Raw genomic sequence first — 57,671 nt, forward strand, 5'->3', positions numbered from 1 at the left:
CCCATGAACTGCTGCACGAACGTGGGATACGTCTCGTTGATGAGCCGCTGCGACTCGTTCGCGATCGTCCCGAACACGAGCGACGACTTGCCGGATCCACTCACCCCGGTGAACACGGTGAGCCGACGCTTGGGGATCTCGACGTCGATCCCCTGGAGGTTGTTCTCCCGCGCACCGACGACGCGAATCCTGTCGTGTCCGTCGGCGGGGTGCGCAGCATCGGGCATGGTCGTCCTCTCGGAGGTGGAGGCAAGGTCGCTGTGACGATACCCGGTGCCGCCAACGCGCGACAGAGGAGGTCGAGCGCGACCGAGTCGGGGAGGAACCGGTGCCCGGGTCGAGCGGGGAGGCTCGCGAGGCGAACCAGCGGTGGTCACGATCGTGGTGAACATGGCGTGGGTCGATCAGCGCGATCGCGACGTCGACATCGGGGAGCAGCATTGTTCCGTTCCGCGCCCCTTCTCGGGCGGTCCGGCAGCGGCCGACCACAGTGTGGCGCTGTCGAGTGCGACGTGATACCTGCGGACCGCAGCAGCACCCCGAGCGGGGTGCGCACCATGGAGCGGGTGAATCCCCGAATGCACGTGATTTCCAAATGGGGCGGACGAATCTCCAGAATGCATGTACTTTCCAACTAGCGTCGAAAATCACGATCCCCCGATGATCCGAAAGGAAACAGAATGAGGATCTCCCCCGTTGCAGTGCTCGCCCTGCTCGGCACACTCGTTCTGTCAGGTTGCTCCGCCGCCGAACCCACTCTCCCGACGGAGAGCACCACACCCAGGGAGACAGCGAACGAGGCCTCATCCCACATCGCCGAGTTGTACGCTCCCGATGCGCTGCCGCTGAGCGAGTACGTAAACCGCTACCCGGCCTACACGCCGGCCGAGCTCCGTGGAGTGCAGTTCCTCGCCGAAGGCGCGGCAACCGCAACCGAGGAGTTCCCACTCGCCGACGTCGCCTTGGACACCACGTCGCTCATCTTGGCAATCTTCTGCGACGCCGACTCGCCCTACGAGATCGCGGTGATGAGGGGCACCGACGTCATCGATCGCACGTGGGGGGCTCAGTGTCCCCGGGACGGGATCGTCTTCTACACGACCGCGTCGCTGGCCATCGCGTCCGACGGCCTGTCCGTACGAGCCACAGTCGACGACGGAACGCCGTACCGACTCTCGGTTGCAGCGGTCGCCCCCCACAGCCCGTAACGCATCTCGCACGTCACCAGATCCCCCCAATACAACAGAACGAAAGAATCGAGGACGCTCATGAAGATCAACCGAACAGCGCAGGGACGGGACACATCGAGGGCAAGCCGATCGGCGCGCGGCAGCAAGGCGCGCAAACCTCGCCTGTTGCATCTGGGCATGGTGGCCACCCTCGTCGCCGCAGTGCTGACCGCCGCCCCCACAGCGCCGGCGTCTGCGGCGACGTGCGAAACAGGCAGCACGCGGACATCAAGGACGCTGTCGTCGACCTCGGTGTACCTCGGAAACGCAAACAACCGCGTGTACGGGCAGTCCGGCGGCACGATCTCGATCTCATACGGAGAGACGTGGACCACCACGGGAACGCTGAGCGTCTCGGGCACCGCGAACGCCGGCGTCGTGTTCGCAAATGTCAGCGTCACTGTGGGGGTATCCGTGTCTTACTCACGGGCGACGTCGGCGACGAGCAGCTACACCTGGAAAGTACCGAAGTCGCAGAAGACCGGTTGGGTCGAGCGCGGAAACTACGGATACAAGGGCGCGTATACCTACGGTTACTACAAGTCCCCCTGCACCTGGGTGGAACTGGGATCCGGTTCGTATAAGGGTGCAACCTCACGGCCCTGGTACACACACAGTTGAGCACAGAGCGGATGAAACGGTCCGCTTGGCACAGATGAACGAGAGTGCGACTGTCGCTGTCAGGCCGTGGCGACCGTGATGCGAAGTCGATCGCGGTCGCCACGCTCGCCGCAAGCCCCAATGGGTGACTCTGCGAGGACGCGAGATCCCTCGCATGGGCGACTGCGAACCGCGAGAGGACGACGAGGTCTGCGGGACGATGAGGAGGTTTACGGCGACGCCGGCAGCCCCTCCGCGTGCTCCGAACCTTCGAGAAGCCTCCGGTCAGATCGCGCGGAAGCATCCCTCCACGTGGTCGTCGACCATGCCGGCCGACTGCATGAGCGCGTACATCGTGGTCGACCCGACGAAGCGGAACCCGGCCTTTCGCAGTGCCTTCGACATCGCGTCGGACGCGGGCGACGTGGCGGGCACATCGGAGAAGGAGGCCGGGCGGGGCCGCGGCGGCGGGGCGAACGACCACATGAGCTCATCGAGCTGCCCGGGCGCCATCGTCGTCACCAGGCGCGCGTTGGAGATGGTGGCCTCGATCTTGAGCCGATTGCGCACGATCCCTGCGTCACTCAGGAGCCGCTCGACGTCGGCGTCGGTGAATCCCGCGACGAGCTCGGGCTCGAAGCCGGCGAAGACCTCGCGGAATCGAGGGCGCTTGCGCAGGATGGTGATCCAGCTGAGCCCGGCTTGGAAACCCTCCAGGCTCATCTTCTCGAAGAGGGCGCGGTCGCCGTGCAGGGGCCTTCCCCACTCCTCGTCGTGGTAGCGGCGGTACTCCGCGTCGTCTCCGACCCACGCACACCGGGCGATCCCATCCGGCCCGACACGGATATCGCCCGTCGCGGGCGGGAGGTCGTTCGTCACAGGGTGACCCTATCGGCCGCCGCCGACACCGCGCCGCGTGGGCGGCCAGACCTGGGGACGGCCCCCCGACCCCCGCGGAAAATGACCTCCGCGGGAAATGAAGGAGGGGGGACCGTTCACCCAAACGGTCCCCCCAAAGAGCTGCTATGCGCGCCTCGAAGCCGATTGGGCACGCACCGCACCGGTGCTCTCATAGATGTAGTGTCCGCAGCGACCCGATTCCTGACACGATCCCGGCCATCGTTACCTTTTCGTGACAAACGTCACTTCTTGGCAGCCTTCTCCGACACCGGGGCGGCACCGGAGGCAGCCAGGGCCGCGTAGTGCGCGCGGGCCTCGTCCTGCCGCTCCCGCTCGGCGCCCGAGGCGATCGGTGCGCGCACGTGCTCGGGCGCGAAGCCGAAGGCATCGACGAGGTCCTGAGCATGCGGACGCAGGCGCAGGCACAACCGGTCGATGTAGCGGCCCACGGTGGCGGCCCGCTGCGTCGACAGGCGTCCGTTCATCAGGTACCAGGCCAGGTGCTTCTCGATGAGGGAGAGACCGAACAGGTCGCGCAACCACGTGAGCACCCGGCGCGTCCCGTCGTCGGTCGTGCGGCGGATGCCGTCGCTGAACGCCTCCCATTGCAGCAGCTCGCCGTGTGCCCTCGCCGCCTCGATCAGCTCCGCCTGGTTGGCGTTGAAGATCGCCGCCGCCTCGGCAGGACCGGCCTTCGCCGCGGGCCGCAGACGCCCGGCGATGTCGGAGATCATCTGCTCCACCCGCCCGGCGAGGAGTTCATGCTGCTGCTCCTCCCGAAGCCCCAGCTCCACCGACCGCGCGGGCGAGCCGAGGTCGGCGACGGCCTGGCCCAGCTGACGCAGCCCCGCTCCGTGGAAGACCTTCCCGGCCGTCTGACGCGCCGCGAAGGTGGCGAGCTTGGCAGCGTCCGCGCCCTTGAACTGCTGGGCGAAGTCGGACAGCAGCCGCTTGCCCACCAACTGCAGGAGCACGTTGTTGTCCCCCTCGAAGGTCACGTAGACGTCGAGGTCGTGGTGGAGGCCCACGAGCCGGTTCTCGGCCAGGAACCCCGCACCGCCGCACGCCTCGCGGCACTCCTGGATCGTGTCGAGCGCGTTCCACGTGGAGAGGGGCTTGAGCGCTGCGGCGAGGGTTTCCAGATCCTCCCGCTCGGCCGGCGTGTCGGCGCTGCCCCCGAAAACCCCGTCGAACTTCTGCAGCAACTCGTCGTTCGCGAAGAACTGCGCGTACACCTGGGCGAGCCGGGGCAGCAGGCGACGCTGGTGCTTGCCGTAGTCGAGGAGGACGACCTCGTCCGAGCCCGCACCCGAGTCGAACTGTCGGCGCTGGTTCGCATACGTCAGCGCGATGTAGAGGGCGAGCGCCGTACCCGTGGTCGCGGCGCCGTCGAGCGAGACGCGCCCCTGGACGAGCGCGCCCAGCATCGTGAAGAACCGGCGACCGGGCGAGGGGATCTCGCTCGAGTAAGTACCGTCCGGAGCCACGTCGCCGTAGCGGTTGAGGAGGTTCGTGCGGGGGATGCGCACGTGGTCGAAGTGGAGCCGACCGTTGTCGATGCCGTTCAGACCGCCTTTGACCCCGTCGTCCTCCCCTCCGACTCCGGGGAGGAAGTGGCCCTCGTCGTCGCGCAGCGGGACGAAGAAGCAGTGGACACCGTAATTGACGCCCCCCGTGATCAGCTGCGCGAACACGGTCGCCGCCTTGCCATGCAGCGCCGCGTTGCCCAGGTAGTCCTTCCAGGCGCCGCGGAACGGCGTATGGATGACGAACTCCTCGGTGTCGGGGTCATAGGTGGCCGTGGTGCCGATCGCGGCGACGTCGGATCCGTGCCCCGTCTCGGTCATCGCGAAGGCCCCCGGCAGGTCGAGGGAGATCACATCGCGGAGCCACGCGTCGTGGTGCGGCTTCGTGCCGAGCTGGTAGATCGCCGAGCCGAACAGCCCCCACTGGACGCCCGACTTGATCTGCAGGCTGGGGTCGGCCAGCACGAGCTCCATGAATCCGGCGAGGTTGGCACCGTTGTCGTTCAGACCGCCGTACTCCTCGGGGAAGGCACGGCGCGATCCGTCGTTCTCGACGAGCAGCCGGAGCTGGCCGAGCACGCGTTCCCGATGATCGGCCATCGACTGCCCCTCGACGCGCCAGAAGGCGGGGTTCTTGATCATCTCGCGCGCGGTGCGGCGCGTCTCGGCCCACGTGCCCAGGAGCGCGTCGGTGACGGCGGGCACGTCGATACGGGGCTCATGCGCCTCGTCGGCGGTGTGTGCGGCGGTCGGAGCGCCGCCGGCGGGCGTGCGCGTGTTGGTCGCGGGCTTCTTCGAACGGACGGCAGCGTCGGTCATCGCATCCCTCTCGACGGCGGAGGACGGAAAAGGTCAGTCTCGACGGTAGGTGTGACACAAGGGGGCGGCAAACCGATTGGTTGCGGCGCACAAGAGCCGCCCGCTCCGCACCCCCGTCTCGTTGTGTGGAACCCACACCCGTCCGGGGTGACACTCAGTCTCACGCGATGGGGCCGGTTCGGTGGGGCGAGGGCGGACACAACGGCGGACGCCGGGCGTGACACGCCGGGCCCGAGCGGCGGAGGCGCGGCGTGTCGCCCCGCGTATCCGCCGTTGTGCACGGACAGGCGGGACAGGCGGGGCGGGGATGGAGGGGAGGGGATCAGGCGGCGGCGATGACGGCGAGAACGGCCTCGCCGTAGGCCTCGCGCTTCTTCGCACCGATGCCGGTGATGCCGCTCAAGTCGTCGATCGTGCGCGGTCGCTTGTCGGCGAGGGCGCGGAGGGTCGCGTCGCCGAACACGATGTAGGCGGGCACGCCCTGCTCCCGCGCCTGCTCGGCCCGCCAGGCGCGCAACGCCTCGAACAGGTCGCGGTCGCCCGCGGCCACGTTTTCCGGCGCGCTGGACTTGCGGATCCGGGTCGTGTTCGCCCGCCCCAGAACGTCGCGTCGGAGCGGGACCGACTGCTCCCCCCGCAGCACGGCACCGCCCTCGGGTCCCACCGCGAGCGTGCCGTACTCGCCTTGCGCGGCCAGGATGCCCCGGGCGAGGAGCTGACGGATGACCGAGCGCCAGTCCTGATCGCTCAGGTCGGCGCCGATGCCGTACGTCGCGAGCCGGTCATGCCCCTGCTGCACGATGCGTTCCGTCGACGCGCCGCGAAGGATGTCGACGAGGTGCCCCGCGCCGAAGGCCTGACCTCGTTCGCGCTGGAGGCGGACGATCGTGGAGAGCAGCTTCTGCGACGGCACCAGGCCGTCCCAGGTCTCGGGAGCTTCGAGGCACGTGTCGCAGTTGCCGCAGGGCGAGGACTCCTGCCCGAAGTAGGCGAGGAGGTTCTGCCGGCGACAGGCGACGGTCTCGCACAGGGCGAGCATGGCGTCGAGGTGCTGCCCGAGACGCATCTTGAACGCCCGGTCGCCGGGCGACTGGTCGATGAGGCGTCGCTGCTGGACGACGTCGCCCAGACCATAGGCCATCCATGCCACGGCCGGCTCTCCGTCTCGGCCGGCGCGACCGGTCTCCTGGTAGTAGCCCTCGACAGACTTGGGAAGGTCGATGTGGGCGACGAACCGCACGTCGGGCTTGTCGATCCCCATGCCGAAGGCGATCGTCGCGACGATGACGACGCCCTCGTCGCGGAGGAAGCGCGATTGATGCGCCGCACGCATCTCGGCCGGGAGCCCGGCGTGATAGGGCAAGGCGTCGATGCCGGCGGCCCGGAGATACTCGGCGGTCTGCTCGACGGACTTCCGGCTGAGCGCGTACACGATCCCCGCCGCCCCGGACTGCGCGCGGACGAAGGCGGCGAGCTGGCGGCGCGGATCGACTTTCGGCTCGATGCGGTACTGGATGTTGGGTCGGTCGAAGCTCGCGACGAAGTGCCGCGCCCGGGGCAGTCGCAGCCTCTCGGTGAGCTCCTTGTGGGTGGCGCGGGTGGCGGTGGCGGTGAGGGCCATCCGCGGAACCCCGGGGAACCGTTCGCCCAGGTCCCCCAGCGCAAGATAGTCGGGACGGAAGTCGTGGCCCCACTGGCTGACACAGTGCGCCTCGTCGATCGCGATGACGCTGAGCCGCCCGCGCTGGAGGAGCGCACTGGTCGCCGGCACGCTCAACCGCTCGGGTGCGACGTAGAGAAGGTCGAGCTCGCCGTCGAGGAAAGCACGCTCGACGCCGGCACGCTCCCCCGCCGTCTGGGTCGAGTTGAGATAGGCGGCGCGCACGCCGTTCGCGACGAGGGCGTCGACCTGATCGTGCATCAGCGCGATGAGCGGGCTGACCACGAGTCCGGTTCCCGGCCGCACCAGCGCCGGCACATGATAGGTGATGGACTTGCCGCCACCGGTGGGCATGAGCACGACGGCGTCTCCGCCACCCACGACGTGCGCGACGATGTCGGCCTGGTCGCCACGGAAGTCGTCATACCCGAACACGTCTTTGAGCACGGCCCGGGGATCGTGACCGGTGCGGTCGTGACGCGGAAGCTCCAGGACCGCGGCCTCGACGGCGGAGGGCGCGTCGCCCCGCGTCGCCCGGGCGAGGGCGCCCGCGTATCCGTCGAACGCCGGATCGGGTGGCAGCGGCGCGTCGGGATCGGGGGGCGGCGGCGCGTCGTCGGGATCCCACACGAGGTCGGCGTAGGGGTCGTTGCTCCAGTCGCCGTCACTCACCCGCACCACCCTAGCCGTGCCCTCCGACAGTCGGGGGCGTCGGAAGGAGCACGCCGCCGAGCCGTCGGCGCCCGGTCGTCAGCACCACTTCTGGGCGATGGCCTGCACGACGGTGCGGGTGCGGTTGGTGGCGACACCGAGGCGCTTGACGACCCCCAACGGGTCGACCTGACCGTCCTGGTATCCCGGCTTCAACAGGGCATGGACGGCGCGACCGGTCACCACCATGTCTCCTTTCGCACCCGAGAACGACTCGATCTCCGCGGCCTCGTCGGCGGTGGGTTCGTGCTTCAGGAGATACACGTAGTGCCGGGCGAGGCCGGGATGGGCGCCGTTCAGGCGCTCCGCGTGTCTCGCCACCTCGGCGAACTCGGCCGTCGCGAACACGATCGTCGGCACCTCGAACCCCCGGTCGGCGGCGAACGCCCGCTCCAGCACGCTCTCGATCCTCGCCCTCGACCGCATGCGGGTGTCGAAGCGCACGTTCCCGGTGTTGATGTGGGTCTCGACGGCCTCGAAGCCCGTCCCCGCGACCACTCGCTGGATATCCGCCTTCGGGAAGACCCGTGTCGCGCCGAGGTTGATCGCGCGCAAGAACGCGAGGTGGGTCGCCATCGCCCCATTGTGGACGCCGCGCCCCGCGCGATGCCACCCCTACCCGCCTCCGAGGGGCGTCACGGCCGGGTGTGGGAGACTCGACGGATGTCCGATGTGCCCAAGTACCAGCTCCTCGTGGAGGAGTTGCGGCACCTCGTCGACACCCAGCCTGTGGGCGCTCCGGTCCCCAGCGAGCGGGTGCTCGCGGAGCGCGCGGGGGTGTCCCGCATGACGGCACGCCGCGCGCTCGACATGCTGGAACGGGACGGATACCTCCAGCGGATCGTGGGCAAGGGATCCTTCGTGTCGCGACCGGCCGTCACCCTGCCGCTGCGGCTGACCAGCTTCACGGAGGACATGCGTGCGCGGGGGCTGAAGCCCTCGTCGCGCGTGCGGGAACACGGGGTCGTCCGCGCCGATGACCAGCTGGCGGCGCACTTCGGGCTCGAGCGACACGCGGCGCTGTTCCGTCTGGTTCGCGTGAGGCTGGCCGACGACATGCCGTTCGCGATCGAGCGGACGCATCTGCGGGCGTCGGCCGTTCCCGGTATCGACCGGCTCGACCTCGCGAACGAGTCGCTCTATACGGCGCTGGAGCGAGAGTACGGACTGCGGTTCGACGGCGGCACCCAGACGATCCGTGCCGGGAGCGCCACCTCCGACGACGCCGGTCTCCTCGGCATCGAGCCGGGAGCCGCCGTGCTCGAGCTCGTCCGCACGTCGATGTCGCACGGCGAGGTCATCGAGCGCACGACCAGCATCTATCCCGGCGACCGGTTCGAGCTGTCGGCGGCGATCGCTCCGGCCAGCGCGGGCGAGCAGGTGCCCGCCAGCGCGCTGCGCCCGCGGCAGACCGAGCGGGCCCGGAGCGCGGGGTCGCCGCGCGGCGCCGAACAGTAGCGCGGCGCCGCGCGGCGAGGGGACTACAGCTCGGGGATGCGGGAGGCGAACGCCGAGAGCACAGTCGCGTTGTCGGCGTCCGTGCCGGGAACGTTCGCACTGCGCCAGCGCGGCGCGTCGGGCCACCGGTCGTAGACGCCACGCAGAACCGCCGTCCACAGCGCCGTCGTGGCCAGGCTCGACACCGGCGAGGTGACCGGCGCCTCCGCCGGCCAGGTGACGTCGCCGGGGGGCACGCGCGTGTCGAGCACGATGTCGGCGATGTCGGCGAGACGATGCCGCGCCCGCAGGGAACTGGCCGCGCTCGCCTGCCGCGAGGTGAAGGCGACCACCGTCGCTCCCGCTTCACGGGCCACTTCTGCGATCTCGACCGGATAGGGGTTGATCCCGGAGTTGGAGAAGACGATCACGGTGTCGGCGGCCGTGATGCCCGCGTTCTCGGCCACGGCGCGACCCCGGCCCGGAATGCGCTCCCCCGTCGTCGAGGCGCGCGCGCCCCGCAGCGGGAGGATCGCCTCGCTCCACAGCGGACGGACGTAGGCGAGTCCACCCGCGCGGAAGAAGGTCTCCAGGACGGCGGCCAGTGAGTGCCCGGCTCCGGCCGGGAAGAGGAGTCCCCCCTCCCGACCGGTGGCCACCACGACGTCGGCGCAGCCGGCGATCGCATCGTGGTTGGCCTCGAGCACCTCGTCGACGTAGCGGGCGAGGTCGTGCATCACAGCCAGCCCTTCTCGGCGAGCCCTTCCGACAGCCGCTCGCGCACGTGGTTCGTGTCGATGAAGCTGGTGACGGGCACCATCACGGGGGCGAGGTCACCGAGCTCGCCGAGATAGGTCGGCTGGGCGAGCACGACGTCGGGTCGCTGACCGCGCGCGGAGCTGACGTCGGTGTGGGAGATGGAGATCTCCACCCCCAGCTGGGCGAACGCCTTCTCCGCCGTCGTGCGGAGGATGAGACTCGAACCCATGCCCGCGCCACAGACCGCCAGGACGGTCAGCGGGGTCGGGCGCGCGGCGGCGCCGGCGGCCGTCGCGACGGGCGCAGCCTGAGCAGCGCTCGCCACGGCCGAGGCGGCGACGGGCGCCGGCGTGGTCATGGCGCCGGCGTCCACGACACCGGCCGCGATGCGGGAGCGCTGGCGACGACCGAGGACGATCAGCACGACAGAGGACACGGCGACGGCGATGGCGGCGATCAGCCACACGCCCCCGACTCCGAGAGGCGCGAAGAGCGACCCCAGCCCGGTGATCAGCCAGCCCACCGCGAACCAGTCCGGGTCGGCGAGCGTCGCCAGCTCCGGCGCGGTGCCGGCGTACAGCTGCCAGGAGATCCACTGTCCGAAAGCGAGGAGGACGCCGTTGAGCACGCCGCCGAAGATCGCACCCCGCCAGCCCGCGACCGCGTTGCCGAACACGCCGCCCGCGCCACCGCCGAAGAACAGCATAATCATCGGCGGAACGAGCACGAACCAGCCGGCCAGCGCGAACACGCCCATGAGCACCAGGAAGACGACGGTGGAGGCGAGGAATCCGAGCATGACCGCCGTGGGCGCCTTGGTGAAGGTCACCGGGATGTCGAGGGCCGGCTTGGCGCCCGGGAGCGCCTTCTCCGACAGGCCGCGGAAGGCGGGCACGATCTCGGCGAGGAACATCCGGACGCCGAACAGCAGGATCGCGATCCCGGCGGCGAAGCGGAGCGCCTGGAGCAGCCCCCACACCCACGGGGCGACGGTCGATCCGGCCATCTGTGCTTCGACGACCGCGTGGTCGGCGAATCCGATCGCGATGAGCATGATGACGCCGATCACGAACGCCGTCGACACGTTGATGTCCTTGAAGAAGGACAGCGACTTCGGGAGCCGCAGGTTCTCGCTGTCGTGGCGCACGGGGTCGCCCAGACGCAGCGCCTTCGCTCCGTAGCCGGCCGCCACCGCGAGCGTGGACGTCGTGTGCGCGAGGCCCACCTCGCCGTCGCCCATGACCTTGCGCATGAGCGGCTCCGTCCACAGGGGCTGGAGCGTCCAGTAGCACGCGATGATGAGGGCACCGGCGCCGGCGAGCACCCAGCGGTCCACCTCGCCGAAGGCCGCGACGAGGCTCGCCGCGATCACGACCGCCATCCAGTACATGAGGTGCCCGGTGAGGTACACGTAGCGCGCGGCGGGGAAGATGCGCACGATCACCAAGTGGACGACGAAGCCACCGGCGATGATCAACGGCACGACCGATCCCGCACCGGCGGTGAACTCCGCCAGCGAGGACGTGGCTGCCGGAGGCTCCAGGCCCATGGCGGAGGACACGATGGCCTGGAAGCTGACCAGCCCACCCACGAAGATGTCCACGCCGATGTTGAGGATGACCACGCCGATCGTGGCGCGCAAGGAACCGGCGATCACCTCCTCGACGGGCTTGCGCTGCAGCACGAGGCCGATCAGCGCGATGATGCCGATCAGGATCGCGACCTGGCTGAACAGGTTCGCGGTGATCGTCTCGACGACATCGACGACGACGTCCATGGATTCCTCGCTCTCGAAGTGGGCTATACCAATTTTTCAGATGGTATAGCCCACTTGCGGCCAGTGTCCAGCGGGAGATCCGTGGGATCTCAGATCCGGACGACTTCGGTCACCGCCAGCACGGCGGTGCCCTCCTCGACCGAGGCGTCGAGGTCGACCTCGGCACGCACACGCCAGTCGTGATCGCCCGCCGGGTCGTCGATGGTCTGCTCGACGCGCCATATGCCCGCCGAGGCATCCTCCTCGATACGGATCAACGACGGTGAGCGCGCCGCCCCTCCGGTGAGGATCTCCTCGTGCTCGTCGTAGTAGCGGTCGAGCGCTCCCGGCCAGTCGACCCCCGGATCGAGCCCGATGAGCGTCTCGTCGTCCTGGAGGGCGGCGAGCTGGATCCTCCGGAAGAGCTCGTTGCGCACGAGCACGGTGAACGCCCGACGATTGGCGAGGACGGACGGCGGCGCCGGCGGCACGACCGGCGCATCGGGCTCGGCCGCAGGGTGGACGAGACTGTTCCATTCGTCGACGAGGCTGGAGTCGACCTGCCGCACGAGCTCGCCCAGCCATTCCACGATGTCCATCAGCTCGTCCGTGCGGGCCTCCGCGGGCACCGTCTGGCGGATCGCCCGGTAGGCGTCGCTGAGGTAGCGCAGGACCAGCCCTTCGCTCCGGCCCAACTGGTAGAAGGACACGTATTCTCCGAACGACATGGCCCGTTCGAACATGTCGCGCACGACGGACTTGGGGCTGAGCGAGAAGTCCCGCACCCAGGGCTGGCTCGACGCGAACGTCTCGTAGGCCTGCGCGAGCAGATCGGCGAGTGGCTTCGGCCACGTGACCTCGTCGAGGAGGGCCATGCGTTCCTCGTACTCCACGCCGTCCTGCTTCATGGCCGCGACGGCCTCCCCCCGCGCACGGTACTCCTGCTGGTTCAGGATCGCGCGGGGGTCGTCCAGGGTCGCCTCGATCACACTGACCACGTCGAGCGCGTAGTGTCCGGTGCCGACGCCGCCACCGGCACCGTCCGAGGACGAGGGATCCAGCAGTTCGATCGCCGCGAGCGCGAACGGCGACAGCGGCTGATTCAGCGCGAAGTTGGGCTGCAGGTCGACCGTCAGGCGAATGCCGTCGGCGTCGGCCACCACGATCCCCGCCGCCACGAGAGTGCGGAAGATCGCGAGCGCGCGGCGCGCGAGCTCATACTGCCGCGGCCGCGACTGGTGGTTGTCGAAGACGAGAGAGCGGACGTTCGAGAAGACGTCGCCGCCGCGACCGATCACGTTGATGAGCATCGCCGCCGTGAGCTGCAGATGGGGCTCGAGAGGCTCCGGCGCGGCCTCCACGAGACGCGTGAAGGACCCTTCTCCCCAGTTGACGACGCCGGCCGGCGCCTTCTTGCGGACGATCTTCTTACGTTTGCTGGCGTCGCCGGCCGCTTTCGCGAGAGCGACCGCGTTCTCGATCTCCCAGTCCGGCGCCATCACCACCACCGTGCCGTGGACGTCGAAGCCCGCCCGTCCCGCCCGTCCCGCGATCTGATGGAACTCCCGCGCCGTGAGCTGGCGCATCTTGGTGCCGTCGTACTTCGCGAGGGCCGTGAGGAGCACCGTCCGGATCGGCACGTTGATGCCGACGCCCAGGGTGTCGGTGCCGCAGATCACGCGCAGGAGCCCCTTCTGCGCGAGGGTCTCGACGAGCCGTCGATACCGCGGGAGCATGCCGGCGTGGTGCACGCCGATCCCCGCTCTCACGAGTCGCGACAGCGTCTTGCCGAACCCGGTGGTGAAGCGGAAGGCTCCGATCTCGGCCGCGATCGCGTCGCGCTGCTCGCGGCTGGCGACCTTGGCGCTCGTGAGTGCCTGGGCGCGTTCGAGCGCGGCGGCCTGCGAAAAGTGCACGATGTAGACGGGCGCCTCCGACCCGCCGCCGACCGTGGGATCGAGGAGGTTCTCCAGGACGTCGTGCACCGGCCGGCGTTCGTAGGAGTAGGTGAGCGGGACCGGGCGGTCGACGCCGGTGACGAGCGCGGTCTCGCGGCCGGTGCGCCGCGAGAGATCGGCGGAGATCGCCGACACGTCGCCGAGCGTGGCCGACATGAGGAGGAACTGCGCCCGCGGCAGGGTGAGGAGCGGGACCTGCCACGCCCAGCCGCGTTCCGGGTCGCCGTAGTAGTGGAACTCGTCCATCACCACCTGGTCGACGGGAGCGTCGGGACCGAGCCGCAGCGCGAGGTTTGCGAGGATCTCCGCCGTGCAGCAGACGATCGGCGCATCGGCGTTGACGGCGGAGTCGCCGGTGACCATGCCGACGTTGTCGGCGCCGAACACGTCGACCAGGGCGAAGAACTTCTCACTCACCAGCGCCTTGATGGGCGCCGTGTAGTACGACCGTCCGCCCGCGGCGAGCGCGGCGGCGTGGGCCGCCACGGCGACCAGCGACTTGCCCGTGCCCGTCGGCGTCGCGAGGATCACGTGCGACCCCGAGACGAGCTCGATGATCGCCTCGTCCTGGGCGGGGTAGAGGGTGAGGCCCTGTGCCGTCGTCCACGCCGTCACCCCGTCGTAGACCGCCTCGGGAGCAGCTCCCGCCGGGATGGCGTCCATCAACCGTGCGGGTGCGTCCATTCCTCGAGTCTGCCCGATCGGAAACGGCGGGCGTTCCATCTCGCTGCGCGGGCTGCGGGGCCGGGTGAGGCAGGTGCCTTCTGCTTCTTGCTTGCAGTGCTTTTATGAGCTAGCTTTCGTGCATGCTGTGCCGCATCGTGACGTAGATGCGACGACGAGAGATGCCGCAGAGGCAAGGGAGCACGATGGCCACGCGACGGAACGACACCTTCGGCACCGCCGGGGTCGTCCTTCTTGTTGTCGGAGGAGCCGTCTGGGCCACCGTCCTCATCGCGGCGCTCGCGGGCGGAACGTCGCCTCTCACGATCCTCGTCGCCATCGCCCCGATCCTCATCGGAGGCTTCGTCCTGCTCGCTGCCGACCGACTCCCCCCGCGATCCGACGACCGTTAGGCGCTGGATCACCATCTCACTGACGGAGGAGGCAGAATGAGACTGAACCGTGCACTACTGGCCGGGACCATCGCAATCGTGTTCGCTGCGAACGGAGCCGCCGCACAGGCATCGGAGGTTCCCGTGGACGATCCTGCAAAAGTTGCCGAGCACGAGTCGAGCCTCCGCCGGACCGACGTGGTCGGGACCACGGTGAGGGTGCAGGACGATCTCACTCGGATGCCGACCGGGATCCCGCTGCTCAGCTACTCGCAGAAGTCCACAGCGACATTCCGGTTCCAGACGGAGTTCTTCACGACAGACAGTGACTACACGTCCTGATGGGCGGCGGCGGCCATCGCCCGCGGTCGTCGCCGCCGTCGTCACCACTCTCGCCACAACCCTGGCTGCGTGCGCCCCGGAGCCCACGGACAGGTCCACCGCGTGTGCACCCCTGATCGCTCAGGCGAACGCGTTGACGGCACCACCGGCTTCCACTGGGCAGCCAGGGGGACTCGTGGATGTGTACGACACCACCGCGCCGTCGCTCTACCGCACGAGCTGGGCAGTGCAGGCAGTCGGTTCCGAGGGGCTGCCCGAGGTCGTCGAGCGCACGAGGCTCGCCGACTTCTTCTACGGAGCCATCCTTGAGCCACAGATGATCTCCGCATCTGAGCCATACTCAGAGCTCGCCGCGATTCGCCTCGCCTGGGGAGGATTGCGTGCGCTCGGCGACAGACGATCGAGCTATGCCGTCGATGCCCTCCAACAGTACGAAGCAGACGGTCGATACGCCGAAACACCCGGGGACGAGCCGACAACCTACGCGACCTTCTTGGTTGCCGAGATTCTCCGCGGCGAAGGTTCTCCCGTCCCGCACCGGGTGAGCGAGCTGATTCTGTCCGAGCTCCCGCGCGTGATTCCACGCATTTCCATCGCACAGATGCCGGACGGGCTTCTCGTCGACCTGCGCGCCGCGGCCCTCGCGGATCCCGACGCATTGGCGGTGGCGCACCCTGAGATCGGGAGTCGCGTGTCGATGTGGATGGCAGAGGTCATCGGCGACGGGTTCGGCATCGCCCAGCTTTCTACGCTGATGGATCTTCGCGCACTGGCGGCGGTCGTCCCAGGCGATGACATCACCCTCCCGGCGGGCTACGTGGAGGGCACGCTCGAAGCCATCGATTCGGGGGCAGGTGGGGTGGATCCGCATGTCGCGGCACTTCTGCACCAGCTCGACCCGGCCAGCGAGGCGCTCCGCGCGGTGCTCGACCTCAGCGTGGGGGCGACAGCGAGGGGATGGTTGGGTGCGACCACTCCTCCGGACGTGGCATCCAATCTGCGTGGCCTCATCCTGCTCCAACTGTGCGATGCCACCGACACCGCCGCCGGCACCAGCGCCGAGGAGTACCTCAATGCACACCTTGCTGCAGCGTCGGAATGGACGACGCTGGAGTCCTACGCGGCGGCGCGACTGGAGTACGCGGGTTCGCTCTCTGCCGAACTGCGAGCGGTGGCTGCGGAACGTGTCCGGGCCAGCGTTCCCAACACACTTCAGGACCGTGCTCTGCGCGGTTGGGCGGCGAAGCAGTTCGCCGTAGCCGACGAAGCAGTCGCCGAGGAGTCCGCTCCGCGCATGGGTGCGCCACAGACCATCGTCGACCTGTCGGCTGACGCGATCATCGGAGACCGTGAAGTCGGGAACGAAGAGCTAACGCCGTTCACCCACGATGACGGCTACTCCTACGAGAGGTCCGGCGAGATATCCGACCTGTATTCGACTGCGCTGGGAGCTTGCCTGTCCCGTTCGACGGATACGGATCGGCGCAGCCTTCTGGCGGCATTCGAGGACGCTCCATACCCGGGTCATTACCGTCTCACTGCTCAGTCGCGCCCCTCCTTAGCCAGTGCGGCGCTGGCCGCAACACTGCTCTTCGCGGATGACTGCACGATGGCGCTCGCCGTGTATGGCTGAACCGGTCGATCGGGTCATCACTGATGCCACCTCCCCTCAGACGTTCACGTGAGCGAGATCCATTTCGGTGAGGCGGTCGGCGGTCTCACCGTCTTCCGCATCGACGACCACGGGTGGCTGGTGCTTCCGCACGCCGCGATCGGTCCCGCGTTCGGTGGCACGGCCTCGGTTCCGAGCTCGATGATGAGCGACGCCGGGGCTCAGCGCACCGCCTTCGCCTCGATCACGCGGCGGACCGCCTCGTCGACCAGCGCCGCGAAGTCGGGGTCGCTCTGCGCGCGGGCGAGGACGGCGTCGTACATGGAGGGGAGCACGCGCGCATCGTCGGCGACCAGCAGCAGGTCGACCCCGGCGTCGAGGGCGCGGAGGGCTCGATCCGCCGGCGCGATGTCGGTGACCGCGACGGCGTCGGAAAGGTCGTCGGACATCACCACGCCGGCGAACCCGACGTCGCCGCGCAGCACCTGTCTGACCACGACGGGTGAGAAGACGGCGGGCCGGGTGGCGTCGATCCGGTCGTAGATCGCACTGCTGACCATCACGACCGCAGGCCCCGAGGCGAGGAGTTCGCGGTAGACGTCGACATCGGGCGAGTCGGCGCCGATCTCCGTGTCGTGGACATCGGCCGTCGTGTCGGTGTTCTGCGTGACCCGCCCGAGGCCGGGGAAGTGCTTGAAGGTGGGCAGCACACCGGCCGCCCGCATCCCGTCGGCGAATGCCCCCGCCTTCGCCGCAACGGTCCGCTCGTCATACCCGTATTGGCGACCGAGTGCACCGATCGGCGCGTTGTCGAACCGTGTCGCGTGACTCGTGACGATGTCGGCCACCGGAGCGAGATTCATCGTCACCCCGGCTGCGCGCAGCTCCTCCCCCCACGACTGCGCGGAACGGGAGAGCCGGGCGGCGTCACGGTCGGCCTGGCGGATGGCGTAGGGGATGTCGGAGAACCCCGGGCCGCGGAGCACCTGCACCTCGCCGCCCTCCTGATCCGTGGCGATCCACAGCGGGATGCCCGCCGTGCTCTGCGGGTCGACGAGAGAGGTCAGATCGCCGACGAGGTCGGCCACCGGGCTGATGCCCGCCGTCGACCGACCGTGGAGGAACACGCTCCCCACGTGCCTGTCCCGGATCTCCGCCGCGACGAGATCGTCCGAGCCGTCCAGCGGCACGCCGACCATGAACAGCTGGCCCACCTTCTGCTCGAGGGACATCTGGGCCAGCGGATCGTCCTCGGAGGGCGACGGCGCGGCGGTCGGCGTGACGACGGGCGACGCGACGGTCGTCGTCGGAGTGGGGGACGAGGGTGCGGGGGTAACCGTTGGCGACGCGCACGCCGTGAGGAAGGCGACGGCGAACGCCCCGCCGACGATCAGCGCGCGGACGGCGGCCGAGCGGCGGGACGGGCGCGAACGGGCGGCGGGCACGGGACCATCCTCCTCCCTCGCGCCGCCTCCCGCCCCCGCCTCGACGTGTCGCGGAGTCGTCCTCAGATGCTCCGCTCCGGACTGTGGAGCCGCAACAGGTAGCGATCGGCCCGCGCGGGCGGTCCGTGGCGGTCCCGCCGCGAGACCACCACCGTCACCGTGGCGGCGAGGGGGATCGTCCACGCGGCGGGTTGGGCGAGGTACGGCGCCGCGATCCCCACGCCCCCCACCGCGGCGTGGACGATCAGCGCGAGGCCGCACGAGACCGCACCGGTGACCACCCCGGCCACCGCGCCGCGTGCCGTGAGACCGCGCCACCACACGCCGAGGAGCAGCAACGGCGACAGGCTCGACGCGGCGAAGACGAAGACCGTCCCGACACTGGAGACGAGCCCCGCCGGGACGGTGGCCAGCGCGACGACGAGGGGGACCAGGGCGCAGAGGGCCGCCGAGAGCCGGAAGGAACGCACCGAGCCGGAGAAGACGTCCTGGCTCACGACGCCGGCCAACGACACCACGAGCCCGGCCGAGGTGGCCAGGAAGGCCGCGAAGGCGCCCGCGACGATGAGCGCCGTCAGCAGTTCGCCGAGGGCGCCGGGGAACACCCGCGCCGGAAGGAGGAGGACGACGGTGTCGGCGGTCTCCGGGCGGGCGAGGTCCGGTGCGAGCATGCGGGCGAGTAGACCCATGCCGCTCGAGACGGCGTAGAACGCGCTCACCATCGCGATCACGAGGACGGTCGTGCGCCGTGCGGAGACGCCGTCGGGGCTCGTGTAGAAGCGGACCAGGACGTGCGGGAGGCCCATCGTTCCCAACAGGAGCGCCAGGAGGAGCGACGCCGTCTCGTACACGTCGACGCCGGCGGGTCCTGCCGCGGGAGGAAAGACGGCGGCGGTGTCGACGGGGTGCGGACCGCCGCCGACCGCGAAGCCGATCACGACCACGGGGACCAGGAGCGCCGTGAGCTTCAGCCAGTACTGGAAGGCCTGCACGAAGGTGATGGCGCGCATCCCGCCCGCGGCGACGGCGCCGCCGACCAGCACCGCGACCAGCACGGCCCCGATCCACGGCGGCAGTCCCGCGACCACCTGCAGCGTGATCCCTGCGCCGTGGAGCTGCGGCACGATGTACAGCCACCCGATGACGAGCACCACGACACTCGTCACGCGGCGGGCGAGAGTCGACTCCAGCCGAGCCTCCACGAAGTCCGGGATCGTGTACGCCCCGCTGCGTCGCAGGGGCGAGGCGACGAAGACCAGGACGAGGAGATAACCGGCGGCATACCCGATCGGGAACCAGAACCCTCGCGCACCCCCCAGCAGCACCAGGCCTGAGAGGCCGAGGAAGGTGCCCGCCGAGAGGTACTCGCCGCTGATGGCGGAGGCGTTCCACACCGGGCGGACGGTGCGGGAGGCGACGAAGAAGTCGCTCGTCGTGCGCGAAGCACGCAGTCCGTAGACGCCGATGAGGACCGTCGCGATGACCACGAGGGCGATCGCGACCAGATCCAGGACGGGGTTCACTCGCGGTCCCGCAGCGCCCGGTAGCGCTGCTCATTGCGCGCGGCACCGCGCGCGTACAGCACGGCGAAGGCGAAGATCACGGGGTAGAACGCGAACGCGTGCACCAGCCACGACAGCGGAACGCCGAGGATGACGACGTGATCCAGCTCCGGGATCGCGGCGAGAGCCACGGTGAGGGCCACCGTCACGATCACGAACCCCGCGACCGTCCCCAGGGCGAGCCGCAGCTGGGTACGCCGCAGCGCCCGGCCGTACACGGCGTCGATGTCGTCGCTCCCCTCCCCGCCGCGGGGAGCCAGCGGCCGCGACCCCGAACGCACGACAGGGCGGGTCTCCGGACCGCTCCCGGTCACCCGCACCCGGCGGGGCGTGTCTGGACTCATCGTCCCGCCCCGTCGGCGCGCCCGTGCACGAGGGCCTCTCGCACGGCCGGCAGGAGGCGCCGGCTCACGGGCAGCGAGACGGCGCCCACCGAGACGGCCGGCTCGGGTCCGCTCAACCGCGCCTCGGTGACAGCATCGGACCTGACCAGGTACGACCGGTGCACCCGCACGAAGCCCGCCTCGGCCCAGCGCTGATCCAGCTCGGAGATCGGGATGCGGACCAGGTGCCCGGCGCCCTCGTCGGTGTGCAGCCGGGAGTAGTCGCCCTGGGCCTGCACCCACCGCACGTCGCTCCGTCGCACGAAACGCACCGTCTGCCCCACCGTCACCGGCACGACCTCGTCGGCGTCGGCGTCGCCCGAGGCCGCGGACAGCTCCGCCACGCGGTCGATCGCCCGCCGCAGGCGTTCGAGCCGCACCGGCTTGAGCACGTAGTCGGCCGCGCGTACCTCGAACGCCTCGAGGGCGCGCGCATCGTCGGCCGTGACGAAGACGACCACCGGCGGCGAGGCCAGGGCGTTCATCGCCGCAGCGAGGTCGATCCCGGTGAGCCCGGGCATGTGGATGTCGAGGAAGGCCGCGTCGACGGCCCGTTCCGACAGCTGACGAAGCGCGTCGGCACCGGAGGACGCCGTGAGGATCTCACCGATCCGGGCATCCGCACGCAGCAGGTGGACGAGTTCGTCGAGCGCGGGCCGCTCGTCGTCGGCGACGAGCACGTCGATCACGGCAGCACCTCACCTCCGGCGGTCACCGTCCGTCGACATCCGTGTCGTGCCGGGGCTGCGATTTCGGGATCCGCATCCTGACCAGGGTACCGGCGCCCACCGCCGTCTCCACGACCAATCCGCCCTCCGCGCCGTACAGCTGACGCAGGCGTGTGTCGACGTTGCGCACGCCGACGTGTGCGCCGTCGACCACGCTCGTGAGGAGAGACCGCAGTCGCTCGGGATCCATCCCCACTCCGTCGTCCTCGACGGTGATCTCGGTGTGCGTGACGTCGTCGCGCGAGGCGATCCGGATGGTCCCGCCGCGCTCACCGGGCTCGAGCCCGTGACGCACCGCGTTCTCGACGATCGGCTGCACGGACAGGAACGGGATGACGGTCGCGAGCGTCTCGGGGGCGATGCGGAGCGTCACCTGCAGCCGCTCTCCGAACCGTGCCCGCTCCAGCTCCAGGTAGGAGTGGATGCTCCGGAGCTCCTCCGCGAGCGTCGTGAACTCCCCCTGCCTGCGGAACGAGTAGCGGGTGAAGTCCGCGAACTCCAGCACGAGTTCCCGCGCGCGCGGCGGATCGGTGTGCACGAAAGAGGCGATCGCGGTGAGCGCGTTGTAGATGAAGTGCGGGGAGATCTGCGCGCGGAGGGCCCGCAGCTCCGCCTCGGCGAGCGCTGCCCGCGAGGCGTCGAGCTCCCCCAGTTCCAGTTGCGCGGCGCACCAGTCCGCCACCTCGACGGCGGCGCGGACGAGCGCGGCGCGCACCGGCGAGGCGAAGGCGACGACGACGCCGACGACCTCCCCGGCGACCACGATGGGTGCCCCCACCGCTTCCCGGCCGGACTCGCCATCGCCCCCGTCGGTGCGGGCGGATACCTGGCGGCGGCCGGTGTCCCTCACTCGCTCCGCCACGCGCTCGGCGGCGGCGGTGAGCGAGGCCACATCACCCGAGCCGTCGATCGCGACGACACCCTCGGTTCCGACCAGCGCGACCGCCGTGCTGCCCAGGAGCGCACGCAGATGGTGCGCGGCGCGGGCCGCCTCCGGTGCGTCCAGTCCGCCCCGGAGGTGGGGCGCGGCGAGGCTCGCGCGGTGGAGCGCCCGGTGGGTCGCCTGTTCGGCGTCGCTGCCGAGGTCTCGCGTCCCCCGCGCCAGCCGCCGGGCGAGCAGGAGTAGCACGGTGAGCGCGACTCCGCCCGCGACACCGAGCAGTGCCGCCAGGACGACCGCATCCGTCATTCCCTCACCCTACGGACTCCCCCCGCCCGCCCGCGCCGGTGCGCGCTCCCCGTTCCCCGTTCCCGAGAGCACATGCTGTCACCGAGCGCATATGTCCCGGGTGAACACAAGGTATGCCCTCGGTGAGAGCATGTGCTCTCGGCCCTGGAACCCGAGCCGCGCCGGAGCCCGGAGTCAGCAGCAGCGGGCGCCAGAACTCCCGTTCGGTGGGTACGGGAGCGTCCGGGTGGTGCCGTCGCTGATGGGCGACGTACGTGGCGTACGCGCTGTCGCCCATCAGGCTCGACATGTACCAGCGGATCGCGCGGCCCGCCCGCGCCAGGGCCGCCGCCGCCCGCCTGCAGAACTCCGCCAGACTGGTGGTCCGCCCGGGCGCCCGCGCGCTCGTGACGGGCTCCCCGGCACGAGCGACGGCCGGAGTGGCGGAGTTCTGCAGCAGGCTCATCGGTCAGTGCCCCCGGTGGGCGAGCTCCGCCCGCTCGTCGGCGAGGATCGGCTCCCATTCCTTCTCGAGCGCCCGCTCCGCGCGCGTGGGAAGGAATCCGGCCGGAGCGAACCGCCGCGACACGACCGGCGTGTCCTCGCTGTTCTCGCCGCCACCGGCGCGGATCGCGCGGATGGTCACCACGACGGCAGCGATGATGACGACGATCGCGAGCGTCACGAAGACGATCGAGAGCGTGCCCTGCACCGCGGTGTTCCGGATGACGGCGCGGACCACCTCGGGCGCGCCGAGGCTGTCGTCACCGGCGTCCTGCGCCGCCCGGTACTTGAAGTGGTTCGCCCAGTATCCGATCGCCGGGACGGGCGAGAAGATCTTGTACAGCGAGGCGGTGATCGTCACGACGGCGGTGAAGGCCAGCGGCACGGCGATGATCCAGAGCCACTTCACGTAGCTCCGGCCGCGCTTGGCCACGATCGCGAGCACGACGGCGAGCGCGATGGCCGCCAGCAGCTGGTTGGCGATGCCGAACAGCGGGAAGAACGTGTTGATGCCGCCCAGCGGGTCGGTCACGCCGAGGATGAGGATCGTTCCCCACCCGGCCACCATGATCGCGGTGCAGATCCACACCCCCGGACGCCACGTGACGTCGCGGAACTTGGGGAACCAGGCGCCGATCGAGTCCTGCAGCATGAAGCGCGCGACACGGGTACCGGCATCGACCGCGGTGAGGATGAACAGCGCCTCGAACATGATCGCGAAGTGATACCAGAAGGCCATGAGCGCCTGCCCGCCGAGTGCCTGCTGCATGATGTGCGCGAGCCCGAGCGCGAGCGTCGGAGCACCGCCGGTGCGCGAGACGATCGATTCCTCACCGACCGCGGCGGCGGTGCCCGTGAGCATGTCGGCGGTGAGGGGCGAGCCGGTGAGGCCGAGCGAGTTCACGAACGCGACCGCGCCCTCCACAGTGCCGCCGGTGAGGGCCGCGGGGGAGTTCATCGCGAAGTAGATCCCCTGATCGATCGAGATCGCCGCCACGAGCGCCATGATCGCCACGAACGACTCCATGAGCATGCCGCCGTAGCCGATGAAGCGCGTCTGACGCTCCTTCTCGACGAGCTTGGGCGTCGTGCCCGAGGCGATGAGGGCGTGGAATCCCGAGAGCGCGCCGCAGGCGATCGTGACGAACAGGAACGGGAAGAGGGGGCCCGCGAAGACCGGACCCAGTCCGTTCTCCCCGAAGATCGTGATGGCGGGCACCGAGATCTCGGGCATGACGATCACGATCGCGCCGGCGAGCATGACGATGACGCCGATCTTCATGAAGGTCGACAGGTAGTCACGCGGAGCCAGCAGCAGCCACACCGGGAGCACCGCGGCGACGAAGCCGTAGACGATGATGCCCCAGGCGATCACCTCGCGGTCGAGGTGGAACATCGCCGCGCCCCACTCGGTGCCGGCCACCCAGCCGCCCGCGACGATCGCGAACATGAGCAGCACGAAGCCGATGATCGAGACCTCCGTCACCTTGCCGGGGCGGAGGTAGCGGAGATAGACCCCCATGAAGATGGCGATCGGGATCGTGAGGGCCACCGAGAAGACGCCCCACGGGCTCTCGCCGAGGGCGTTGACCACCACGAGGGCGAGGATCGCGACGATGATCAGCATGATCAGGAGCGAGGCGACGATCGCGGCCGTGCCACCGATCTTGCCGAGCTCCTGACGGGCCATCTGGCCGATCGTGCGACCGCCGCGGCGCATCGAGAAGAAGAGGACCGTGTAGTCCTGCACCGCGCCGGCGAGCACGACGCCGACGATGATCCAGATGGTGCCGGGGAGGTAGCCCATCTGAGCGGCGAGCACGGGTCCGACCAGGGGCCCGGCGCCGGCGATGGCGGCGAAGTGGTGGCCGTAGAGGACGCGGCGATCGGTGGGGACGTAGTCCTTGCCGTCGGAGCGGACCTCGGCGGGGGTGGCCCGTTTGTCGTTCGGGCGCGTGATGTAGCGCTCGATCACCTTCGAGTAGAAGCGGTAGCCGATGAGGTAGGTGCACACCGCCGCGAAGACGAACCAGATGGCGTTGACCGTCTCCCCGCGGACGAGGGCGAGCATCACCCACGCCACCCCGCCGAGGAGGGCGATCGCGATCCAGACGCCGATCTTCAGCGGGGTCCAGCGGGCTTCCTTCTCGTGCGCCTCTTCGGAGACGGCGGGCGGCGGAAGGGTCGGATCGGGGACGAGGTCCGGCTCGTCGGCGGTGGAGCGAGAGGGCGAAGAAGGCACGGTCATGGGGTCTCCTCGGGGGCGCGTCGTTGCGACACCTCAGGCTAGGAACCCTCTCGGGGGAGGACCACGCGCGGGGCGCCGGGCTGCGACGAGCGGCACCGGCCCCGCGACGAGCGGTGCCGCCGACGGCCGTTCCTGCGGCGACCGCGCCCCAAAAGCAGGCCCCGCCGTCGGTTCCCCCGCAGACCACGCCGACTCGAGCCGATTCAGCCTGCTTTCGGCGCGCGATGGCGGAACACCGGTCGGGCGGCTTACGTTGGAAGCAGCGACGAGAGGGGCATCGATGAGCGACGACGCCGAGGTCACGGTCGACCGCAACGACGAGAAGAACCGCTACGAGATCCATGTCGGCGACACGCTCGCCGGCTTCACCGAGTTCCGCCCCGACGCACACGGCCGCCTCGTGCTGCCGCACACCGAGATCGACCCGGCCTTCGGTGGTCGAGGACTCGGCTCCGCGCTGGTCGGCCGCGCCCTGGACGACATCGCGACGCGGGGGGAGTCGGTCGTGCCGGTGTGCCCGTTCGTCGTGAAGTACCTGAAGTCGCACGACGTCCCCGGGCTCGACGTGCAGTGGCGGCCCACCGCCGACGACGCCGGCAGCGCGAGCGTGGACATCTGAGGTGACCCGGCTCGACTCCCCCTCCGAACCCGAGACAGAGGGGGCTCTCGCGTGCGACGGCCCCCGGGCCCTGCTGCTGGAGGCCCGGGAGGTGCCGCTCGGGGGCGTCCGCGGCATGTCGGTGCATCGGAGCCTGCCGCAGCGGGCGCTGCCGATGGTCGGTGCCTGGTGCTTCCTCGACCGGTTCGGCCCGCAGACCACCACGATGCGCGTGGAACCCCATCCGCACATCGGGCTGCAGACGGTCACGTGGCCGTTCGTCGGCGAGGTGCGTCATCGCGACGCGATCGGCAGCGACGTCGTCGTCCGCCGCGGCGTGCTCAACCTCATGACCAGCGGAGCGGGGATCGCGCACTCCGAATACTCGGTCGGCGAGGGACCCGTGCCCCTCGACGCTCTGCAGCTGTGGGTGGCGCTGCCCGAGTCGCGGCGCCACGGCGAGCGCGACTTCGAACGCATCGAGGATCTGCCGGTGGTGGATCTCGGAGAGGGCTCATCGGCGTGTGTCGTGGTCGGCGAGTTCGCCGGCACGTCATCGCCCGCGCGGATGTACACGCCGATCGTCGGCGCCGAGGTCTTCCTCCCCGCCGGCACCCGGACCGTCCTGCCGCTGACACCGGCGTGGGAGTACGCGGTGGTCGGCGTGTCGGGAGCGCCCGTCGTGCAGACGCCCGACCCTCTGGCGGTGTCGGATCTGGGGCTCCTCTATCTCGGCCGCGACCGGGACTCCGTGGAGATCGTCGCCGACGAGGACGCCACCGTGTTCCTCCTCGGCGGTGAGCCGTTCGAGTCGGACATCGTCATGTGGTGGAACTTCGTCGGGCGCAGTCACGACGAGATCGTGGAGGCGCGCGAGGCGTGGGAGGCGGGCACGGAGAGGTTCGGACACGTCGTCGGGCACGGCGACGAGCGCATCCCCGCGCCGCCGCTTCCCGGCGTCCGTCTGACCCAGCGGCGACGGCGCCTCTGAACGCGACCGGGATCAGCCGTTTTGCCCGGTGATCGCCGCGCGACCGGCCCTGTGCCCGCGAGTACGCTGGAGAGGTGGCCCGAATCCCCGCCCTCTCGACGCGCGTCCTGCTGATCTGCGCCGCGATCGGTGTCGCGACGGGTGTGCTGCAGGTGGCCGCGGGAGCGGTCAGCGCGCCGGTGTCGGCCTTCGTTCCAGTGCTGTACGGCCTCGTGCTCGGCGTGCACGTCGTTCCGGGAGTGGTCGCCCAGGCACTCCTGCGTCTGCCGTGGGTGGCGCTGATCACGCATCTGCTGGCCGCCCTGGTCGCCAGTGCGTTCGCGCCGCCGTGGATCGGACGGTACCTCGGCACGGCTCTGCTCATCGGCGGGCTGCAGGAAGGCATCGCCGCGCTCACCCGCTACCGGCAGTGGCAGGCCTGGCGCTTCTTCGTCTCGGCCGTGATCGTCGGCGCCGTGATCGCGGTCGCGATCTGGTTCGCCGCCGACGTGGCCAAGTTCGCCGTGTGGGGGCAGATCCTCTACGTCGCCCTCTTCATCGTCGGTCCGGTGCTGTGGACGGCGGTCGGCCTCGCCGTGGGGTCGGGGTTGCGTCGCGCCGGGGTCGCGCGGACGGCCGCCGCGCCCGCGCGTCGCTGACGCATCCCGGATGTGCCCGTCGAGGTCGACGGTGACACCGGAGGTTAGGGCAGGCTAAGTTAGGAGATGCTGACTGACCTCTCCAGCCCTCCCGTCGTTTGGACTCCACCCGTGACCACTGCCGTCCCCGCGGCCGGCGCCGACCCGGCTTCCGAGGCCGACCCGGCGGTGTCGACGACGCGGGACGAGGCGCGTGCGGCGTCGGCGGAGATCCTCCGCGTGACCGGGGTGGGGATCTCCCACGACGGCGAGACGCGCGCGAGGCCGGCCGCCGCCACCTTCAGTCTCCGGCGCGGCGAGGTCGCCCTGCTCCTCGGACCGAGCGGATCGGGCAAGTCGACGCTCGCCCTCGCCCTCAACGGGCTCGTGCCGCAGTCGGTGCCCGCGACGGTCGACGGTGCCATCGAGGTGGACGGGTGGGACGCGCGCTCCACGCCGGTGACCACCCTCAGCCGTCACGTCGGAATGGTGTTCCAGGACCCCGACGCGCAGCTGGTCACCGGAACGGTGCTCGACGACGTCGCCTTCGGACCCGAGAACCTGCGGCTTCCCGTCGACGAGGTGCTCTCTCGCACCCGCGACGCGCTGGAGCGCGTGGGATTGTGGGAGCGCCGCGCCGACAACCCTGACCGGCTCTCGGGCGGAGGACGGCAACGCCTCGCCATCGCGTGCGCCCTCGCCATGGGCTCACCGCTCCTCGTGCTCGACGAGCCGACCGCCAACCTGGATCCCGCCGGCATCGAAGAGGTCTATGCCACCCTCGCCGAGGTCGTGGCCGCCGGGGACCGGGCCATCGTGCTGATCGAGCACAACCTCGACGCCGCCGTCGCCCTCACCGACCGCGTCGTCGCCCTCGATGCCGACGGGCGGACGGTCGCGGACGGAACCGTCGACGAGGTGCTGCGCGAGCGCGCCGCACAGTTGCACGCGCTCGGGGTCTGGCTTCCCGTCTCCACCCTCGCCGCGCTGCGCCTGCGGGAGGCGGGATGGGCGATCGATCGCCTGCCACTCACGCCCGACGAGCTCCGCGCGGCCGTGGAGTCGGCCACGCCGCCCGCGAGCGGTTCTCCCGCCGGACCGCCGGCCCCGGCTGCGCCCACGCCCGGTCCTGTCGCGCCTGGTGCTGTCGTGCCCGGTGCTGTCGTGCCCGGTGCGCCGCTGCTCACGGTGCGAGGGCTCTCGGTGCGCCGCGGACGCACCGACGTGCTCCACGACATCCACCTCGACGTCCACGCGGGCGAGTTCGTCGCGATCGTCGGCAGGAACGGGGCGGGAAAGACGACGCTGCTCCAGGCCGTCGCGGGAGTGATCCCCGTCCCCCAGCGCCGCGTCTCGATCGACGGCATCGATCCGGCACGCACCGACCTGCGGACGCTCTCCCGGCGGATCGGCTTCGTCTTCCAGAACCCCGAGCATCAGTTCATCGCGCATACGGTGTTCGACGAGCTCGCCCACGGGCTCCGGCGCCAGAAGCTCCCCGAGCCGGAGGTGCGGCGGCGCGTCGAAGAGATCCTGGAGCGTTTCGGGCTCGCCGACAAGGCGGACCAGCACCCCTTCCTCCTGTCGGGCGGGCAGAAGCGCCGCCTCTCCGTCGGCACGGCGCTCGTCGCCGGTGCTCCCGTGCTGGCCCTCGACGAGCCGACGTTCGGCCAGGACCGGGCACGCGCCGATGAGCTGCTCGCGCTGCTCCAGGAGCTGAACACCGGGGGAACGACGATCCTCGTCGTCACCCACGACATGCAGCTGGTGACGGAGTACGCCGCGCGGACGATCGTCGTCGACGCGGGCCGCATCGCCGCCGACGGCCCCACGGCCGACGTCTTCGCCGACGAGACGCTCATCCGAGGGTCGGGGCTCCGCCTCCCGCCGCTGCGTCGCGCGTTCCAGGGTTCCCGCCACGCCGCGCTCGCGCACGTGACCCGCCTCGCCGATCTGCCCGTCGGCGCAGGATCCGCGGGCTCCTCAGGGGAGGCGCGATGACGGCGACCGCCATCGACCCCTACGCGCGCGTGCACGCCCCGGGGCGCTTCCTCCACGGCCTCAATCCGCTCGGGAAGCTCCTGGCGCCCCTCCCCGCCATGATCGTGCTGGTCTTCGTCCGCGACCTCGTCACCCCGCTCGCCTTCCTCGCGCTGGCCTACCTCCTGATCCTCGTCGGCGCGCGGATGACCGTGCGGCTCGCTCTGGTGCTGACGGTCGCCGTCCCGCTCGGCATCGCCGTGCTGGGGCTCGGGATGGCGGTGTGGGCAGACCCGGCCCGCGTCGACCGTTCCGTCGCGGTGCTGAGCGTCGGCCCCTGGACCCTGTACGGCGGGGCTCTGATGATCGGGCTCGCGACCGCCCTGCGGCTGGCCGCCATCGTTGCTCTGGCCCTCGCCGCCGGTGTTACCACGAGCGGCCCCGACCTCGTCCGGGCGACGGTGCAGCAGCTGCGCGTCCCCTACCGGATCGGATACACCGCGCTGGCCGCGTTCCGCTTCGTCCCGCGGTTCGGTCACGAGCTCGACGTGATCCGGCAGGCCCACCGCGTGCGCGGATCCCACGGCGGGCGTGGCCCGTTCGCTGCGCTGGCGCGGTGGTGGGGATACCTCGTTCCGCTCCTGGCCGGTGCGATCCGCCACGCCGAGCGGGTCGCCCTCGCGATGGATGCCCGCGCCTTCGGCGCCTACCCCGACCGCACCGAGCGGCACCTCGTGCCGTTCCGCCGCCGTGACGTCGTCTACGTGGCGGCGATGTGGGTGGTGTCGGCGGCGATCCTCCTCGCCTTCTTCCCGTGGGTGCTTGCCTGACGGCTCACCGCACACCGCCGCATCGACGAAAGGACCCCGATGGCCCGCTACAGCAGCCTGGTCAAGCCGGCCTCCCCCGAGCTTCTCCACCTGAAGGTGGTGCGCACCGAGCGCCTGAGCGCGCACTGGATGCGGATCACGTTCGGCGAGGGCGACATCGCGCGATTCCGTCCGATGGGCTTCGATCAGTGGTTCCGGCTGTTCCTTCCGCTCGGCGGCGACGAAGGGCTGGAGCGGATCCCTGCGAAGGCGAACAAGATCTTCGGCTACCTCAAGTACCTGCGGATCCCGGAGGGCGTGCGCCCGGTGATGCGGAACTACACGGTGCGCGCCTACCGTGCCGCGGGGCCGAGCGGCGGAGCGGAGATCGACGTCGACTTCGTGCTGCACGGCTCGGGTCCGACGGCGGGACCCGCCTCCCGCTGGGCGCAGGCAGCCACCCCCGGAGAGTCGGTCGTGATCATCGACGAGGGCCTGGGCTTCAACCCCGATCGCGGCGTCGACCGCGTCGTGCTGGTCGCCGACGAGACGGGCGCTCCCGCCGTCGCGGGCGTGTGCGCGTCTCTCCCGTCCACGGCGACCGGCGTCGCCATCATCGAAGCACCCTCGGCCGATGACGTGCTGCCGTTCCCGGCGCCGAGCGGGATCGAGGTGCGCTGGATCGTCCGGGAGCCGGAAGCCAAGCCCGGGTCGGCGGCCCTCGCGGCGCTGCGGGCGCTGTCGTTGCCCGACGCCCCGTTCCACGCCTTCATCGTCGGCGAGCAGTCCCTGCCGACGGCCGCCCGGCGTTACCTCGTCGGCGAGCGCGGCGTCGACAAGAGCGCCGTCAGCTTCGTCGGCTACTGGCGCGTGGGAGCCTCCTCCCCCACCCCGAAATCCCACACCCCCGTCACCGAGGAGAGCCACGGATGAGTCGCGTCTCGACGGCCTACCTGCTCACCTGCGCCGCGATCGGCGTCGCCGGAGGTGCGCTGCTGGCCGGGGCCTGGGTGGTGTCGGTCGTGCTGTTCGCCACCGCGCCGTTCGCCTCCATCGCGATCGCGGGCGTCTGGGTGCTGCCCGCCGTGATCGCCCTGCGGCTCCTGCAGCGGCCGTTCGCGGGGCTTCTCGTGGGGCTCATCTCGGGCCTCGTGCTGTCGCCGTTCTACACCTTCGGGGCGATCGCGACGACGCTGTTCTGGTCGTTCTTCCCCGAGCTTCCCTTCCTCGTCACGCTCTACCGTCGGTGGGCCACCTGGATGCACTACGCCGGGGCGGTTGCGATCGGCATCGCGTATCCGCTGTTCGCGGCGCAGTCGTTCGACCTGTGGACCATGGCGCCCGGGCTCCTCATCGCCTTCTTCGTCCTGTGCACGGCCAGCTGCGTGGCAGGCACGTGGGTCGGCATCCTCGTCGCCGACCGCCTCCGCCGCGCCGGGGTCGCTCGCCTCGCCCGCCGGCGCCCCGCCCCCGTCCCCTGACGCCGAGTGTCCACGACGCGCCGTGTCGCCCGGGCGCGGCGCGTGCTTCGTGGACACTCGGCGCGGGGGGAGGGGAAGCCACTGTGAGACGTCTCAGTAGGAGTCGTCTATACGAACCACCTCAACCACGCGAAGATGCGGGCAGTGTTTCACCAATTTCCTTCAGCGTTGGTCAACCAACGTGCCCTCCTCCCGACGCCATCCGCGCACCACCTGGACAGGGTCGGGTGGTGCGGCTAAGCCGTCGGCAGTCTGAGAGACCTCAATGCCGATGACAGGAGTACATCTCGTCCTCGAGAACCAAGTGTCTTCTCACGCATGTGGATGATCTCGCCGCGCCCGGCGCCGCGGCGATGCGCTGTGAGTCATTCGCTCTGGAGTTGAGCCGACGCTGCCTGAGGCTGGAAGGACGGACCGTCGGCTGCACTGGTGCCCGATCCACGCTTGCGACGATTGGGGTAACCAGCCCAGAGGCGCGAGAACTCGCCCGCGTAGCGACGTGTGAATCGGAGCACCTCGTTAGGATCCCCGAAGCTCGCCGACGTCATGAGGTACTGTGGCAATTTCAAGCTGGGCAAACCCATCCAGTCGAGCGTCGTCGGCCGAGTGAACGTGTGCTCGTAGCTGCGCGGGCCCCTGAACTCATGCCGCGTCTGGCCCCACTCATCCCCTCGCACAGTCGAGGGCACGTACTGCAGCCGAGCGAAGCCTAGGTTCTCGATACGAGTCACACTTGACCGTGTCGCTTCCAGGGCGGTTTCAACTCGCGAGATATCCGGCGCGGTACGCCGATAGTGAGCGTAATCGTTACGAACCGCGAAGACGTCTGCCTTCAGCATCGAGGCTGTGATTGAGCGCAAACCTTCGAGGATTCTGTCCTGACTCGGGCGGGAGAGGTCGAGGAAGGGCAGGGTCGACCGTAGGGCGAACCTCTTGAGCTCCGTCTTGCCATCGAACAGCGGCATCTCGGACTGCTTGCGTTCGTAGAGGCCGCGATTGTCCCTGCACTCTTCGAGGCGGTAGGCGAGAGAGCTGAACCCCTCGATTAGGTTCTTGAGCTCGACCTTCTCGCTTGGAAAATCGGGCCGGAATGATGACTCCACTCCACCGTCTCCGTAGGCAGTCTGCAGGAGAGCGAGTCCATCGAGGCGATCGTCCTCGTCGTCATACGAAAAGGGGTATGAGCTCCGCACGTGGTCCGCCATCAAAGCCCAAGCGGTATACGCGAGAGAGTTGAGCAGGATGCCCTCAAGCTCTGCGAAGTATGGCGCTGCTGCTTCGATGAATCTCTCGGAGCTTCCGAAAGCCGAAGACTGTGTCAGGGCCCAGAGTCTCTCGTGGCGGTGCCAGAAGTTGGCGTGTGGATCATCATCGGGCTGTGGGGGGAAGCCCAGCTTCCATAGCAGCGCGTCCACGAGTTCAGAGTCGGTCAGGTCGTCGCCGTTCTCGATCCCTACCTCGAAACACGCGGTGATCATGTTGGTCTTTCGGGCCAGCACCAAACGCTCCAGTGCCTCCTTCGGCGACCGAGTTTGGAAGAAGTGCTCTAGCCGTTCATCGAGATCGTCGATGTCGATTCCGCGGAGTTGCCACTCCAGCTCCTGGACGTCGGCGCCCGTTTCCCTAACGTAAAGCTGGTTAAGTAGGCGCCGCTGACGAAGAAGGGCGAGGCCCAAGTCGTCTGATACGAAGCGGACACCATAGTGGCCAAGCTCGGCTCGCAAAGCGAAGGCGCCGGAACGGCTGTCGGAGATAACCGTTCGACGAACATCACCTAGCGACACTTTGATGACTCCGCGATGGACTAGCCGATCCAGTGCCGCCGCAACAGCGTCTTCATCGGCGAGCAAGGTGATCTGCAGCAGCTGAGCGCGCGAAAGGCCTGAGAGCATCTCGGCAGCGCTGCCGTTCTCGATCACGCCTGCCAGAGCCTTCCTCAGCGCGCCTTTGGAGAAATCGAGGAGCTCAGTAACCAAGTCTGAAAGCTCAGCATCGTTGAGAGCATCGCCGATGAGCGGCAGCAGAACGCCCGCACGCTTGTCGCCGTAGTAAGAAACCGTCAGCCCGCTGAACTCGTTTGCGAGGTCCCACCAGTCACACGCTTCGGTTTCGGAGTACTGGAGAACGGATTGCAGCTTTCGGCGGTCACGGTTGATGGGAGCGGTCTCCGACGTCTGCAGCACCACAGGATGCAAGGAGTGACAGCTGGAGACGGCGCAGTGGTATGCGGCAACCCTCCTCGAAGCGGTTATCTTCCTAGCAGTGCGGCTCTTGCGTAGTCCAAACGGGCCAACGGTGTACTGACCGTACTGGAAGACCCCTGGCGGGATCGCTGCGAGCAGAGCCTGAGTCTCATCGACGGTCAGAAGATCTTTCTCGCCCTCGTGTTGGGAAGCGAAGGTGTCGTACAGGTCTCGCCCCAGGACGAATGGGAACTTGATCGCCCCTTCTACGAGCTCATCATGGATGGCGGCCGCGACCTCGTCAACGTCCGTGGAGTGGAGGTCCACGAAGAGCTCGGTGTGACCGAGGGAGAGAGCGCACATCAGTCGCCCGTCCTTCGCGTTGACCTTTTCCTTGCGCGTCAGCTTGTCGAGGATCGCGTGGCCCGCCTCGGAGAGCTTGATGGCCTCGTTCAAGCGGTCAGGGACCACATACTCGTCCCCGATGATGCAGTCTCCAAGCAGGTCCATCAGGTCCGTGAAAGCGACGAATCTGCGGCGCCAATCGGTATCGGCGTACTCGACTTTGAGTTCTTCAACAGTCTTTGCGCTCATCCTCGACCCCCAGCGACTTGATCAAGCGTCTGCAGGCCCATGCTACTCAGACCCGGCCCTGCGCGTCGGACTTGCCGGAAATCTCTGTTCGATGGGCCATCCGAGCGACCGCAACGGTCTGTCTTCGCGTAAATGTCTGTGCACAAGCAAGACGATGCATCGACTGTGCACCCAGCGGCTATCAGCCGATCCTCCGACCTCGTCCAGGGGAGACCAACCGGCTCTTCACGAATGAGGCTGCGGGGGTGTGAGCGCGCCGATCGCGGGGTCGGGGTCGAGGTCTCCCGAGGATGGGCGTTGCTACGTTGCTCATCCGCAATGCGACCTTGACGTGATTCACGCCACCTTCGCGATCCCAGACCTGACGACATGCTGCCAGCCGACGCGCAGTCGGTGCGCGGGCTCCCTTACTGACGCGGTGGGGTGGGGACAGCCAGCAATCACGTCTCGTCGAACCTGCGGTTACGTGGATGGGCGTGGGGAAACCACCTCGGGACCCGACCGTCGATCACCGTCGCACCCGAGAGAATGGCCTTATGGGCGAGATTGGTTTCCGACGGTACCGTAAGTATGTCGACGCGCGGGTCGATGCGAACAACGCCATGATCGCGCTCTTGGCGGGGTCGCGACTCGCAGCCCACAGCCTCCAGCTTCATGCCGGCTCACCCCACCAGCTCCCCGGGCTGTTCCCCGCGGTCAAGGATATCGATCGCTTCAACCTCCTCCCCGATCACGCATCGGGACTACTACTGGACGCCGACGCACACTTGTCGGCGGTTGCAGTTCCGTACGCGCTGGCGGTGTACGAGGCGTTTGTGAAAGACGCGGTCGCGATGCTCAAAGACGAAGGCTATCCCGTCGCCAGTGATCGGAACGCGTTGAACGCCGGGCGCATGCACCAGACTCTGTTCGATGCGGCAGGTCTACCGCAGCCAGATGATGTGATTCCACTATTCCACGTCCTCCGCTGCCTTCGAAACGCGCAGATCCACCACGCCGGTAACGTGACTGGCCAGGTCACCGAGTCTTTGAGTGCGCTGGGGGACCAACAACGAGCTCGATGGGAGCGCCTCACGATGGGTCCCATCGAGCTGATGATCGCCGAGGGGAAGCTTCACTTCTCGCTTGGACACCTGGTCGCAGCTTTCGCTGTAACGAAGGAAGCTGCGCGGCGAATCAATACGATGCTTGGGCAGAAGATCAGCAGGAACAGCTGGGCGACTATGGCCGTAGCGGACTTCGCCGAGGACGCAGCGCACCCACGCAATAGCCGCCAGTGGAAACGTGGACTCGAAGGTTTCGCCAGATTCCACTACCTCGGCGGCCTGAGCTTGAGTAGTCAGGAACTCGAGAAGGCGGCACGGGAGTCCGGACTTTGGACCACCAAGACGTGGTAGAGAAACACGGGGGCTCTGTACCCATTGAGCTACATCCGGCGAAGCCGGAGCCAGGAGTCGAACCTGGGTCTCCACTGTTTTTGTGCGAATCGAGGCTTCGAACCTCAAGCCCACTCGGCATCCGCGCTGTGATAGCGACTATATCACTGGATGCGCCGTCACGGTCGATCCGCGTACAAGCGGACCGCGGTGGCTGGGCGGTAAGCGTGTGCGTAGTCCATATGGACGCTGGACGACTGCGGTGGCCCCGGTCGCAAGGATGGTACGTGCCGGCAGACACTGCCACAAACGAACGGAAAGATCGAGCGCTTCCACCGCACCCTCGCCGACGGCTGGACATACGCGAGGCGCTACTCGTCAGAAACCGACCGCAGAGAAGCACTGCGTGGCTGGCTGCACTTTTACAATCACCACAGGCGCCACGCCGCTCTCGGCACCCCACCCATCAGCAGAATCGGAAACAGCGCGCCTAGACATCACACCTAGTTCACACCGTAAGGGTGCGGACGGGGTGCCCGTCAGCGTTTGCCGGCGAGCTGGCGCCCCACGATCTCGCGCATGATCTCGTTGGTGCCGCCGTAGATGCGGTGCACGCGCGCGTCGAGGAAGGCCCGAGCGATCGGGTATTCGGTGATGTACCCGTAGCCGCCGTGGAGCTGGACGCAGGTGTCGAGCACCTCCCACTCGCGCTCCGTGGCCCAGAACTTCACCTTCGCCGCCTCTTCCGCGCTCAGTTTGCCCTCGGCGTAGGCCTTGAGCGCGCGGTCGATATAGGCCCAGAGCGCATCGACGGTCGTAGCGACGTCGGCGAGCTGGAAGCGGCTGTTCTGGAAGTCGATGATGCGCTCGCCGAAGGCCTCGCGGTCCTTCGTGTAAGCGAGCGTCCACTCCAGGGCCGCCGCGGCGGCAGCCGCTCCCGCGACCCCGATCGACAGTCGTTCCAGCGGCAGGTTCATCATCAGCTGGATGAAGCCCTGGCCCTCGGTGCCGCTGATGAGGTTCTCCTCGGGAACGAAGACGTCGGAGAAGGAGAGCTCTGCCGTGTCGTGGCCCTGGAAGCCCATCTTGTGGAGCTTCTTGCCGTGGTCGAAGCCCTCCATCCCGTTCTCGATGATCACCAGCGAGAATGCGTCGGGACGGTTCCCCTCGCCGGTCTTGACGAAGGTGACGACCATGTCGGCGGTCTTGCCCGAGGAGATGAACGTCTTCGCGCCGTTGACGACGTATCCACCGTCGACCTTCTTGGCCGTGGTCTTGATGCCGCGAAGGTCGGACCCGGCGCCCGGCTCGGTCATCGCGAGCGCGCCGAGGATCTCGCCCGTCGCCATCCCGGGGAGCCACTTCTCCTTCTGCGCCTGGGTGCCCATGTGCACGAGATACGGCACGGCCAGGTCGTCCTGGATGCCGAAGGCGCCCGCCAGCGACCCGGCGCCGGCGCGGATGACCTCTTCGTTGACGATGGCGCGGAACCGGTAGTCCTGCAGCATCCCGGCGCCGCCGAACTCCTCGGGAACGCTCAGGCCGATGATGCCCGCCTCGCCGGCGGCACGCATCGTCGCACGATCGACCTCGCCCTCGGCGTCCCACCGCTCCCGGGCCTCGTTGGTCACGTAGCGCTTGCAGAACTCCTTCACGACGTCGCGGAACGCCTCGTGGTCCTCGTCGTAGATGTCGCGCTCCATGGCGCCCTCCCTCTCGTCTTCGAGTGTCGTCACCGACGCAGGCTGCTGACATCGCATCCCGCGTCACATGATACTGGGTTTCAGTCGACGTAGGTGGGGGCCGCCGGCAGCCCGAAGAACTCCTCGAGGGTGGAGAATCCGCCGTCGCGATAGGCACGCGCGAGGTCGGTCCCGATGTAGCGCAGGTGCCACGGTTCCCAGGCGTAGCCCGTGGTCTCGGTGCGGTCCTGTTCGTAGCGGACGATGAACCCGAAGCGCCAGGCGTTCTCGGCGAGCCACCTCGCCTGCGGGGTCCCGCGGAAGTCGTCATGACTGCCGCATCCGTTCGCGCCGCAGGCGACGACGTCGACGGCGAGCCCCGTCTGATGCTCGCTGTGACCGGGCCGGGCCGAGCGGAGATCCGCCGCCTGCTGCCCGCGGGAGGCGACGTAGCGGTTGTAGAGCCCCACCTGGAAGTCGTAGGGGCGGAACGCACTGTCGATGCCCAGCCGCCCCATGCCGTCGCCGGCGGCCTCCGCAGCGAGGCCGTCCAATGCCGCGGCGACGTCGGCACGCAGCCAGCCACCGCCCGAGACGATGCGCGGCGCGGCGGGGCGCGCCTGCGGGACGGGCCAGTAGTCCTCCGGCTCGAGGGCGTTGCGCTTGTTGACGACGACCCAGGTACGACCGGCGCGGTGGAGGTCGATGCAGGGCGCCTCTCCTGCGGCGACGGCGTGGCGGAACTCCTCACCTCCCCCGAAGGCCGCGATCACCTCCGCATCGGAACCGCGCTCGATCGCGGCGGTGACTTCCGGGGCATCGCAGCGTCGAGACGCCTCCGTGGGCGCCGGCGATGCCGCTGGCCTCGAGGGGGACGGGTCAGACGTCGACGTCTCGGACGGGGAGGACTCGGTGGGGTGCGGCGCCGCCGGCGTCGTGGCAGAGCCGGCAGGAGGGTCGGCGTCGGCCTCCGAGGGACGCGTGAGCGCGTACCCGCCCGCAGCGATCGCGACGACCAGCACACCTGCGACGACGATCGTCCGCCGACGCCGCACCCGACGCGACACCCGCCGTGCCGCCCTCGTCGTGGGCGGGTGCGGGGGCATGGATCCATTGTGACGCCTGGGCCGACCGCTCCCTCGCGACGCGCACGCGCGTTCGATTGTCTTCGAATGAGAGAGCGCCGGATCTTGACCTTCTTTCGTCTTTATGTTCCCCTGGGATGATGAGGTGGCAGGGGCAGCAGACGGGGGCGATCGATTCCGACGCCCTCCCCGGCCTCGAGACGCTCGGGGGCCTCGTCCGTCAGGTGCGCACGCCCGAGTTCGCGGGGATGACCTTCTACGAGGTCCACGCGAAGACGGCGCTCAATCACGTGCCGGGCGCATCGGCGATGCCGTTCGCCTGGACGGTCAACCCCTATCGCGGCTGCAGCCACGCCTGTGTGTATTGCTTCGCGCGGCGCACGCACGAGTACCTCGACTTCGATTCGGGCCGCGACTTCGATTCCCAGATCGTCGTGAAGACGAACGTGGCCGAGGTCCTCCGCCGTGAGCTCGCCCGCAGCGACTGGCAGCGCGAGCACGTGGCGCTGGGCACCAACACCGACCCCTACCAGCGCGCGGAGGGTCGCTACCGGCTCATGCCCGGCATCATCGATGCCCTGGCGACCAGTGGCACCCCGTTCTCGGTCTTGACCAAAGGCACACTGATGCGGCGCGACCTGCCCCTCCTCGCGGCGGCGGCCGAAGAGGTGTCGGTGGAGCTGTCGATGTCCATCGCGATCGGCGACGAGAGCCTCCGATCGGCGCTCGAGCCCGGTGCACCGAGTTGGCGAGCGCGGCTCGAGACCGTGCGGGCGGCGAGGGAGGCGGGCTTCCGGCCCACGGTCTTCCTCATGCCGATCCTGCCGCACCTCACCGATCACCCCGCGATCCTCGACGCGTCGGTCGCGGAGCTGAGCGAGGCCGGAGCGTCGCGGGTCGTGTTCGGCGCTCTGCATCTGCGCCCGGGGGCCCGGGAGTGGTTCTGGCGATGGCTCGAGTCCGAGCGAACCGATCTCCTCCCCGTGTACCGCGGCCTCTACCCGGGCGTCGCCGTGAACGCTCCGCAGGGGTACCGGCGGATGCTCGCGGGGCGCGTCCGCCCGCTGCTGCGACGATACGGACTCACCGGCGGCCTGGAGGAGGACGTCGAGTCGCGGGAGTCACGGCCCAGCCGCTTCCGTCGCACGGGAACTCTGCCACGAACCCCCGCGCCGGAACCGGCCACCCTCTTCTAGCGCCCGAGGCTGTGCGGGGCCTTCCGGACGGTCGCGGTCACGCGTTGGCGCTGCGGACGGCGTCGGCCGCGGATCCTGCGAACTCGCGCGCCGTCTTCACCGACAGCGTTCCGTCGACGGTGATCCACACGTTCCCCACGAAGACGTAGACGGTGCTCGTGGTGCCGAGGTCCGACTCGGAGTGCTGGGAGAAGGAGACCTGGCCGTCGAGCGAGCGTTCCGTGTACCGGGAGGACGAGCGCAGCCCCGCGATCAGCTTGTCGCGGGCCGAGCCGGAGATCTCCGCCGTGATCACGGTGAAACCGCCGTCGGAGAACGGAATGGCCCACGTGCACATGGTGGCCTGCCGCGCGCCACGCACGGTGGCAGCGGCCAGCGGCCCGGGCATGTGGTCGGCGGGGCTCCCACTCACATCGATCGGCTCGGCGGCGTCGCCGAACAGCGCGTGCACGGTCGAGAGGGGGAGAAGCGTCGTGCACTTCGGGATCACGACCGGCGCCGCGGAGCCCGGTGACGTGGTCGGAGTCGGCGTCGGCGTCACGGCCGGCGAGGACGTGGGCGTCGGGGTGGGCGAGGGGGTCGGCGCCCCGCTCGGGGTCGGCGCCGGGGCCGTCGATGCCCCCGGGGCGGACGGCGACGCCGCGGGCACCGAACCCGACGGCGACGGCGACGGCTCGGGCACGCACCCGCCGAGAGCGAGGGCGAGAGCGAGAGCTGCGGCGACGACCGCACCGGTCTTCCGAGGGGGCATGGCCCGATCCTACGGCGCGGGGCGGGAGATACCCGTGAGACGGGCGCTGTCGAGCGGAACGACAGTAACGAGCGGGCGTTGGACATCCGAGATCCCGGCGACGCGGCGCGCTCTCGCCCTTTCGCGTCGCCTCAGGCATTCTCGAAAATGAGAGTTGTCTCACCAATGGTGATTGCCCTATGTTGAAAAAACTGGGGAAGTGTCTGGGGACTGGTCCAGGACGCACCGTCTTGATTTCGTCATGGAGCGTATTCGCGGCGCGGTACTCCCCGGGAAGGACGGCCGCAAATGTATGCCCGACGAACGCGGAGACTCGAGCGTGTCTCCGCAGCGGTCGGAATGCTCGCGGCTGTTCTCCCGCTGGTCGCCTTCTCTCTCGCACCGAATCGCCTCGAACCGACCGAGGCGAAGGCACAAGAATCAGTATCTTGCGAGTCCACAGTCAGCCCGGCCCCGCCTCCTCACCGCCAGATCAACCTCGTGATCGACGATTCGGGCTCCATGTTCGCGTCGGACGACGGAGCCCCTCTGGACCGCTGGTCCCAGGCGAAGTATTCACTCGAGGTCTTCGCCGCAATGCTCGATGCGGGCGACACCCTGCAGGTATATCGGACAAGTGACTTCGATGATGACCGAGGCGAAGCCGCCGTGACCCTGCTCGGCGCGGAGCCCGCGAGCAGCCGGGTTGCAAAGATTCACCGCATGCAGCTTCAGGGCGGCGGGACACCCTACGCGCCAGTAACACGGGCGTATCGCGATCTCGTGGCCGCGGAATCGCCCACGAAATGGCTCGTCATCCTGAGCGACGGCGCCTTCGACGACCGATCGTCACCACAGGTGCAACGAGATTTCCGACGGTTCGCCTCCGAGAACAGCGACGAGTCCTCGACGCTTCAGGTCGCATTCCTGGCCATCGGCCCCGACGCCCCGCAGCTGACCAATGAGCCGGATAGCGGTGTCTTCGTCGACCAGGCGCGCGCGTCCGACCAACTCCTCGGGAAGATGACCGAGTTCTCCAATCGGATCTTCGAGCGAAACCTCCTCACGCATGAGCAAGGCAGAGTCGCGCCGGACATCCCCCTGTCGGAGCTCACGGTGTTCGCGCAGGGTCAGGATGTCTCGATCGGCGAGCTCGATATCGGCGGCGAGGTCATCACTCCCGCATCGACCGTCGACGTCTCCTGGGCGAAGAACAAGGCCGCCAGGTACGGGTCGAAGACGACGCCGGCGACGCCGAACACGCAGCTGAAAGGCAAGCTGGCGACTTATCTCCACGTCCCCGCGGGAACGGGTGCCGTGAAAGTGGGCGGAGCGCAGGCCGTCGACATGTACTACAAGCCCGACGTCGGGTTCGGCGTCCAGTTGCAGGACGCCGATGGTTTCCCCGTAGACCCGTCCACGCTCGTCGGTGGCGACTACACGCTCTATTACGGGTTCATGGACGACACGTGCACCTTCCTCTCGTCGCCGCTTCTGGGGGACGTCGAGTACTCGGCCAGAGTGCTTCGTGACGGCGAGGTCATCGCTGACGCGTTCCAGTCCGGCGACACGATCACCCTCACCCGCGGCGCCGTCGAGCTCGACGTCACCGCGCGCTATCTCGGGGGGAACACTGCGCGATCCGTCATCGACGTCACAGTCCTCCAGGCGGCCCGTCCGACATCCTTCGACGTCTCGGAGAGAAGCTTCACCGCGAGCGAGCTGAGCGCCACCTCTGCCCCCGACAATGCGATCAGACTCACCTACGGGCTCGGCTCGAGCGGAGAGCTCGCCGCTTTCTCGCCCGAGGAATGGTCATCCGTCACTTCCGAGAGCTTCACGGTGACCAGCGACTCCAACATCCCCTTCGAAGTCGTCGTCGCCAAAGAGATCGGCACCGTGTACCTCGTCCCTCACGCACCCGAGGGCGACGTGCTGAAGGCCGACACCGGCACCTTTCCCGTCTCCGTCACCGCCGAGCACACGTACGACGAACAGCTCTACCGCGCGACGACGACCCTCGACCTCGACATCGTGGACGACATTCCCTGGTGGGACCGCTTCGCGGACTGGTTCGCGACCGTCGGGTGGTGGCTCGCGCTCCTGGTCCTCCTGGCGCTCTTGCTGTTCGGCTACATCGTCAAGCCGAGGTTCTCACGCAAGATGCGCCCTGCACCGAGCATCTCCATGAGGCCCCTCCGCGCGTCGGTGCGCGGAGGAAGCGCTCAGGGAAGCTTCCGGCGCGATCGCGTGAGCAGTCTGTTCCCCTACCTGCCCGAGAGGGGCGAGCTGGTCTACGTGGGCACCAGCGCCCGGTCGCAGTTCCCGGCTCTCAAGCTGAAGGCCAAGCGGGGCCGACGCGCAGAGGTCGTGAACTGGCAGGCGCTCGTCGCGCAGGAGAACGTGCAGATCGGGGGCCGCACGATCGATGCCACCACCAAACGTCCACCCTTGATCGGCCCCACCACCACCATTGTCGCCACGATCCGCAACAACGTGCGGTTCGAGATGACACCCAGCTCCTGATTGATCCGCCCTGGAGAGGAACATCATGCCCATTGCCCCCACCCTCATCCTCGGACTGGGCGGTACCGGCTCGAAGATCGTCGAGAAGGTCGCCACCAAGGTCGGAGAGAGCGCCTCCACGCAGTCCGACCGCATCGCCTACACGGTCTTCGACACCGACATCAACGACCTGGGCCGGATCCGCCGCGAGCATCCGGAGATCTTCACGGTGCAGACCTCCACGCGCAACACCGTCGGGGAGTACCTCAACATCAACACCAACGCCCGGGACAACTGGTTCCCGGTGAACCAGATGCTCAACCGGAAGACACTCACCGAAGGCGCTGCGCAGGTGCGCGCGATTTCGCGACTGGCCTTCGACACGACCCTCAAGGGCGGCAATCTCGACGCCCTGCACCGTGCCGTCGACAAGCTGTTCCGGCTCGACAAAGACCAGGAGGAGCAGGCGCTCCGCGTCATCATCACCAGCTCGCTCGCGGGTGGGACGGGTTCGGGGCTCATCCTCTCGGTGGCGATGTACCTCGCGGACTATCTGCGCGCCAAGTACCCGAAGGCGAAAGCGATCACCCGCGGGTTCTTCGTCCAGCCCGACGTCTTCGACAAGGTCATCAAGGCCACAGAGGAGCGGCAGAATCTGCAGGTGAACGCCTACGCAGCAGTCCGTGAGTTGGATGCCTTCCTCATGAAGGGCGACAACACGCTGCCCCCTCAGTACAGAGATCTCGCTTTCGAGTTCCCCCGGGTCGGTGCGGACGGCGTCGAAACGGTCGAAGCGATGCCCTACGACTTCTGCTTCCTCTTCGACGCCAAGAACTCGGCCGGCGGCAGCCTCGACTCCTTTGAGACCTACCTCGACCACGCCGCCACCTGCATCTATACGCAGTCGATCGGACCGATGTCGAAGAAGTCCAACTCTCGCGAGGACAACGTGCTGCGCGAGGTGATCAAGAACGACGGGCGCAACCGTTACGCCGGTGCCGGCGCCTCCCGGCTGGTATACCCGTGGGCCCATGTGCGCGACTACGTCGCGCTCCGCTGGACGGAGCAAGTGCTCTCTGCACAATGGCTGCGATTCGACGACCAGTTCAAGAAGACGCTCGAAGGACTCGCCAAGCAGCGGGAGAAGGGGCTCTCTCCCCGCGACCCCGACATCGCCGCGGAGTACGTCAAAGCCGTCGATGGTGCCGCGGCGAACAAGAACGGCTTTGCGAAGGCCGTCGTCGCGCAGTGCACGGTGATGGATGAGGACGGTCTCGATTCGGACCTCAAGCGCTGGGAGGAGTACCTCAGCACGCTCACGAACTACGTGATCACGCAGTCCGCCTCGATGGGCGACAGCCACCAGCGCAACATCGCGATGGACCAGGTGACGCCGCTGACCGAGGACACCGAGCGCAGCCGCTACCTGAACGCGTACCGCGAAGTGAAGAAGTACCACGACGTCGTCGCCCGACGCACCGAGGAGTCGGCCGGGATCCTCAGCTACGAGCTGTTCCATGCCGACGATGTCGCCGTGACGGCGGAGAAGCACTCCCACCGCCTGGAGACCTACCTTCGCGACAAGGACACCGATCGGTTCATGCACCCGGTGACCGCCCGATACTTCCTCTACAACACGCTCGCGCTGCTGAAGGACGAGCGGCGGCGCGTCGAGAACGAGTTGACGAGTCTGCGTGAGTACTTCGAGAACTTCGAGCGGAACGCATTCGATGACCCGAACACCGACGAGGTCGAGACCGCCGAAGGAATCCTCGCGCGCAAGCTGACGATCCGCGAGAAGCTCACGCGAAAGCCCAGTGCGGAGATGCAGGACCTCCAGCAGCTGCTGCTGGGGTACATCCCGAAGGTGGACTCGCTCCTGGAGAACGCGGTGCTCAGCGAAGTGCTCGGTGAGGCGATCGAGTACGTGTCGGGCATCGCCGAGGCATTCCGCACGCTGTTCCTCCGGCTGGATTCCAACATCCGTCGACTGAAGGGAGAGGTCGAACTCCAGCGCACCAAGTACGACGATCTGTCGGGCTCGACGACGCGCTACGTCCTCGCCACCTCGGCCTCTCTGGACTCGCTCGCCGAGGGAATGCCGTATGCCGGCGGCGTCGTCAACATCGACTCGTCGCTGTCGGAGGCGATCTACAACCGGGTGCGCGGGTACTACATGCTGACCGACGAGAAGGACGACACCTACTTCGAGGACCTCTATCGGACGACCATCCAGGGCTACTTCCGCGACAAGGTCATGGAGAGCTACGGCAACGTGATCAAGATCGACATCATCGAGGCATTGGAGAAGGAGTACCGCACCCTGCAGCGCAACCTCGAAGAGTCGAAGGTCCGCCACTACGTCATCGACGAAATCGAGAAGGCGAAGCAGCTCGCCAAGCCCTTCATCGAGCAGCCCCTCGGCGAGGAGCGTCATCCGATCGAGGCGTGCGCGTACAACTCCGGTCTGGAGGGCGAGGCCGATCCGCGCCGCAAGGCGCTCGTCAGCGAGCACCTGCGCGACTACGGCGGTGAGCCCGATGATGACATCAGCCCGCACGAGATCCTCTTCTACAACGCCATCTACGGCATCCGCGCGCGCGATCTGCCGAAGTACTCCCCTGCTCGCGCATCGACCACGCTGCGCCGCGACGCCGGCGAGTACTTCTCGGCGTACTACGCGCTGGTGTCGGGGATCAAACCCTCCGTCGCCGAGACGAAGGTGATCACTCCGCACATCGATCGCCGCTGGCACTGGATCTCCCAGCTCCCGGACCTCGACGAGGAGAACCAGGCCGATCAGCTGCGCCGCATCCACGATGCGCTGCTGCTCGGCCTCGTCCACGAGAAGATCTTCTGGAGCGAGGTGCACGAGGGGCTGCAGGTCTACCGCTACAGCTCGGACCAGCCACTCGACCAGGACTTCATCGTCTCGAACGGGACGCCCTGCGATCACTTCTGGGAGGTCGTCGACGCCCTCACGATCAACCCCGTGGCCGTTGCGGAGATCGTGGAGTCGATCGAGCGCCGCGCCCGGGCCGGACGCGATCTCGCGCGCTCGGTGACCTTCGCCGAGACCGACTTCGCACGCGGCCTGGCGAAGGGAGTCCGGCTGCGCGAAGTGGATGAGGTCATTCCTGCTCTCCGCGGCAAGAGCCTGACCGTGCTGGACGTCGGCGCGTTCTACGCCTTCACCGTCACGAAAGAGCTCTACAACGAGCGCCAGGTCCACGACATGGTCACCGACTTCCTCGCGCGCATCCGCTACGAGGTGGAGCAGGTGGAGCAGGACGCCGAAGCCCTCCCCACGCTCAAGGGGATCGTGCTCGATCAGTTCCGTGCCTTCGCCGCCAACATCGATGCCTACTCGGCCACCGGCGGGCGGCCGCTGCTGCAGAAGCTGCGGCGCGTGATCCGCCCGGTCGCCGACCTCTTCGACGAGATCGGCGAGCGGGCAGCGGCCGACGAGGTGGCACGGCTCGACACCGCACTGCGCAACGCGTGAGGCCAGACCGCGTGTTCACCGTCGTCATCCTGAGTGACTCCGCGCGGAGGATCTTCGCTCGCTCGGAGGCGTTCTTCGCACCATTCGTAGAACGCGGCGAGATCGCGTTCTGCGAGTGGCATGACACGGCACGCGATGCTCGGGCTCTCTCCGACGTGCTCCCGGACCTTGCCGACACCATCACGGGGAAGGCAGCCTGGCGTGCCGTCGTCGTGGATCACCTCACCCCGGACGCCATCGAGGACCGCGACCCGGAGAATCCGTTCGACTACGCAGGCAACCGGGACCCCGACCTGAGCTTCGTCGAATCGCCGCACCCCCTCGTCGAGGTGGCGCACTGGCTCCTCGGATACCCCGCGCTGACGGCCAAGCAGTTCTCGCCCGTCGTCGTGTGGCGCGGTGATGATGGCCAGCTCCACCGCGAGGCGCCCGAGGCCGAGGTAGCGGGGATGGACCCTCGAGACCAGGACGCGGCGCTGGCAGCGGCCACTCAGCGCCTCGCGGGCGCCAAGCAGCAGCGCTACACAGATGTCGCCGTGCAATACGAGGAGATCCCCCATGAGGCCGCGTTGGTGGCCGAGCATCGCCGCCTGAGCGAGAAGTACCGGATGAAGGAGGTCCATCCGTCCGAGGTTGCTTTCGTCTGCACCCGTCCCCGCGCCGACGACGACGAGACGGCTCAGCTGCGCCGTGCCTGGCAGGTCGGGTCGGAACGGGACAGCTCGCGATTCGTGGAGCGCAACGACTACCCGGTGGCCAGCAGGTTCGCCGTCTACGACCTGCTCAACAGCGAGAATTCGGGCTACGCGCAGGACGAGTTGCGGTTCTGGATGTCGGTGCTCACCCTGGCCACGAACGAGCTTCCCCCGGGAGCCTTCCAGGCCGATCGGGTGTATGAGTTGGGCGTCGCGATCAACGAGCGCCGGCTCGGCGATCTCCTCGAGGAGCAGGTGAGCCGCCTCACCGCGCTCCGCGACCATATGGACTCCGTCATCCGACGACCGTCACGGCCGCCCGAGGCCGACGCCCAGACGCTGCTGATCCAGGAACCCGTGACAGTGGAATTCGACCGGCTCGGGGGGACCGACGTCGGCGTCAGCGTCACGGGTTACGCTCTCGCCTCCGATATCCCCCGGCACGAGCCGAGTTTTTGGGCGAACGACATCGATGCCGCCAGTGCGCGTGCGATGCAGATCTTCCGGCGGCCCCGGCGCATCCTCGCGCGCGCCGTGTTCGATACGCGGCGCCGAGCACGCTCCTTCCTCGATCACGATCGGGTGCTCAACGACATCGAACGGGAGGAGCTCGACGAGGAGCTCCTGCGCCGCGTGCAGGGGCTGGCCGTGCCGGCCACGACGGAGATCCTCAACCGCGGGAGACTCGCCTCGCTGCTGGAGGAGCACCGCACGGGGGTCGCGCGCCACATCGCCGGCAGAATGAGGCTCCGCACGGTCGCCGGCGCATCACTGCTCGTGCTCCTGGCCTGGATCGGCGCATTCGCGCCCTACCTGATCCAAGCCGCCGACAAAGGGATGGATGCGCTCCTGTGGAGCGCTTTCACCGTCGCGGCCGGGATCGTCCTGCTCGCCGTCGTCGCCCTCGTGACCCTCGAGGTCATGCGTCGCCGCCTGGTCGTCCGCGTCAGGCGCGTCAACGACGACGTGCAGTCGTTCGCGGCCGGCGTCAACGACGGCGCGAAGGTCTTCGGCGAGTACCTGACGGGGCTGGCGACCTACATGCGTGCCCGCTCGATCCTCATCGGATCCGAGCGCTGGCAGGAACGCGAGACCCTGCGATCGCGGCGGCTGATCGCAGTGCGCGACAACGCCGCGGAGAGTATCGCGGTTCAGCGAGACATCCTCTACTCACTGGGCAGAGCGCCGGACGTTCGTCGCATCAATCTCGCGATGAGTGAGGTCGATGAGCTCAATCCCCACCAGATTCGCTCCTACTTCCGCTTCCCAACCGGCGACCGTACCGCCGTCCTGAACGACTCGGGCCAGACGATCGCGGCTCCGTACGACTTCATCACCGCATTCCTGGTCGAACGCGTCCGCCTCTTCGAACGGTCCCCGCGGGAACAGCTTCCCGGTGGAAGGGAGACAGAGTGACGCTTTTCCTCCAGTTGCTGGCCACTCTTCCGCTCGCGGGCGCCCTGCTGCTCCAGAGCCTCAACAACCTGCCGAAGGCCTCGCGGCACCGGCAGTATCCGATGCCGTTCATCGCGACGCTGTACGCGGTCATCGCCGCCATCGGGCTGTACCGGTTCAATGACGAGATCGACCAACTGCTCCGGGTCGTCTTCGAGTACGTGCCCTTCCTCCGCCCGTTCTACGACACCACGTGGCAGTACGTCATCGAGAACACGGCGATCGTGCTGGTCTTCACGCTGCTGAAGATCCTCCTGAACCGCTTCTTCGACCGGACGTTCCACGGGCAGGAGTTCCTCGGAAGCTCCCTCGTCGAGGAGTTCTACCGCTACGACAGTGAGTACAGCCGATGGTTCGTGAGGCCGCAGCACAGCTCGCTGCGCGTCTTCCTGCGTGTGATGTTCTGGGCCGTCATCGCCTTGGCGGTCGTGTTCATGGCGCTGGTGGGCACCTTCCCCGCCTGGCCGGGTTTCGCCGCCATCGGGTTCCCGGCCCTGGCGGCGTTGGTCATCGGCGAGTTCACGTTCGCCGTCGACGGCGTCACCGCGCAGGAGTTCGAACGGGACGTCCACGGCGACCGCGACGACGCCCAGCGGGTCGCGAACTACGCCGCGCTGCGCAGCGTGTTCTCCGAGACCTTTCCGGGGCGCGTGCTGCACGAAGGCCTGAGCTTCGCGACCAGCGCGCCGCAGAACTCGCACGCTCTGCAGCAACTGTCCCACTCCGCTCACGATGTGGACCGGCTCGCCGGCGCATACTTCGAGCGCCTGCGCCTCGACGGCACCCGGGTCGACGAGAGCCTGGTGGCCGCCGCGGCTTCGGTGATGCGCGGCCGCAGTGCGCTCATCTCGCACCCCTTCTATCGCGATCTGACCCCCTACCTCGCCTTCCCGGCCTACTACCACCTGTTGCAGTACCGGAAGTGCCTGATCGTCGCCGGCCGCGATGCCCTTGCGGGCGATCTGGTGAGCTGGATGGACGAGGGCCTCGAGTCGATCACCGGTGTTCCCGGTCTCTGGCACGTGGGAGTGCTCTCCGACGAGCGTGATCCCGAGCTCGACGTGGGAGTGCTCCGCTTCTCGGACCTGCACAACCTCGACCTCATCCGCGCGCACGAGGACTTCCTGCGCGAAGTGGAGTACGTGATCCTCGCCGAGCCTTCGCGGATGCTGACCACCGGGCAGCTCGGACTCGCGATCCTCCTCGGACGATGCGGCAAAGCGGGAAGCCCGGCCTACGCCGTCTTCGACCGCACCCACGACGGCCTCGTCGACTCGCTCTCGCATCTGCTCAAGGTCACCCTCACCGATGTGGTGGCTCCCACCACGATGAGCGGTGCGACCGCGGAGCTGGTCTGGCGCGTGGAAGGGCCCCCGATGCACGGAGCGATCCTGCCGGGCATCAGTCGCTACCTCGGGATGGGGATCGAGATCGCCGCCGTCGCAGCCAAGTACCAGGTCGAACAGGTGGAGTGGATCGGCGGTGACGTGTTCCCCGTCAGGGACATGAGCTGGATCGCCGGGCAGTACTATCCCCAGATCGCGGAGTTCGCCGGCGTGGACGCCTCACAGCAGGCCCTCTCCGACACCATCCGGCCCCACTCGAATCCCTGGACGCTGGAGCCTGCGGACAACCGCTTCCTCATCGTCGAGGACGAGGCACGCAACCTCTATGAGACCATCCGCCTCTACACGACGCGCGCCCGTGAACAGGGCTTCGTCAACGTCCTGAGCGAGGACTACCTCCTCCGCGACTACATGGTCGCCCAGCGAGAGATCTTCGCGCGCGACCCGAAGGCGGTTCCTTCCTTCGCGCCCGACTACGCCCGCACCGAGCGGAACCTCGTCCTGCGGCTCGCGTTGACCCTTGGCACGTTCGGGATGACGGAGAGTGCGCTTGCGCGGGAGTTCGAGCTCGTCGGCTTCCCCGTTGCCCCCGTCGTCGCGCCCACAGACCGCACTCGGGTGCGATTCGAAGACGACCCACCCGTGGTCGCGCTCTTCCGCGCGCTCCTGCGCCGTCACACGGGGGCGACCGACGTCGATCTCACCTGCGATGCGCGTAACACCGGTATCACCGACCACGGGACGCAGAGCTGGGAACGCTTCGTAACGCTCACCCCGGGCGGGGCGCTGGAGGAGGTGCTGCACGGCTTGCGGGCGGCGTACTTCTTCGTCGAGGACGAAGTGGAGGATCGGGACTTCGTCGGTTCGGTCCTCTACGGCCTCGTCTTCCAGAAGCTGCTCCCCGGCCAGTTGCTCACCCACGCCGGTGCGTCGTACCAGGTGCAGAGCATCGGGACCGATCACCGTCGTAGCGGCATCGTCCTCCGTCGCGCCGCCGAGCACATCACCGGTCGCCGGGTCTACCGCCCGCTTCGCCGGTTCCGCATCTCGGACATCGAGTACGACACCAAACCCGGTGCGCGCGTGGAGATCGGCAGCACCTCCTTCGCTCACGCCTTCGCGACCATCGAGGTGTCAACGGACGGCTATCTCGAGCAAGCCACCCGCAGCGACCTCGGGGGCGCACGCCGCGTGCGCGTCTCGGGCATACCCGACCGCCGGTACGTCCAGAAGGAGATCCTCGAGATCCGAATGGAGGGCGTCCCGGCGTCCGTGCTGCGCACGATCGCCGTTCTGTTGAACGAGATCTTCGTGACGACCTTCCCCGACGCGCACCAGTACGTCCTCGCGCTGACCGCCGACCCCGAAGGGCGCGTGGCTCCGCTATTGCCGCCTGTGGAGGTCGAGGACGACGCGACCCTGCTGATCGTCGAGGACAGCCCTCTCGATCTCGGACTGCTCGTCGCCGTCGAACGGAACTGGAGTCGCCTGCTCGAGGTCATCGCCGACTATCTGGAGTGGACCACTGAGCCCGCCGGCACGCCGCCGCACCCGAGCGGGACTGACGACGTGGTCGTCTTTCCCGACGACGAGCCCGAGGACCTCATCCAGAGGGCGGACATCGTTCGCGAGCAGGACTCCTCCGCGCCGGCTGCCGCCCTGGCTCCCCGGTCGACGCCCTGGTGGCGTCGCTTCTGGCGCCGGCTGCGCCCTGCGTCCTCGTCCTCTCCGCCTCCACCCCGCACGAGCCCCGAGCCGACTGCCCCGTCGGAGGCCGCACCGAAGGAGGAACCCGATGTCGCGCAGTGACTATCTCTCGTTCGGCGGAGGCTCTGCGGCCGCCGGGATCGATATCGCCGCCACGCTCGCCTACCTGCGGGCGGAGGGCCGGACGGCGGGATACCTGACGCACGCCCGCAGAGCAGTCGAGTCGTCACGCACCCGCACGTTCGCTTTCGACCCGATCGGGTCGAACTACTGCGACTTCTGCTTCGTGAAACTGATGGGCGGCGAGTTCGACCGCCTGGCGGATGGCCGGGAGCGGTGCGTCCGGTGTAGCAAGACCGCTCTCCGCTCGAGCGAGGAGTTCGAGGATGTGTTCGCCGAGGTCGTCAGGAACGTCGAGACCTCCTTCGACATCTCCCTGAGAGTGCCGATGACCGTTCGCATGGTCAACGCGAAGGAGATCGCACGTCGCACCGACGAACGTTTCGAGCCGACACCCGGAGTCGACGCCCGGGTGTTGGGATTCGCCGCCGAGCACCGGGACGGATACACCTTGTACGTGGAGAACGGATCGCCGCGTCTGGCGAGCGTCGCCACGATCGCTCACGAGCTGACCCACATCTGGCAGTACCGGACGTGGAACGCACGACAGATCGAGCAGCGGTACGGACGGCATCACCGCCTCACCGTGTACGAGGGCATGGCGGCGTGGGCACAGGTCCAGTACCTGCTCTTCCTTCGTGAGCACGAGCATGCGGAGCGGCAGGAGGCCTACCTGCGGCAGCGCGACGACGAGTACGGAGTCGGATTCCGCTTGTATGCCGACCGGTATCCCCTCTCACGAGCCGGCGATGTCGGCCTCGACACCCCCTTCCGCCATCCGTTCCCGCTGTGACCACGAGACGATGACGAGCTTCCCCCGCCCCATCCCCCGCCGCACGGCGCCGGCCACGCTGTGGGTCGTCGTCGTGGTCGTCACGATGGCAGCCTTGACCGTCGTCGGGGTGCTCTCCTGGGCCGTCATCCGCGGCCTGTCCGAATCGGCCTCCCCGCCGCGTCCGCTCCCCGCGGCGTCGAGCCTGCCGACGACGGGTACCTCGCCGACCGGGGTCACGCGCCCCTCCGACGAGCCCACCTCGGGCGGGGAGAACCTCTCGAAGCTCCTCTCCACCCTGCCCGTCGCGGAGGACGACGCGACGGGGCAGTACTTCCGTGAGCAGTTCGGTCAAGCCTGGTACGACCAGGACCGGAACGGATGCGACACGCGCAATGATGTCCTCCGGCGCGATCTCACCGACGTGGTCATCAAAGAGGGGACGCGGGACTGCAAAGTACTCACCGGCGTGCTCGATGACCCTTACACCGGCAAGCGCGTCGACTTCGTCGCGGGCGCGGACACCTCGGCACTCGTCCAGATCGATCACGTCATCCCGCTGTCGTGGGCGTGGCGCCACGGCGCGGAAAGATGGACGTTCGAACAGCGTCAAGAGTTCGCCAACGATCCAGACAACCTTCGCGCCACCTCGGGCTCGGTCAACCAGAGCAAGAGCGACTCCGGGCCGTCGCAGTGGATGCCGCCCCAGAAGACGTCGGAGTGCGCTTACGCCCAGACGTGGGTCGAAGTGCTCGCGAAGTGGAAGCTCAGTCTGACAGCCGCCGATCGCGAGGCGCTCGCCGGGGCACTGGCGACGTGCCCCGGCGAGTGAGGTCCACCCGATCGCTCAGGCGTCGACGTCGGCGAGCTGGCGCCCGGCCAGTTCCTCCAGCACGTCGTCCCCCGGACGGGCGTCCTCGAACGGCGCGTCGATCTCGGCACGGTCGAGCATCTCGGTCATCCGACGGCGGCGCTGACGGGTGATCAGGGTCACCACGGTGCCCGAACGACCGGCGCGGCCCGTGCGTCCCGAACGGTGCAGGTAGGTCTTGTACTCGTCGGGAGCGTCGGCCTGCACGACCAGGTCGATGTCGTCGACGTGGATCCCGCGGGCGGCGACATCGGTCGCCACCAGCACGTCCACCCGTCCCGAAGTGAGGCGCTCGAGGTTGCGCGTGCGCTTGGCCTGGTTGAGGTCGCCGTGGAGGGCGACGGCACGGATTCCGGCGTCTTCGAACTGCTCGGCGAGCATCTCGGCGTATGCCCGGGTGCGCGCGAAGACGAGCGTCTTGCTGTCGCGGTCCACGAGCGAGGTCAGGATCTCGGCCTTGTCGCGGTGGTCGATCACGAGGACGCGGTGATCGATCGTGCCCGAGTCTTGGTCTTCTCCGGCGACCTCGTAGACGGCCGGCTCCACGAGGAACTCGTCGACGAGCGCGGCGACCTCGCGGTCGAGCGTGGCGGAGAAGAGGAGCTTCTGGGCGCCGTCCTCGACGAGGCGCAGGATCCGCTGCATCGGCTCGAGGAAGCCCAGCTCGCTCATGTGGTCGGCCTCGTCGAGCACCACCAGGCGCACCTCCGAAAGGTCGAGCTTGCCCTGCTCCTGCAGGTCCTCGATACGACCGGGGGTGCCGATGATGATGTCGACGCCCTTCTTCAGCGCGCCGACCTGGCGCGCCTGGGGCACCCCACCGTAGATCTGCGTCGTGAACAGGCCGACGCTCCGGGCGATGGGCTGGATCGTGCGGTCGATCTGCAGCGCCAGCTCGCGCGTCGGAGCCAGGATGAGCGCCTTCGGGCTGCGGCCGAACTCGCGACGCTTGCCGGCCTGGCTCCGGAGGATCGACTCGACGAGCGGAGCGCCGAACGCGATCGTCTTGCCCGAACCGGTGCGGCCGCGGGCGAGGACGTCCTTGCCCTCCAGGATCGGAGTGATCGTGGCGGCCTGAATCGGGAACGGTGCGGCGGCACCCAGCTCGGCCAAGGCCCGGACGATGTTGTCCCCCAGTCCGAGCGAGCTGAAGGTCACATCCGAGACCGCTTCGGCCTGCACCGCTTCGGCCTGGAGCTTCTCGTGCACGACGTCGACGTGGTCCTCGAAGGCCTTCGCCTTCTTGTCGGCGTTCCAGTCCGACCGGTTGGCGGCGAAGCCATCGCGGCGGTCATCCCGACGCGGGCGGTCCGAGAAATCGCGACGGGGTCGGTCGTCGAGCGACCGGGCCGGACGGTCATCGCGGCGCGGACGGTCCGAGAACTCACGACGCGGGCGGTCATCGAACGAACGAGCCGGACGATCATCCCGACGCGGGCGGTCCGAGAACTCCCGACGCGGACGGTCATCGAACGAACGAGCCGGACGATCATCCCGACGCGGACGGTCCGAGAACTCACGACGCGGACGGTCATCGAACGAACGAGCCGGACGATCATCCCGACGCGGGCGGTCGTCGAACGAACGAGCCGGGCGGTCGTCACGGTACGAGGGGCGAGCGTCGCCGAAAGTGCGGCGATCGTCGCGGGGCTGACGCTCGCCGCGGGGCCGGTCGTCGAACGAGCGGGCGGGGCGGTCGTCACGGTCGCGACGCGGGCGGTCGTCGAACGACCGCGCCGGACGGTCAGAACTCCGGCGATCCGCGCGGTCACGGCCCGAATCGGCACCGTACGAGCGGGAGCGGTCGAAATCTCCGGAGTTCCGAACCGGACGGTCGGAGAAGTCGCGGCGGGGACGGTCGTCGAACGAGCGAGCGGGACGGTCGTCGCGGTGCGCCGGACGCTCGCCGCGGGCGTGGGTGCGGATGCCGCGGGCCTCATCGCGGCCGGCGCGCTCCTGCGCCGACCAGCGCGACTTGCGCGCGGGGGCCTCGGCGTCGGCCGCGCGGTAGCCGCGGTGGCTCGGGCTCTTGCTGCCGGCGGTGCCCGCGGACGACTGTCCGGGGCGACGCTTGGCGTCCTGGAACGAGGTCTTCTTGCCGTAGCGCGGCTCGAAGTTCTGGGCGCGGCCGCCGGCCGGCTTCTTGTTCTTGGGCATGGTGGTGTCCTTCTGGGTTGTCTCGCGCGAGAACAGCACTCCTCGGTGCGCCTCGGGGAAGTACCTCGACGCGGCCGCACATGCGGCGTGGAGTAACCCGGACATCCGTCGGCCGGGGGCCATTCACAGTGATGGTCGTCGGAGCGGATTCGCTCCCACCATCGGCCCCTTGGACTCACAAACCCATCCGCACCTCACGTGCGGTGTCCAGAGCCGACCGGTCCACTGTACACGGCGCGGCTGGGAGAGTCCCGATGCCGCCGATCGCCCCGCACCATTCCCGGACACAACGGCGGACGGGTGGCGGGACACGCCGCGGATCGTTGCCGCCGCCACGGCGTGTCACTGGCGCCTTCCGCCGTTGTGCTCGCCGACGCGGGACCCGGAACCGCCGGAACCGCCCGCACCCCGCCGGCCACCCGCGTCAGCGGCGGCGCGACCTCCGAGTGGGCGCCTCCTCCGGCGAGCCCCCCTCCGGCGTCGCCGCGGCTGCCTCGCCCGCGACCGCCGCGGCGCCGCTGACGGCGCGCGCCTCGCGCTTCACGATCCGACGCTCCCGGGCACCCTCCACGAGGTTGTAGAGGGTGGGGAGGACGAGCAGCGTGAGCACGGTCGAGGAGATCAGTCCGCCGATGACGACGATCGCGAGCGGCTGGGAGATGAACCCGCCGTGACCCGTGATCCCGAGCGCCATGGGCGTGAGTGCGAAGATCGTCGCGAGCGCCGTCATGAGGATCGGCCGGAGCCGGCGAGCGCCGCCCGCGAGAGTCGCGTCGTGGGCGGTGAGGCCCTTCTCCCGGTACTGGTTCACGAGGTCGACGAGCACGATCGCATTCGTGACGACGATGCCGATGAGCATCAGCACTCCGATGAGCGAAGCGACCCCGAGCGGCACGCCGGTCACGATCTGCAGCAGGATCGCGCCGGTCGCCGCGAAGGGCACCGAGATCAGCAGGAGCAGGGGCTGACGCAGCGACTTGAAGGTCGCGACCATCACGATGTAGACGATCAGGATCGCGGCGAGCATCGCGAGGCCGAGCTGGGCGAACGCGTCGCTCTGCTGCGAGACCACGCCCCCGACCTCTGCATCGGCGCCCGTGGGCAGGTCGGTGTCGAGCAGAGCGGTGCGGACCGTCGCCGACGCGGTGTTGAGGTCGTCCGTGGAGGGGGTCACCGTGACGGTGGCGGTGCGCTGACCGCGCTGCGTGGTGATGGAGGTCGGTCCCTGGCTCTCCTTCACGGTGGCCACTTCGTCGAGGCGGATGAGGCCGGTCGCGCTGGCGATCTCGAGGTCCTTGAGCTCGGCGATCGTCTTCGGGATGTCGGACGCCTTGAGGTACACCGTCAGCGCGGTGCCGTCGATCTCGACGCTCCCCACCTGTCGCGGCTGCATCGTGTTGGACACCAGCCCACCGACAGCGACCTCGGAGAGGCCCAGCGACGACGCCTTCTCCCGGTCGACGGCGACGGACACGAACGGGAGGGATGCGGCGAGGTTCGACGTGACCTGGCCGATCCCGTCCTTGCCCTGGAGAGCACCGACGACCGCATCGGTGGCGTCGGCCAGCGTCCGGGCGTCGGGCGCCGTGACGTCGACCTCGATGTCGCTCGAGCCGAACCCTCCCTGACCGCTGGACACGGTGACCGTGCCCACGTCGTCGAGCTTCGCGACGGCGTCCTGCACCGCCTCCCGCACCTCCACCTGGTCGGCGGCGGTGTCGGTGGTGATCGAGTAGGTGATGCCGGAGCTCCCGCCGGCGAAGGCGTCGCGCACCGCGGATCCGCTGGAGCCGATCGAGGTCTGCACGGTCTCGATGCCGTCGACGCCCATGATGGCCTTCTCGACCTTCGCGGCGGCCTCGTCCTCGGCATCGAGGCTCGGCGCTTTGCCGAGCTCCTGCGTCACCGTGAACGTGTTCTGCCCCGAGTCGCCGAGGAAGTTGAACTTCATGAGCGGCGCCGCAGCGACGGTTCCGCCGAGCACGAGGACGGCGACCAGGAGCGTGACCCACGAGTGCTTGAGCGTCCAGGTGAGGATCGGCAGGTAGGCCTTCTGCAGGCGCGACGGCGGCGCGTCGGGATGCTCGGGATCGATCGCTCGCCCCTCCGCGTCGAGCAGCGGCTTGCCCGGACGCAGGAACCAGTAGGCGAGCACGGGGACGATCGTCAGTGACACGAACAGGGACGCCGACATGGCGATCGTCACGGTGAGGGCGAACGGGCGGAAGAGCTCTCCGGTCACATCGCCCACGAACGCGATGGGGAGGAAGACGGCGACCGTGGTGATGGTGGACGCCGTGATCGCCGCCGCGACCTCGCGCACCGCGAGCAGGATCGCCCGCAGTTTGTCGGCGTCTCCGACGTAGTGACGTTTGATGTTCTCGATCACGACGATCGAGTCGTCGACGACGCGACCGATCGCGATGGTCAAGGCTCCGAGGGTCAGGATGTTGAGGGAGTAGCCGAAGGCCTGGATGCCGACGAACGTGATGAGCACGCTCGTGGGGATCGAGATCGCCGTGACGAGCGTGGAGCGCACCGAGAGCAGGAAGATCAAGATCACGATCACCGCGAAGGCGAGACCCAGGAGCCCCTCCTGGGCGAGCGCCTCGATCGACTGCTCGATGTAGGGCGCCTGATCGAAGACGACGGTGAAACGCGCGTCGGCTCCGATCGCGTCCTGCAGCTGCGGGATGACCGCGTTGACGCCGCGAGAGACGTCGACCGTGTTGGCGGCGGGGAGCTTGGTGATCGACAGGGTGAGGGCGGGCTTGCCGTCCACGCGCGAGATGGACGTCACCGGGTCCTCGTCGA

General features: G+C 68.6%; 43 protein-coding genes and 2 pseudogenes (2 of these 45 cut by a window edge). 23 read left to right on the top strand and 22 right to left on the bottom strand.

The window, feature by feature from the left end:
• Positions 1-227, bottom strand: the beginning of a protein-coding gene (locus tag AVP41_RS11545) for an ATP-binding cassette domain-containing protein (protein WP_067164457.1). The gene continues 2,137 nt to the left of window position 1, outside the view; only the first 227 of its 2,364 coding nucleotides appear in the window; it begins with the start codon at positions 225-227; its stop codon lies off the left edge, out of view.
• A gap of 142 nt (positions 228-369) precedes the next feature.
• Between AVP41_RS11545 and AVP41_RS16680 the strand changes: the two genes are divergently transcribed.
• From AVP41_RS16680 to AVP41_RS16685, 3 genes are all read left to right on the top strand, one after another.
• Positions 370-516 (top strand): hypothetical protein, encoded by a 147-nt coding sequence (locus AVP41_RS16680; protein ID WP_157532467.1) that lies wholly within the window; start codon positions 370-372, stop codon positions 514-516.
• 164 nt (positions 517-680) lie between these two features.
• Positions 681-1,208 carry a hypothetical protein gene (locus AVP41_RS11550; protein ID WP_157532468.1) on the top strand — a complete coding sequence of 176 codons (528 nt, stop codon included), beginning with the start codon at positions 681-683 and terminating at the stop codon, positions 1,206-1,208.
• A gap of 60 nt (positions 1,209-1,268) precedes the next feature.
• Positions 1,269-1,850, top strand: coding sequence for a hypothetical protein (locus AVP41_RS16685; RefSeq protein ID WP_157532469.1), 582 nt, complete (start codon positions 1,269-1,271; stop codon positions 1,848-1,850).
• Between the two features lie 264 nt (positions 1,851-2,114).
• Here AVP41_RS16685 and AVP41_RS11560 read toward each other — a convergent pair whose 3' ends face one another.
• The 4 genes from AVP41_RS11560 to AVP41_RS11575 form a co-directional block, all read right to left on the bottom strand.
• The gene (locus AVP41_RS11560; protein ID WP_067164464.1) at positions 2,115-2,708 is read right to left on the bottom strand and encodes a DNA-3-methyladenine glycosylase I; all 594 of its coding nucleotides are present in this window, start codon (positions 2,706-2,708) and stop codon (positions 2,115-2,117) included.
• A 263-nt stretch (positions 2,709-2,971) separates the two neighbouring features.
• The gene (locus tag AVP41_RS11565; RefSeq protein WP_067164466.1) at positions 2,972-5,074 is read right to left on the bottom strand and encodes an acyl-CoA dehydrogenase family protein; all 2,103 of its coding nucleotides are present in this window, start codon (positions 5,072-5,074) and stop codon (positions 2,972-2,974) included.
• Between the two features lie 322 nt (positions 5,075-5,396).
• A complete protein-coding gene (gene recQ, locus AVP41_RS11570; RefSeq protein ID WP_067165883.1) occupies positions 5,397-7,406 on the bottom strand; it encodes a DNA helicase RecQ in 2,010 nt (669 codons plus the stop codon).
• A gap of 78 nt (positions 7,407-7,484) precedes the next feature.
• The gene (locus AVP41_RS11575; RefSeq protein ID WP_067164468.1) at positions 7,485-8,021 is read right to left on the bottom strand and encodes a DUF1697 domain-containing protein; all 537 of its coding nucleotides are present in this window, start codon (positions 8,019-8,021) and stop codon (positions 7,485-7,487) included.
• Between the two features lie 87 nt (positions 8,022-8,108).
• Between AVP41_RS11575 and AVP41_RS11580 the strand changes: the two genes are divergently transcribed.
• Positions 8,109-8,903: a GntR family transcriptional regulator gene (locus tag AVP41_RS11580; protein WP_067164470.1), complete on the top strand. Its 795-nt coding sequence runs from the start codon at positions 8,109-8,111 to the stop codon at positions 8,901-8,903.
• 23 nt (positions 8,904-8,926) lie between these two features.
• Here the strand turns inward: AVP41_RS11580 and AVP41_RS11585 are convergent, their stop codons facing one another.
• The 3 genes from AVP41_RS11585 to AVP41_RS11595 all read right to left on the bottom strand — a co-directional run bounded on the left by AVP41_RS11585 (position 8,927) and on the right by AVP41_RS11595 (position 14,039).
• Complete coding sequence (locus AVP41_RS11585; RefSeq protein WP_067164472.1) at positions 8,927-9,619, bottom strand: sugar isomerase domain-containing protein; 693 nt, start codon at positions 9,617-9,619, stop codon at positions 8,927-8,929.
• Positions 9,619-11,418, bottom strand: a complete 1,800-nt coding sequence (locus AVP41_RS11590; protein ID WP_082829177.1) for a PTS transporter subunit IIC — start codon at positions 11,416-11,418, stop codon at positions 9,619-9,621. Before AVP41_RS11590 ends, AVP41_RS11585 begins: the two co-directional genes overlap by 1 nt.
• A gap of 89 nt (positions 11,419-11,507) precedes the next feature.
• Positions 11,508-14,039, bottom strand: coding sequence for a DEAD/DEAH box helicase (locus tag AVP41_RS11595; protein ID WP_067164474.1), 2,532 nt, complete (start codon positions 14,037-14,039; stop codon positions 11,508-11,510).
• A 185-nt stretch (positions 14,040-14,224) separates the two neighbouring features.
• Here AVP41_RS11595 and AVP41_RS11600 point away from each other — a divergent pair, with 185 nt between their 5' ends.
• From AVP41_RS11600 to AVP41_RS11610, 3 genes are all read left to right on the top strand, one after another.
• Complete coding sequence (locus AVP41_RS11600; RefSeq protein WP_067164477.1) at positions 14,225-14,431, top strand: hypothetical protein; 207 nt, start codon at positions 14,225-14,227, stop codon at positions 14,429-14,431.
• Between the two features lie 36 nt (positions 14,432-14,467).
• Positions 14,468-14,752 (top strand): hypothetical protein, encoded by a 285-nt coding sequence (locus AVP41_RS11605; protein WP_067164479.1) that lies wholly within the window; start codon positions 14,468-14,470, stop codon positions 14,750-14,752.
• A 175-nt stretch (positions 14,753-14,927) separates the two neighbouring features.
• Positions 14,928-16,385 carry a hypothetical protein gene (locus tag AVP41_RS11610; protein WP_157532470.1) on the top strand — a complete coding sequence of 486 codons (1,458 nt, stop codon included), beginning with the start codon at positions 14,928-14,930 and terminating at the stop codon, positions 16,383-16,385.
• A gap of 200 nt (positions 16,386-16,585) precedes the next feature.
• On the opposite strand, the gene AVP41_RS11615 is transcribed toward AVP41_RS11610, so the two are convergent.
• From AVP41_RS11615 to AVP41_RS11640, 7 genes are all read right to left on the bottom strand, one after another.
• Positions 16,586-17,809, bottom strand: a complete 1,224-nt coding sequence (locus AVP41_RS11615) for a glycoside hydrolase family 3 N-terminal domain-containing protein (RefSeq protein WP_082829178.1) — start codon at positions 17,807-17,809, stop codon at positions 16,586-16,588.
• 62 nt (positions 17,810-17,871) lie between these two features.
• Positions 17,872-19,332 carry a sodium/solute symporter gene (locus AVP41_RS11620; RefSeq protein WP_067164484.1) on the bottom strand — a complete coding sequence of 487 codons (1,461 nt, stop codon included), beginning with the start codon at positions 19,330-19,332 and terminating at the stop codon, positions 17,872-17,874.
• Positions 19,329-19,715, bottom strand: a complete 387-nt coding sequence (locus tag AVP41_RS11625) for a heavy metal transporter (protein ID WP_067164486.1) — start codon at positions 19,713-19,715, stop codon at positions 19,329-19,331. Before AVP41_RS11625 ends, AVP41_RS11620 begins: the two co-directional genes overlap by 4 nt.
• The gene (locus AVP41_RS11630; protein WP_067164488.1) at positions 19,712-20,443 is read right to left on the bottom strand and encodes a LytR/AlgR family response regulator transcription factor; all 732 of its coding nucleotides are present in this window, start codon (positions 20,441-20,443) and stop codon (positions 19,712-19,714) included. Before AVP41_RS11630 ends, AVP41_RS11625 begins: the two co-directional genes overlap by 4 nt.
• Positions 20,444-20,465: 22 nt before the next feature.
• Complete coding sequence (locus tag AVP41_RS11635) at positions 20,466-21,671, bottom strand: sensor histidine kinase (RefSeq protein WP_067164490.1); 1,206 nt, start codon at positions 21,669-21,671, stop codon at positions 20,466-20,468.
• A 4-nt stretch (positions 21,672-21,675) separates the two neighbouring features.
• Entirely contained in the window at positions 21,676-22,116 is a 441-nt protein-coding gene (locus tag AVP41_RS17060; RefSeq protein ID WP_082829179.1) for a YbdD/YjiX family protein, read from the bottom strand.
• 3 nt (positions 22,117-22,119) lie between these two features.
• Positions 22,120-24,402, bottom strand: coding sequence for a carbon starvation CstA family protein (locus tag AVP41_RS11640; RefSeq protein ID WP_067164492.1), 2,283 nt, complete (start codon positions 24,400-24,402; stop codon positions 22,120-22,122).
• Between the two features lie 280 nt (positions 24,403-24,682).
• Between AVP41_RS11640 and AVP41_RS11645 the strand changes: the two genes are divergently transcribed.
• The 7 genes from AVP41_RS11645 (at position 24,683) to AVP41_RS11675 (ending at position 30,878) form a co-directional block, all read left to right on the top strand.
• Positions 24,683-25,021: a GNAT family N-acetyltransferase gene (locus AVP41_RS11645; protein WP_067164494.1), complete on the top strand. Its 339-nt coding sequence runs from the start codon at positions 24,683-24,685 to the stop codon at positions 25,019-25,021.
• A 1-nt stretch (position 25,022) separates the two neighbouring features.
• A complete protein-coding gene (locus tag AVP41_RS11650) occupies positions 25,023-25,991 on the top strand; it encodes a pirin family protein (protein WP_067164496.1) in 969 nt (322 codons plus the stop codon).
• Between the two features lie 74 nt (positions 25,992-26,065).
• The gene (locus AVP41_RS11655) at positions 26,066-26,629 is read left to right on the top strand and encodes an ECF transporter S component (RefSeq protein WP_067164498.1); all 564 of its coding nucleotides are present in this window, start codon (positions 26,066-26,068) and stop codon (positions 26,627-26,629) included.
• A gap of 111 nt (positions 26,630-26,740) precedes the next feature.
• Entirely contained in the window at positions 26,741-28,609 is a 1,869-nt protein-coding gene (locus tag AVP41_RS11660) for an ABC transporter ATP-binding protein (protein WP_442922791.1), read from the top strand.
• Positions 28,606-29,418: an energy-coupling factor transporter transmembrane component T family protein gene (locus tag AVP41_RS11665; protein WP_067164501.1), complete on the top strand. Its 813-nt coding sequence runs from the start codon at positions 28,606-28,608 to the stop codon at positions 29,416-29,418. Before AVP41_RS11660 ends, AVP41_RS11665 begins: the two co-directional genes overlap by 4 nt.
• A 39-nt stretch (positions 29,419-29,457) precedes the next feature.
• Complete coding sequence (locus tag AVP41_RS11670) at positions 29,458-30,330, top strand: siderophore-interacting protein (protein WP_067164503.1); 873 nt, start codon at positions 29,458-29,460, stop codon at positions 30,328-30,330.
• Positions 30,327-30,878, top strand: coding sequence for an ECF transporter S component (locus AVP41_RS11675; RefSeq protein WP_067164505.1), 552 nt, complete (start codon positions 30,327-30,329; stop codon positions 30,876-30,878). Before AVP41_RS11670 ends, AVP41_RS11675 begins: the two co-directional genes overlap by 4 nt.
• 365 nt (positions 30,879-31,243) lie before the next feature.
• Here AVP41_RS11675 and AVP41_RS11680 read toward each other — a convergent pair whose 3' ends face one another.
• The gene (locus tag AVP41_RS11680; RefSeq protein WP_067164507.1) at positions 31,244-33,655 is read right to left on the bottom strand and encodes a hypothetical protein; all 2,412 of its coding nucleotides are present in this window, start codon (positions 33,653-33,655) and stop codon (positions 31,244-31,246) included.
• 536 nt (positions 33,656-34,191) lie between these two features.
• On the opposite strand from AVP41_RS11680, the gene AVP41_RS11685 reads away from it, so the two are divergent.
• The gene (locus tag AVP41_RS11685) at positions 34,192-35,052 is read left to right on the top strand and encodes a hypothetical protein (protein WP_067164509.1); all 861 of its coding nucleotides are present in this window, start codon (positions 34,192-34,194) and stop codon (positions 35,050-35,052) included.
• Between the two features lie 42 nt (positions 35,053-35,094).
• Here the strand turns inward: AVP41_RS11685 and AVP41_RS16690 are convergent.
• Positions 35,095-35,171 (bottom strand): annotated as a pseudogene (locus AVP41_RS16690).
• 163 nt (positions 35,172-35,334) lie between these two features.
• On the opposite strand from AVP41_RS16690, the pseudogene AVP41_RS16405 reads away from it, so the two are divergent.
• Positions 35,335-35,538: pseudogene (locus tag AVP41_RS16405) on the top strand (integrase core domain-containing protein); the annotation flags it as partial.
• 32 nt (positions 35,539-35,570) lie between these two features.
• Here AVP41_RS16405 and AVP41_RS11690 read toward each other — a convergent pair.
• Both AVP41_RS11690 and AVP41_RS11695 read right to left on the bottom strand, forming a co-directional pair.
• A complete protein-coding gene (locus AVP41_RS11690; RefSeq protein ID WP_067164512.1) occupies positions 35,571-36,734 on the bottom strand; it encodes an acyl-CoA dehydrogenase family protein in 1,164 nt (387 codons plus the stop codon).
• 80 nt (positions 36,735-36,814) lie between these two features.
• Positions 36,815-37,819, bottom strand: a complete 1,005-nt coding sequence (locus AVP41_RS11695) for a M15 family metallopeptidase (protein WP_157532471.1) — start codon at positions 37,817-37,819, stop codon at positions 36,815-36,817.
• Positions 37,820-37,938: 119 nt separating this feature from the next.
• Here AVP41_RS11695 and AVP41_RS11700 point away from each other — a divergent pair, with 119 nt between their 5' ends.
• Positions 37,939-38,994, top strand: a complete 1,056-nt coding sequence (locus tag AVP41_RS11700) for an Rv2578c family radical SAM protein (protein WP_067165892.1) — start codon at positions 37,939-37,941, stop codon at positions 38,992-38,994.
• Between the two features lie 37 nt (positions 38,995-39,031).
• On the opposite strand, the gene AVP41_RS11705 is transcribed toward AVP41_RS11700, so the two are convergent.
• Complete coding sequence (locus AVP41_RS11705) at positions 39,032-39,745, bottom strand: hypothetical protein (protein WP_067164516.1); 714 nt, start codon at positions 39,743-39,745, stop codon at positions 39,032-39,034.
• A gap of 702 nt (positions 39,746-40,447) precedes the next feature.
• Here AVP41_RS11705 and AVP41_RS11710 point away from each other — a divergent pair.
• From AVP41_RS11710 to AVP41_RS11735, 6 genes are read left to right on the top strand one after another with little or no spacing between them, the layout of a single operon-like run.
• On the top strand, positions 40,448-42,250 hold the full coding sequence (locus tag AVP41_RS11710; protein ID WP_157532472.1) for a hypothetical protein: 1,803 nt from the start codon (positions 40,448-40,450) through the stop codon (positions 42,248-42,250).
• 25 nt (positions 42,251-42,275) lie between these two features.
• A complete protein-coding gene (locus AVP41_RS11715; protein ID WP_067164520.1) occupies positions 42,276-45,734 on the top strand; it encodes a tubulin-like doman-containing protein in 3,459 nt (1,152 codons plus the stop codon).
• Between the two features lie 11 nt (positions 45,735-45,745).
• Positions 45,746-47,845, top strand: a complete 2,100-nt coding sequence (locus AVP41_RS11720; protein WP_067164522.1) for a hypothetical protein — start codon at positions 45,746-45,748, stop codon at positions 47,843-47,845.
• Positions 47,842-51,039 (top strand): hypothetical protein, encoded by a 3,198-nt coding sequence (locus AVP41_RS11725; RefSeq protein ID WP_067164525.1) that lies wholly within the window; start codon positions 47,842-47,844, stop codon positions 51,037-51,039. The genes AVP41_RS11720 and AVP41_RS11725 overlap by 4 nt, the downstream gene beginning before the upstream one ends.
• Complete coding sequence (locus AVP41_RS16835; RefSeq protein WP_067164527.1) at positions 51,026-51,850, top strand: hypothetical protein; 825 nt, start codon at positions 51,026-51,028, stop codon at positions 51,848-51,850. Before AVP41_RS11725 ends, AVP41_RS16835 begins: the two co-directional genes overlap by 14 nt.
• A 10-nt stretch (positions 51,851-51,860) precedes the next feature.
• Positions 51,861-52,661, top strand: coding sequence for an HNH endonuclease family protein (locus AVP41_RS11735; RefSeq protein ID WP_067164529.1), 801 nt, complete (start codon positions 51,861-51,863; stop codon positions 52,659-52,661).
• Positions 52,662-52,676: 15 nt separating this feature from the next.
• Here the strand turns inward: AVP41_RS11735 and AVP41_RS11740 are convergent, their stop codons facing one another.
• Both AVP41_RS11740 and AVP41_RS11745 read right to left on the bottom strand, forming a co-directional pair.
• Positions 52,677-54,857, bottom strand: coding sequence for a DEAD/DEAH box helicase (locus AVP41_RS11740; protein ID WP_067165896.1), 2,181 nt, complete (start codon positions 54,855-54,857; stop codon positions 52,677-52,679).
• 424 nt (positions 54,858-55,281) lie between these two features.
• On the bottom strand, positions 55,282-57,671 hold the 3' portion of the coding sequence (locus AVP41_RS11745) for an efflux RND transporter permease subunit (RefSeq protein WP_067164532.1). It continues 799 nt past the right edge of the window; only the last 2,390 of its 3,189 coding nucleotides appear in the window; its start codon lies beyond the right edge, outside the window; its stop codon occupies positions 55,282-55,284.

The sequence above is a fragment of the Microbacterium sp. TNHR37B genome (genome assembly GCF_001620065.1).
GTDB lineage: Bacteria > Actinomycetota > Actinomycetes > Actinomycetales > Microbacteriaceae > Microbacterium.

What these genes read in the sequence shown, in the direction of transcription:
- AVP41_RS11550 (WP_157532468.1), top strand. Translation starts at nt 681, where the DNA reads ATGAGGATCTCCCCCGTTGCAGTGCTCGCCCTGCTCGGCACACTCGTT.
- AVP41_RS16685 (WP_157532469.1), top strand. Translation starts at nt 1,269, where the DNA reads ATGAAGATCAACCGAACAGCGCAGGGACGGGACACATCGAGGGCAAGC.
- AVP41_RS11565 (WP_067164466.1), bottom strand. Translation starts at nt 5,074, where the DNA reads ATGACCGACGCTGCCGTCCGTTCGAAGAAGCCCGCGACCAACACGCGC.
- AVP41_RS11575 (WP_067164468.1), bottom strand. Translation starts at nt 8,021, where the DNA reads ATGGCGACCCACCTCGCGTTCTTGCGCGCGATCAACCTCGGCGCGACA.
- AVP41_RS11580 (WP_067164470.1), top strand. Translation starts at nt 8,109, where the DNA reads ATGTCCGATGTGCCCAAGTACCAGCTCCTCGTGGAGGAGTTGCGGCAC.
- AVP41_RS11585 (WP_067164472.1), bottom strand. Translation starts at nt 9,619, where the DNA reads ATGCACGACCTCGCCCGCTACGTCGACGAGGTGCTCGAGGCCAACCAC.
- AVP41_RS11590 (WP_082829177.1), bottom strand. Translation starts at nt 11,418, where the DNA reads ATGGACGTCGTCGTCGATGTCGTCGAGACGATCACCGCGAACCTGTTC.
- AVP41_RS11595 (WP_067164474.1), bottom strand. Translation starts at nt 14,039, where the DNA reads ATGGACGCACCCGCACGGTTGATGGACGCCATCCCGGCGGGAGCTGCT.
- AVP41_RS11600 (WP_067164477.1), top strand. Translation starts at nt 14,225, where the DNA reads ATGGCCACGCGACGGAACGACACCTTCGGCACCGCCGGGGTCGTCCTT.
- AVP41_RS11605 (WP_067164479.1), top strand. Translation starts at nt 14,468, where the DNA reads ATGAGACTGAACCGTGCACTACTGGCCGGGACCATCGCAATCGTGTTC.
- AVP41_RS11625 (WP_067164486.1), bottom strand. Translation starts at nt 19,715, where the DNA reads ATGAGTCCAGACACGCCCCGCCGGGTGCGGGTGACCGGGAGCGGTCCG.
- AVP41_RS11635 (WP_067164490.1), bottom strand. Translation starts at nt 21,671, where the DNA reads ATGACGGATGCGGTCGTCCTGGCGGCACTGCTCGGTGTCGCGGGCGGA.
- AVP41_RS17060 (WP_082829179.1), bottom strand. Translation starts at nt 22,116, where the DNA reads ATGAGCCTGCTGCAGAACTCCGCCACTCCGGCCGTCGCTCGTGCCGGG.
- AVP41_RS11640 (WP_067164492.1), bottom strand. Translation starts at nt 24,402, where the DNA reads ATGACCGTGCCTTCTTCGCCCTCTCGCTCCACCGCCGACGAGCCGGAC.
- AVP41_RS11645 (WP_067164494.1), top strand. Translation starts at nt 24,683, where the DNA reads ATGAGCGACGACGCCGAGGTCACGGTCGACCGCAACGACGAGAAGAAC.
- AVP41_RS11665 (WP_067164501.1), top strand. Translation starts at nt 28,606, where the DNA reads ATGACGGCGACCGCCATCGACCCCTACGCGCGCGTGCACGCCCCGGGG.
- AVP41_RS11670 (WP_067164503.1), top strand. Translation starts at nt 29,458, where the DNA reads ATGGCCCGCTACAGCAGCCTGGTCAAGCCGGCCTCCCCCGAGCTTCTC.
- AVP41_RS11675 (WP_067164505.1), top strand. Translation starts at nt 30,327, where the DNA reads ATGAGTCGCGTCTCGACGGCCTACCTGCTCACCTGCGCCGCGATCGGC.
- AVP41_RS11680 (WP_067164507.1), bottom strand. Translation starts at nt 33,655, where the DNA reads ATGAGCGCAAAGACTGTTGAAGAACTCAAAGTCGAGTACGCCGATACC.
- AVP41_RS11685 (WP_067164509.1), top strand. Translation starts at nt 34,192, where the DNA reads ATGGGCGAGATTGGTTTCCGACGGTACCGTAAGTATGTCGACGCGCGG.
- AVP41_RS11690 (WP_067164512.1), bottom strand. Translation starts at nt 36,734, where the DNA reads ATGGAGCGCGACATCTACGACGAGGACCACGAGGCGTTCCGCGACGTC.
- AVP41_RS11695 (WP_157532471.1), bottom strand. Translation starts at nt 37,819, where the DNA reads ATGCCCCCGCACCCGCCCACGACGAGGGCGGCACGGCGGGTGTCGCGT.
- AVP41_RS11700 (WP_067165892.1), top strand. Translation starts at nt 37,939, where the DNA reads ATGAGGTGGCAGGGGCAGCAGACGGGGGCGATCGATTCCGACGCCCTC.
- AVP41_RS11705 (WP_067164516.1), bottom strand. Translation starts at nt 39,745, where the DNA reads ATGCCCCCTCGGAAGACCGGTGCGGTCGTCGCCGCAGCTCTCGCTCTC.
- AVP41_RS11710 (WP_157532472.1), top strand. Translation starts at nt 40,448, where the DNA reads ATGCAGCTTCAGGGCGGCGGGACACCCTACGCGCCAGTAACACGGGCG.
- AVP41_RS11715 (WP_067164520.1), top strand. Translation starts at nt 42,276, where the DNA reads ATGCCCATTGCCCCCACCCTCATCCTCGGACTGGGCGGTACCGGCTCG.
- AVP41_RS16835 (WP_067164527.1), top strand. Translation starts at nt 51,026, where the DNA reads ATGTCGCGCAGTGACTATCTCTCGTTCGGCGGAGGCTCTGCGGCCGCC.
- AVP41_RS11735 (WP_067164529.1), top strand. Translation starts at nt 51,861, where the DNA reads ATGACGAGCTTCCCCCGCCCCATCCCCCGCCGCACGGCGCCGGCCACG.
- AVP41_RS11740 (WP_067165896.1), bottom strand. Translation starts at nt 54,857, where the DNA reads ATGCCCAAGAACAAGAAGCCGGCCGGCGGCCGCGCCCAGAACTTCGAG.